Below are 57671 nucleotides of genomic sequence, written 5' to 3' on the forward strand. Positions count from 1 at the left end.
GCCGACCGGCTCGCGGGTGATGACGATCTTTTCGCCGGCCACACCCGTCAGCGGCATCTCGGCGTGCAGGCGCAGGCCTTCCTCGGCGTAGACGTCGAGCAGTTCGGCCGAGCGCTGAATTTCGCTGATGGCTCCCGCCAGCGGACGGCCAAGCTCCCTGGTCAGCAGGCGGCCGACCTCACCGGCACTCTCGCGCATCAGCCGCGCCGCGTTCTTCTGCAGGCGGGCGCGCTCTGCCACGGGCGTCGTTTTCCACGATTGGAATGCGATCTCGGCTGCGTGGATCGCGGCATCGACATCCGCGGGCCCGGCCTCCGGAACGCTGTCGATCGTCTCGCCCGTTGCCGGATCGACGACGTCGAAGGTCGCGCCGCCTTGGGCTGCAACCCAGCGGCCGCCGATGAACATGTCCATGTCCGCGTCCCTCGCTCAGATCAGGTCGAGCATCAGCGCGGCCCGGGTCTCGCCCAACGCCGCCTCGGCCATCAGCCGTCCGGCTTCGGTCTCGAGCACGCCGAGCTGGGTCGTCAGGCGCGACGCATATTGACGTGGCGTCATCTTGAACCAGTCGCAGGCCACCGCAACGCCGGTGGTCGTGTAGCGCCACAGCTTGTCGGCGTCGCGCACGATCCGGTCGTTCAGCGAGCGCGGGTAGGGACGGGTGTCGTGGCCGTCGATGATCTCGCCGACCGCGACGATGATGTCCTCCGGCCAATCGGCCTGTTCGAGGACTTCGCGCGACATGCGGACGCCTTCGCTTTCGTGGAGAAAGCGCACATCGGACTGCATCATGTTGGGGCCGAAGCCCTTCTCGATGATGTCCTTCATGTCGATCGCGTACCAGCCGATGTCGTGCAGGATGATTGCGAGCGAAACGATGTCCTCGTCCGCGTCCGGATAGTGCACGAGCAGCTTGCGCGCGTAGGCATAGGACAGGGGAATGTGGACGTCGTTCTTGCGCGCGCGCATGTACGGCTCGCTGATGCGCCAGACCTCGTCATAGCGGTTGCCGACATCGGACCTATCGAGCATTGCAATGTTCCATATGCGGAGAGAGGCCGGCGCTGCCGGCCTCTCTCGATTGGGTCAGGACAGGATGGTCACTTCGCCGGTCGAGCCGTTGACGCGCAGCATCTGTCCGTTCTTGATCGAGGAGCTGGCGCGTCCCGTGCCGGTGACGGCGGGCAGGCCGTATTCGCGGCACACGATCGCGGCGTGGGACATCATGCCGCCGATGTCGGTGACGATCGCGTTGATCTTGCCGAAGATCGGCGCCCAGCTCGGCGCGGTGACCGGCGCGACCAGGATCTCGCCCTGCTGGATCTGGCCGAGCTCGTCAGCGGAGCGCACCACGCGGGCGCGGCCCTCGACGAGGCCGGGGGAGGCGGCCATGCCGGACAGCTTGGTGGTGTTGGCAGCGCCATCGAGCCATCGGCCGATGCTCTCCGTGGTGATGCCCCACAGCATGATCGTGAACGGCTCGGTGATGACGTCGGGCGGATTGTTGAGCGCGGGCTGCGGCGGTGTCGTCGCGAGCGCAGCCAGGATCTTCTTCCGCCGCTCGATCTCCGGCGGCCAATAGTTCGGACCGATCGCCGGTGCGCCGACGGCCCAGCCATTGCCGTAGTCGAACAGCGCGTCGCGGACCTCCTGACGATTCAGATAGAACAGGTCGTCGGCGTCCTTCCAGAAGCCGGCATCGCGGAAGATGGCGCCGAGCTCGCGCATCTTGCGCCAGAATACGCTCATCGACCAATGCTCGATGTAGAAATTGTGGTTCTCGACATAGGGAAACACGGTCCGGGCCAGGCCCAGCTTGTCCTCGAAGGCGGCGCGTGCATCGGCGTCCAGCATCTCGGCATATTCGGACGTGATGCGGTCGCGCTCCTTGGCGATGGCCTCCGTCGGCCGGTCGATCTCCTCGCCCCGCTGCACGCGGACGACGTAGTCCCTGACATAGCCGAGCGGGATGTCGAGATGCTCGATCCAGTACTTGTCGGTTGAGTAGAAGCCGTTGCCGGAGGTGAAGTTGAACCAGGGATCCTGCGCCTCGCTCCAGGCCTTCAGCCATTCGCCGCCGTTCGGCGCACGGCCGACCGCGGCCAGCGCCTCGTCGACCGATCCGCTCTTCAGGGCATCGGCGACACCGACCGTCACGGCGTGCTTGGCGAGCTTCTTCAACTCGTCGTCCGGACGAAACAGGTCGACTTCCACGCCCTGCACCATCTTGGCGATCGCCTGGTCGGGAATGGTGGGGAATTGCCCCTTCATGAAGCTGAAGAAGTCGAGATAGGCCGCGTAGCCGAGATTCAGGAACTCGAAATGATACTGCCAGGTCTTGTAGAGCAGCTGGATCGCCCGGTCATAGGTCTCCATCAGCGCGTAGGTGTTGTCGAGGCCGACTCCCGCCGTGATCCACTCCAGCGGCACGGCTTCGGGCAGCGGCTCGAAGTTGAGCGCCTCGAGATCGGCGATGTTGGCTCGGACCTTCTTGTCCCAGTTCGCCAGCAGGCGATCCCAGTTCTGGAAGTAGTAGCCGGCGCGCTCCATGAAATGCGGCACGCGGCCTGCGATCAGCTCGGGCGCCACCGCCACCGGGCTCATGTAGCAATAGCCATTGTGGATGCGGTATTCGACGCCGTTCGCCGGCGGGATCAGATAGTGCCGCGTGTTGTACTGGCCGAGGCACTTGACCGCGAATTCGACCGTGACGGCGTCGAACGGCTTGAACGGGCTCGGCCAGTGCTGCGAGTCGCAGAACCAGAACTTGCCGTCCTCCTTGTCGCGCAGGCTGTTCTGGAACTGGAGATAATAGGGGTAGAGCTTCTCCCAGCCCTCGGCGCCGACCGGCGTCTTCAGGTCATAGGGACTTGGGAATTTCGCATGCGCCGTCATTGTCGTTTCCCCTCGGTTATCTGTTGTTTGTTGTCGTGATGCTCACCGCTTGGCCTGGACCGGGGCCAGCAGCGTTCCAAGTACACCCGCAATCCCGGTCTCGTAGATCGCGGTCGACTGCTTCTTCCTCTGGCTCCAGACGGTCTCCGGCCGGCTCTGCAGCGCGACGAGGTTCTCGTCCTCAGGGAGATCGGCATCGATCGCCCATTCGACGTCCTGCGGACAGCCCATGCTGCGCTCGAGCGACTTGGCGAGCCTGGCGACGGCGAGCACCTGGGTATTGGACAGGGAGGGCAGGGTGCGACGTTCCGGCGCGATCACGCGCTCGACGGTCCGGCGCTCGGCGCGATCGGCGACGAGCTCGAAATCCTTTTCGGCGATGCGCTGCTTGATGACCTGCAGAAGCACCTTCTCGACGACGAAATTGTCGGGCGTGATTTCGCCGGAGACCACGGGCTCGCCGAGCCCGAAGGCGGAATCGATCACGATCTTGGTACGGTCGCCGTTGATCGGATCCAGCGTCATCGCCACGCCCGCGGCGGCGGCGTTGACCATCTTCTGGACGCCGACCGACATCAGCACGTCGATCTGGCCGAGCCCGTTCTCGGCACGGTAGGAGATCGCGCGCGCGTTGAAGAGACTGGCCCAGCACGCCTTGACCTTCTCGACCACGGCGTCCTCGCCGACCACCCAGAGATAGGTATCCTGCTGGCCGGCGAAGCTGGCGTCGGGCAGGTCCTCGGCGGTCGCCGACGAGCGAACCGCCACCGGCAACTGACCGTCGGGCGACATCCGGCGATACGCCTCGCGGATCGCCTGCTCGACCGCGCCCGGCATCGGCTGCGCCATGATTGCGTCGCGGATCTCGTGCGACAACTTCTCTTCGTCATCGACATCGTCGAGCACGATCCGCGACAGGCGCTCGCTGATCGTCGCCTCGAGTCCGTTGCTTCGAAGATGAAGGGCGTAGGCGTCGGTCGCGACCGCAAATCCCGCGGGAACGCGCACGCCCTGGGCGATCATGCGCGCCAGGCTCGCGCATTTGCCACCGATGCGCGGGAAGTCGTCCTCGCGTGCGGCTTCGAACGGCACGATGAAGGATGCGGCTGCGTTGGCGCCCATGCGTCTGTTCCCCACCTTATGGCCCCGATCGGCCCCGGACTTGTTGTTGCTTGTGAAACGCGGCCAAGTGACGATCGTCGCGTCAGGCCACGTCCCATTCGATCCGAAGCGCCGTCGGCACGCGGAACGAGATGTTGTGAACGAAGTCGATGGTCTGGTCGGCGGCGAGCCGGAGACCAGGAAGCCTGCGGGTGAGCTCGCCGAGCGCGATCGCGAACTCGATGCGGGCCAGCTGCTGGCCGACGCAGGTGTGAATGCCGTAGCCGAAGGCCAGATGGCTTCTCGCGTCGGTGCGCCGGACGTCGAAACGGGTCGGCGCGGAGAACACCGCCTCGTCGCGATTGGCGGAGCCGATGAGCAGGAGGATATTGGAATCCTTCGGCACCGGCACGCCGCCGATCTGGGTGTCATTCAGGGCGCGCCGGCGCCAGGCCACGATGGACGGGCTGAAGCGCAAGCATTCCTCGACCGCCTTCGGAATGAGCTGCGGCTCGGCGATGATGGCTTCCCAGTTGTCGCGCCGCTGCAGCAGCTCGCGCATGCCGTTGGCCATCAGGGTCGTCGTGGTCTCGTGGCCGGCGAACAGTACGCTGTAGAGAACGCCGGCGATCTCCTCGTCGCTGATCTCGGCGCCGTCCTTCTGCAGTCGGACCAGATCGCCCGGCAGATCGTCGGTCGGATCGTCGTGGCGCTGACGCACCAGCGCGCGGCAGTAGGTCCAGTATTCGACCATGTTGCGCGCATGCACGATCTGCTCGTCGTCGCTGAGGTCGCCCCAGGTCAGCAGCGCGCGGCTCACCGCCCAGGACTTCACGCGCGGCACGTCCATATTGGGAATGCCGACCAGCTTGAACAGCACCAGCGCCGGCACATCATAGGCGAACTCGCGGAAGAAATCGGCATGTCCGCGGTCGGCGAAGGCATCGATCGCCTGGTTGACGATCGCCTTGATCTCCGGCTCGATCGCCCTGAACCGGCGCGGCCCGAAGCAGCCCTGGACCAGCTTGCGGATGCGGGTGTGATCGGGCGGTACCCGCGCCGACAGGCCGGAATAGGCGGTGAAGCCGCCCTCGCGCATGATGCGCTTGCCTTCCTCGCACATCGGGCGAAGCGGGGCCTGGGCGTTTTCCGAGGAGAATGTGCGCCAGTCGTCGAACACGGCCTTGATGTCGGCGTGGCGCGCGACGACGTAGTATTTCAGCTCGTCGGAGAAGAAGACCGGCGCCTCGGCGCGGGCCCATTCATAGAACGGGAACGGATCGCGCATCTCGAAGGGATCGAAGTCTTTGGCGGCGTCGCTATAGGGGCACCGCGCCAGCTGAGCTGCCGAACCTGGCATGTCGTCCTCCCATTCGCCGCCTTTGCCGGCGACGTTGTCATGGGCTCACTCTAAGCGGCGGCCTTTGGGTTTTCTTTAGCCCTTAACTCTATGACAATTTGAGACAAATCGTCAATTATGCGGGCGGCGGCAGCCCCATGGCGCATGGCCTGGCCGGCAAAGGTCGTGTTGCCGAGCCGGTCGCGAACGAGCGGCCTTACGCCGTGAGCTTGCGGTGCAGCTCCTGAAGCGAGGCGCTCTTCGGCCGGTTGTCGAAATGCTTGAGCGAGTCGAGGTACAGCTTGAACTGGCGGTCGATCGCTTCGCGTCGTCCTTGCGCCTTGAACACCTGCATTGCCTCGGCATGCGCCATCTCGCACAAGGGATCGATCGCCAGCGCCTTCTGGCAATGCGCGAGCGCGGCCGAGTGGTCGTTGCGTTCGAGATAGATCCGTGCCGCGTCGCGTTGCACCTTGAAGAACATGTCGCGCAGCCAATAGCGCTTGCTCCAGCACCAGTCGCGCTCGCCATCGTCGGCGTACTCGACCGGAATGTCCTCGAACAGGTCTCCGGTGTACAGACGGTCCGCCGCCTGCAGACAGATCAGCGCCTCGTCGCTGGCGCCCGCCTTGATGTGACCCTGGGACTGACGGCAGAGCTGTTCGAAGGTTGAGATGTCGAGCCAGCTGCGCTCCGGGGGCACCAGCACGTAGCGCGATCCCTCGCGTCGGACATAGTTGCGCGTCTCGTCGCGTCCGTTGGGCTGGCCGAGCGCCAGCCGCAGATAGCGCACGGTGTGATAGAGGCGGTTACGCGCGGCCTCGATGTCCTCGGCGTTGGGCCAGAGCAGATCCGCAAGCTCGTCGGTGGCTGCGCCATGGCCGCCCTTCTGCAGCAGATAGGCGAACAGGGTCTTGGTCTTGCGGGTCGCTCCGCCGGGCGGGTCCCAGTTCACCTGGCTGCCGTCGTTGCGATAGATCCGCAACCGTCCGAAGCAGCGGATCTTCCAGCGGTCGCGGCTGTCGAGATGAACTGTACTGGGCTCTTCTGCCGATCGCCGCAACAGCCACATGGGGTCGGCGCCTTCGGCTGCGTGCAGCGCGGCCGCCGATGTCCCGATCCGCAACTCCGGCGCGATCGCGCCGAGCCAGAAATCGACCTGCTCACGCAACGCGCCGCGCGTCTGCAGCCTCGACGGCAGCCAATGCGGATTGTCCACCAGTCCGGCGCTGGTGAGGATCTGCGGATGGCCGCGCAGCGCGACGAGCAACTGCTCGTCGATCAGCACCCGGCGGTTATAGAGAGAGGCGATCGAGACCTCGGACTGCTGGGTGAGCGTTTCAGCAAGTGCGGGCCAACCCTCGAAATTGGCCGTCGCCGAGTTGGTCTCGAGGCCCCAGCTCATGTCGACGACGAGCAGGGCGGGGCCGTGTCTGCGGGTCGGCGCCACCCACCTCTCGATTCGGCCTGCGACATCTCGAAACGAGATCGGCACCCGCAGCAACGCCATCTCGACAAAGCTCTTGCCCTCGACGAATCCGCTCTTGTTGATGCGCTTTGCGAGCTTCTCGACCCGCGCGACCGCGTTGACGTCCGCCGCGATCACGAAGATCCGGCACGGCTGTGCGACTGTCTGGTAAAGCTTGAAGAAGTCCGCAAAAAGAAGCTTTTGCTGCGTCGCGAATAGGGCGAGGTTGACAGAACTGTTCTTGGTCATGGGTCCTCACCCGCGACAACCCCATTGCCGTCAGCAGACTGGAGGTAGTCTAAGAGCGGCCGCCGGAAGGTTGCAAGGCCCTGTTTCGCGAGCATTCCAGCAAGCTGGCGAGATCCAAAGGCCGTGAAATGCGGCAGCGAAATGAATGGCCTTCAGCGACGATGCATGTTCGGGTTCGAGGGAGGGGGATGCCGATCGAGCAAGCCAGCGGAGCTGATTGTCTCAACGCGAGGCTCCTCTCGACCGGCAGGCGCTCGTGGATTGCCGCTCCATGACCTCTCGGATGAAGGGGGACGCCGCTAGAACTGTCGGGCTGGCAGCGAGTTGATGATTGATGTTCGATGGAGGCCAGCCGCGGGATAGGCTTTATCCCTCAGCTTGTCATATGAGAAGTCTGGCTCCGTTGTCTGCAGCTTGCGAACCATCTCGAAAGAAAGCTCACGGTGTCCATTATGGGCATAGAGAGCTGACAAATATCGCAAGGGTGGAGCAAAGGTCGGAGCAAGAGCATGGCTGGCTTCTGCAAGATGGACGGCCTTGTCCAGTTCTCCCGCCATGGTCCCCGCAATGCAGCTCAGGGCATCGAGCTGAAAACGGAAAGGCGCCGCACCAGCGATCGTACGGGCAAGCAATGTGTGCTGAAAGCCGTCCTCTGGTTTGCCGAGATAGCTCTTTGCGATTCCCAGACAGGCCCAGGCGATCGGGTTGGCGTGGTTCAGTTCGCGCAGCCACCCACGTTCCATCTGCCACCTTCATTCGATGGGACCGAGGGGGCGAACGAAGACCGTGAGTGGTGCGCTCAGTGTTATCGCAGCCGAGTCTGCAGAGCGCAGCATTGAGCGTATTGTCGCCAATCGGGCGACGATAGGCGAAGCGCCAAAGTCGCGGTGGCGAGCATGAAAAACCCGCCTTCATCTCAGCGTTTGTAATCCTTGTCTGCCGGCTTCAGGTGCCGGAGATACGGGGCGGACTCGGCCAGTTCGATTCCACCCACGACTCGCGATACCATGACCTCCGCGAACTTCCATCAAGAATACCGGCAGAGGGGGCGGACGCCAGCGATGGGCAAATGCGGCTTGTCTTTGATGTTGAGGGGTAAACGGCCGACGGCGGATGCGGGCGAACGGTCCAAATGGTGCCCTGGCCGGAATCGAAGCACCGCGAAGAATGCTGTAACCAAGGCTTCCTGGAAGCACCCGAAGTCGGTACTCACAGCCTTACTCACATGATTTATGATTCCATAGGCCATTCGGCTCTCTTGATGGAGCCGTCCACGGCGGTTCATCTTCATCAACGTTGTGCAATGAGGATCAATGAGCTGCGTGGTCAGCATACCGGCGGACTTCAACGTCATCAAAGTTGTCTCGCCGGCAACGAATCGATGATCGATGACCGATGCAGGCCGGCCGCAGGATAGGCCTTGTCGCGCAGCTTGTCGTATGAGAAGTCCGGTTCGCTGGCCTGCAATCTCCTCACCATCTCGGAAGAGAGATCGTGCTTGCCTTCGTGCGCATAGAGCGCTGAAAGGTAACGCAAGGGTGGTGCGAAGGTCGGCGCCAGCGCATGACTGGCCTCCGCCAGATGGACGGCCTTATCGAGTTCGCCCGCCATCGTCCCCGCGATACAGCTCAACGCATCCATCTGGTATCTGAATGGTGCAGTTCCGGCGATGGTGCGCGCAAGCAGCGTATGTTGGAAGCCCTCCTCGGGCTTGCCGAGATAGCTCTTGGCGATTCCCAGACACGCCCAGCCGATCGGATTGGCGTGGTTCAATTGGATGCTGCGTTCGGCCAGTTCGTACGCGGCGACGTAGGACCGCCGCATCATGGTCTGAACGTGCGCGCTCAGGCCAGCGACATAAGAATTGTGAGGTTCGAGTTCGAGGGCGCGGTACATGAAGTCGAGGGCCTCGGCTTGCAGTGTCTGGCGGCAACTGAATTGTCGTTCCGCAAGTAGAAAGGTTCGCAGATAGGCCCGCCAAGCAAGATAGATCCCGCGTGATTCAATATCGAATGCGGCCGCGAAGAGCTTATCGGCCGTCGCAAAGTTGATCTTGCCGAGCCTGAAAAGATGCAGAATCCCCGAATAGCAGAGATCGGAGGCTACCTCGGCATCCGGCCCTCCCGAACGGACCGTGATGAACTGATCGATGGCGACGTTGACGACGAGATTGACGCACCGCATGACATCCGCATCGTTCAAGTCCAGCGCCTGAATGCCGGGTAGCTGCAGCGTGGACGACCACTTCAGGGCATGTTCCGGTCGCTGCGACAATGCGAGGCGGACGATTTGCCTCGTGTGGCCTCCGAACACGTCCGAATGTAGCGAAAGCGTCTTGCGCGGCGCTGCGTCCTTGTCGTCGCAAGCCGGGTCCATCGTATCCCGACAATCGATGACCTCGGCGACGCCGAGTTCCTGTATGGTTTTTGCTACCGAGTCGATCAGGCTGTCCGCGAGCAACGATGCGTCGGACTCTCCAGACTTGGAGTTGCGAACCAGCACGATCCGATTCCGTGGAATCGAACGTCCGCGCACCGGTTCTTCGAGGGCAATGTCCGCACGGCGATCGGTCCTTGCTTGGCGCGTAGTGCGGCGATCGCTGAAGTTCTGACGTTGCGATCGAAGCCAGTCCTCGAAACCATCTTCGCCAATATCGATGCCTTCCAGGAGTTCGCCGGAGTCGTCCGCTTTTGTGGCAAGATCGAAATCCGTATCAAATAAGGTCGGATCGAGCGCCAGCACATAGCTGTCCGCAAAAAGCACTCCGTGATCGTTTCCAAATGCCTTTCGAATTTCTGACAGGCTTTGGCGAAGGCTTGCCGCGCCCTGCTCCTTGCCTCGACTGCCCCACAGCTTATCCTGGATCCAGACGCGCGATCTTTTGTTTTCAGGCGATAGCGCCAGCATTGCCAGCAGTGCGCATGCCTTCCGTCCCCGCGGCGTGCAATCTTCACCGTTCGAATTGATGATCTTGGGCGGACCAAATAACCGAAGATGCACCTTGGCTGTCGAACTTCGCATGGATCGCTCTTGAGGGGCCTGCCCTGTCTTTCGTAGCCCGCTACCCTCAAAGGTAGCGGAAGACGTTTCTCAACCATGGAGTGAAATCCTGCGGCAAACACCTGTCAACGTGAAATATGCGTGAAATTGCGTTAATTCCGACTGCGGACGACTTGACCGTTCAGGGCTTCGAACTGAGCATCGCGACGTACCTGAGGTTGTTCGTCGGGTTTTTCCGGGGAGGCGCAAATGGCGCGGATAAGCGGCGAGAGCGGTGAAAGTGGCGAGAGCGGCGAGAGTGGCGAGAGCGGTGAAAGTGGCGAAAGCGCGCGCTCCCGGTCGTTCACGGCAGCACGGGCGCTCATCTCGGGTCGCGAGGGCGTGGTGGGGATGTGGCGGGATGTTGGTACCCCCCCGGCAAACTACGAAGCCAAACCGTACGCGCTGGACCGCTGGTCGACGCCGGTGCGATTGCGAACCCTGACCGCCGAACTGCTGTCCGGAATCTACTACGATGTCGGAGATTGCAACGAAACAAGCGAGTCCGTTTGCGTCGAATATCGGGGGCGCGGCGAAGACGGTACATGTGCGTTGATTCACATGATCAGGCCAAGTCCATCCGATTTCGCCAAACAACTGATCTTTGTGCATAACTATGCGGCACTTCGGATGGAGCGCAGCGGCGAGATCATGACGGAGATGACGGACATCCTGTCGTTCCTCGGCTCGGTGGGCTTCCTGCACCCGGATCGAACTCGGCGGACGTTCGAGCTGCTGACGCTGGTCCTGAACGTGACCGGCCTAATCGAGATGCGGGTCAAGCATGCGCTGACCTGCCGGCGACCGGTCGAGTACTCGCCCCAGATCCAGCCGATGATTCCAACGCCCGGTCACGGCTCACTGCCAAGCGGGCACGCGACGGAATCCTTTGCCGCCGCTTTCGTGTTCTATGCGTTGCTGTCGCAAGCCAGAAGCGCACGCATCAAATTCGATAGCGACGATCCGACTTTCGAGCAACTGATGCGGATTGCCGAACGCATCGCCATAAACCGGACGGTTGCCGGTGTTCACTTCCCAGTCGACAGTGTAGCCGGCATGAAGCTCGGTCTCGCCTTGGCGGAGTTCTATATTGCGCGTTTCTGCGGCGGCCGTTTTCTGAAGACTCATGCTTTCGATGGGCGAGGATTCGACGGCGACTTCTGCTACGAAGATTGGATCTCTGAATTCGTCGACGACCCCCAGGAGCGAAAGGCCAAGTCCGACAGCGGACGCAAAATATCTGGAAATACGCGCGCCGAAGTGCCGAAATCCTGTGATCTGAACCATCTCTGGGACCAGGCGGTCGCGGAGTGTCAGTTGATGATCGGAGTGGTAGGCAAATCGCGATGAAGCTTCATTGGAAAAAGACCGCTTGCGACCGTCCCGATCCCTATCTGGACTGGGAATTCCGGACCCGGCGCAAGCCCAACCCGGATCCCTGGTGCTCTGTGCAAATCCAGATCAGGCCGTTGCGCAGCGCTCTTGCGAGCCTTTACGAGCTACAACGCGCCGTCGATGAGGGCTACGTGCCTGACCACGACGTCCCGGCCAAGAAATTCACCATTCGAATGAGCGATGACGAGCGGACTCTCCTGAGTTGGTGGATCAAGGCCCTGGAAGGGCCTAAGCCGCCAGAGATCGATGAAGTCGACATGCAGTTCTTCATCTATCGACAGGAATCGTTCATCTATCGCGACGGCCAATACCGCGATCCCGGATTTTATCGCTCTCTTTTCGTGGGGCCGCCAATCATCGGTTTGCAGTTCAACGACTTCAACCCCCAGCCCGATCCGACCAGCTTCGAACCTTCCTTCCTGGCGGCTACCAAGGTTGCTATCGGCATCATCGACGACGGGATTGCCTTTGCGCACGAAAGATTTCGAGATCGCCGTATGGTCTCGAAGATCGCGGCCATGTGGCTACAGGAGACGGAGAAGCGGAGTCCGGCAGACAACGCCGTCGTATTCGGCCGCCGCCTTATGCATGACGAGATCAAGCAGTTGTTGCAGGAATCCAAAAGCGAAGACCGCATTTACCGGAAGGTTGGTGCGACCGATTTCGGCAAGACCCGCGCCTACAATCCACTGGCCGCACGCGTCAGCCATGGGACGCATTTGCTCGATCTGGCTGCAGGCGGAGGTCGGGGCAGCGAAGGAGTGTCGATCCTCGCTGTCCAATTGCCGTCGGTGGCGACGATCGACACGTCGGGGCTGACGATGGGAAGCTATGTGCTGCAGGCGGTCAGGATGATCATGACGTGGGCCGATGCATTGAGCGAAGCCGGGAAGCCAATTCCGCTGGTCATGAACTTCAGCTATGGCCTTTTGGCGGGTCCTAAGGATGGCACTCAGTATCTCGAAAAAGCGCTCGCCGGCATGGTCCGCCACCGCAACAAGCGCCATCAAAACCCCAATCTGACCCGCTTGGTCATGCCGGCGGGCAACAGCTATCGCACTCGCGCCGCCGCAAAACTGGAGCTCAAAAAGGAGGTCGAAACCCTGGATTGGGTCATCCACCCCGATAGTGCAGCAACGAACTACGTCGAGATTTGGCTCGATACCGGCGCCGAAGGCAAGCCGGGACAGGCACCGGTGGAGATCTGGCTGACCGCACAGGACGCGAGGACGAGCCCACCCATTCGGCCTAGCGAGGGTTACATTCACCAGGCGACGATCGGTGGCGGTCCGATCGCTGGGATTTATTTCGACCGCATTCAGCGCGGAAAATCCGTACGCGAGCGGATCCTGCTCGCTGTCAATCCGACCGTGCGCAACGACGACTGCCGCGAGATCGCACCTTCCGGTCGCTGGAAGCTGTCTCTTCGGAATTTGACCGGGACGGCGATCACGGCACATGTCTACGTTCAGCGCGACGATACGCCGTTCGGCTACCCGCGGCGCGGCCGCCAATCTTACCTCGATCACGCCGGTGCTTATGACCGAGATCCGCGGACCGGCGACTATCGGCTGCAGAGGGACGGTTGGCCAATTAGGTATGCCGACACCCTATCGTCGATTGCAACCGGCTCGATGAATGAGAGCGACCATGTCATCGTCGTCGGCGCCGCCGAGGCGTCTGAGGGGCATCCCCCTTCCGACTATACGTCGAGCGGCCCCACTTTGGTTCGGTTCGGGCCGGACTGCTCGGCGTTCGCTGACGAAGGCAATGCGCTCTGGGGCGTCCTCGCCGCGGGCACGTTCAGCGGCTCGGCTGTGAAGCTCAACGGCACCAGCGTCGCCGCGCCTCAGATCGTGCGGAAGGTGGCAGACGAACTGCGGGCGATGGCTCATCCGGCTGCCGACAGTCCGGATGTGCCGGTTGGCATCAATTCGGCGGTGACTAATCCGGTCACGATTCCCATCGATCCACCCGATCCGCGGCTCGGCAAATACATCTTCCGGCCTGGCTCCGATCGACACATTCCGAGGCGTCGATATCCGGCGGTGACGGGGCTCTAGACTGTTCGCCCGCTCTTGCCGAATTGCAGGCAAGGCAATCAGCGCAGTCGTATCCACGCATCAGGCGGGACAGATCAATGGTCTGCATCTAACAGTTAGTTGGAATCGCGAAAATTCGCAGAGTGCTGATGTTTTTCACGAGCGATTTGCGCTGAAATTGCGCTCAATTCACGTCGTCAATGCATCCTTCGCGCGCGCTTGCAAACATTGCAGCGATGAAACGCAGTAGGAGAATTGGCATGGCCGAGAAAGACGATTATCCGATTAATTTGGCTGAGGCTGTTCAACAGCAGAGCATGCTTGCCGTCTACGGCGTTCCTATCAAGGATACGTCGCTCGGCGACTTTTCCCGGCTCGTTTCGCCCGGGCTGACGCGGTTGGCTCAAATTAGGGCCTACGCTATCGGCGAGTTCTGTGTGCGGCTTCCAAAGCCGGTCGTGATGCTGTTGCCGGGGGAGGGGATTCCGACCTCCGATTCCTGCGCTCGGCCCAAGGAACTGAAGTGGTCGGTATTACCAGTTGACAAGACCGTCGCCGTTTCAATGTCGACAGGAAGCTTCATCGAAGTTCTGGACGATGTAGCGACCAAGGGAATTGATGGCGGGTTGACGTTGGAGAACCCGCGGATTCAGGACGGCAAGGCCTGTGTAGACATTCACGCTTGGGCGAGAATCGAAATTTTTGGAGCGCATGTAGATTTTGATCAGCGGATTCCTGTCTGCGTTCCGCTCGAAGGATGCCACACGGTTTACGACGTAGGTTGGGCAAACGTTCAGGTGTGTTTCCGTGCGCCTAACCAGCTATGCGCCAAGCTCTGTATTGGAAAGTGGGGGTTGTCAAAGTGCTGGGATTATTGTGTCCCGGTGCATCTCGTCACCGCCGCAGTAGCGAAGCCCTGCAAGTGTCAAAGCGAATAGCCTGACAATCAGTTTGGCGGCCAGCGGAAGGCGGCCGCCAAACTCTGGAGAGTCCTCAAATCCTGTCGCCCTGAAGTGTGACACTCAAAGCCTGGGAGAAGCAGCATGACCGACCGAGTCCGCGTTCGATTCGCGACCAATCGAAATCCTGTTCCAGGTCCCGATCTGTTCGGGCCAAAGTACAGAGACAACAATCCGAAGCACTATGTCACGGGATCCATCGACGTCTACCGGCTGTCCAACCTTCCGGATACCGGTTGGGTGCCGGACTCCAATTCGGTGCAAATTGATCCGCCGATCGACGCGTCGGTGTTCCAGCCGACCACGCAAAATCACAATGACATCGTGGCGTTCGCGCGCGATCGCGTCGCCGCGGAGCTCGCATCGGCCCGCGCGTCGCAATATGGCCTGATATTGCTGCCGGGTTTCGATTCGACCTTCTTAGGTTCGATGAGCCGTGCCGCGCAGGTCATGTCAAACTACAAAGCGGCAGACATCTTCTGTTTCTCATGGCCATCCCAAGGAAAATTGGACTTGGCGAGCTACAAGGCGGATCGTGATGCGGCCGCCAAGTCCGCCAATGCCGTCGCCGACTCGCTTCGCAGGTTATTCGCCGTTCTCAGGGCGCTTAAAGCCAACCTCCCGGTCTTGCACCTCGTCCCTCATTCGATGGGAAATTATGCACTTCAAAACGCCGTTCAGCTGATACCCGCGAAAGAACGCAACACTCTGCTATTCGAAAGCGCGTTTCTGATGGCGGCCGACGTAAACTACGATGCCTTGTCGAAGGCCAGCGAACTGAAGCCATTGATCACCCTTGCCAAGAAAGTTCTCGTATACAAGAACGGCGGTGACCTGGCGCTGTCGCTGTCCGGCAGCATTCTTCTCAACAACTATCCTCGCTTGGGACAGTGGGGACCGCGTGATCTGAGCAAGCTTTCCAAGACGGTCAACTCGATCGACTGCTCTGATGTTGGATCAACCCAGGGAGACGACGGCGGGTCCCACTACGGACATCAGTACTACCGTCTGTCTCCCTGGGTCCTGAACGATGTTGTTCAGGTTCTGGCTGGAATACCGGCCAACAAGATCGCGGGCCGCCTTCCCGCGATCCCCGATGAAGGAGGCCGCGCTTGGTGGATTCCGTACGATTCGGGGGCTGCATCTTCAGGACGCGGCAAGCCGCGCAAAAACGAGGGAAAGCCGACCAGACGCAAGAAGTGAGCTGAGGTTGGGTCCGGTGGCCCATGATGGTATGGGGAGTTTCGGTGACGCAATCTTCTCCTAACGGCCACGCATCTCACCCCTGCACAAACTGCCCGTCGTGCTGATTCCCCTTGCACCGTCGGGCAAATCACCTGCACATTTTCGGCCATCCCGCCCGCACTGAGAGGGGCGTATCGCGATCGTCATGGGACGTTGCGGCGGGGAGCGGTGGCCGCGGGGCGACGCAGCATCTCATGGAGGTGCGGACGAACGTCGTTTTGCGGACGGTCAAGCCGTGTGGTCCCGACACCCCGACGCTGGTGTCTTGGTCGGCGACGATGTCGATGACGGGGGCAAGCAAGCCGGTCCCCAGGGAGAGCACGGAGCAGCCGTTCAAACCATTGCGCAGGGAAGGCCGGGTTGTTTCCGGCTGAGCCTGTGGTTCCTGCCCCGTGCATTTTTTCCGCACGGGGGCCATGGGTGCCAGTCGGCACTCGGCCTTCCCTGCGCCCTCTCAATTCAAGAGGACGCCAGACTGCAGCAGAGCTCGGGCCTGACAGGTCGCGAGATCGCGGTGGCATGGGCGTCAGTAGCTGCGACGAGCGCAGGCTGTTTGACAGGGTTGATGGGAAATCAGAGAGCGCGGCTCAAGCGAGACTTGGGGGGCTCAAACGTCCGGCTTCGCCAAGAGGCTTCGCCGGACACGCTTCGCCCTGCGGGCTACTCGCGCGGCTGCGCCACGCGTAGCCCGCAGGGCGAAGCGTGGTGCCCCTGGCCGATAGTCCACTATACATGTAAGTATTTGAATATAACGTATTTTTCGGTGCCAATTATTGTCGATACCAACAGAAATACCAACAAGATGACACCCGGTAGAGCGGGCATGAAAAACTGCGGGCCCCGACGCGCACTCGCGCGCCAGCGGCGGCCTTAGGGCGTTTGGGACGGAGTTGGTCAGCGACCCTGCGCCGCTGCGCCCTGGCGGCCCGGGTATGGGCAAAGGCGGAGGTGATGAAGACGGAGACGACGCGGCGCCCGCTCTTGCTGGCATGCGCCAGCACGTTGCCCATGAGTGCACACGGCAGCGCTGCCAAGTGACGTTGAGACCCTGCTGACTGCGGCCTTGATGACCTCGTGAGCGTCCGAGATCACCAGCTTGACGCTGCGAAGCTCCCGGCGGGCGAGCTTGCGCAGGAACGCAGTCCAGAACGTCTCGGTCTCGGACGGGCCGATGTCTATGCCGAGCACGTGCGCCGTCCTCGGAGGGGAGATCTACGACAAGAGCCTGCCCCCGCGAAGGCGGGGGTGAAAGCCTTCCTCAGCCGCCCGGTCGACGGCGATTGACCCTATTTGTGGGATGGACGGCTCCGGGAAGCTCGGGAAATAGCTTCCCTTGCACAGCTTGGGGATGCGCAGCTCGACCTTGCCGGCCCGGGTTTCCGAGCGCCGCTCGCGTAGCTGTTGCGCTGCGCCAGCCACTCGGCGCTCTTGTCGCCATTGGCCGCGCCCGTCAGATCGCCAACCTCGATCTTTATCAGCCGCTGGGCGACAAATCCGATCATCTTGCGCAGGACATCGGCATCGGGGCCTTCTCCACGAGCGCACGACGGTGCATCATCTTTTCGATCATCGGTGGTCCCCCGAAACAGGTTGGCGTCAGCACCCCGACCCTACCGGGCAATCGCCGGTGACCAATGCAAACCCGTCCGCCCGCTACGGCGCTATTTGAGGGCTAGCGTGCGAAAGGGTTTGCTATACCGAGCTACACCACCTCCGGGGACACGACCATTGCCCGCGATTCAACGCGCGGCAGCACGGCGTGATATTCATCAATGCTGTCGAGGTCGATGAGTGTCTTGCCTCCCATCTTGTACGCCCTGATCCGCCCCTGCGCGATCAGTTCATAGGCCTTTGTTTTGCCGAATTTGCCATAACGGCAACCTTCCTTGAACTCGACGAGACGGCGCTGCTTAATGTTGTCGTTATCGGTTTTGCCAATTGAGGTGCCTTGATCGAGTGGATTCGACGCTTGAACAGGAAAATTGATTCTGACCACGTTGCAGATGCTCCACTCCTGGAGGACTTTGCGCGATATCGACGTGAGTAATCGTGTACGCGCGTCGCAGGCAGGGACGCTCGTGACTGCTTGAAGTTCGCAGCGCCTTCTGCCTTGCGGAATGCAGTCAATTTGCCTCCGTACGAATTTGGAAGAGCGACAATGCTTCGATGTGTGCTTCGGATACGGTGGCGTAGAATTAATCTATTTTGGCACTTTGCAACGACCTAGAACACAAGTGGGGCCGGCGAGTTGACTCCGCAGAATTCGTCCGGACATGGCCGACTACATATGGTGTCGCTGGCCGGAGGCTCTCGCGTTAGGGGCTGCCGCTTCGCGGCATCGCTATCACTGCCCCGAACGCGGGTGCCTTGTTAACCGGTCTCGCGACTGCACTCGGCCCCGGGTCCCACCGCTGGCGCGGTGACCGCTATGCTGACCCTCCTACGGGTGCCTTCTCTGTCTTCGCTCCGCTCCGGTTGATACTTAGAGCGTGCCGCAGCTACCGTCCTGGCGGGAAAGCAGGTCGCTATCGTGGTCCCGACGACGGTGTTGGCTCGGCAGCATGTGGAGACGTTCCGCAAGCGCTTTGCGCCGATCGGCATTGAGGTCGGAAGTCTGCCGCGGGTCGCCTCGACGGCCGAGGAGCGCAAGGTGCGAGAGGGACAGAGAAGCGGTGAGCTCAAGGTCGTGGTTGGGACGCTTTCGCTCGCATCGAAGGAGATCAAGTGTGCCGATCTGGGGCTCGTCATCGGCTCTCAAGGGCGACCGAGACGGAATGTTCGCTCTCTGGATTCCGGAGCTGAACCTGCCGATCGCGGAGCTTCTTCCCTCGATTATGTGCAGTCTCAAGCAGTCAGGCGCGACATCTACGCGCGCGCCGCTCGATGCCGGACCGATGATGAGCTGGAGGAGCTGCAGGACGAAACGGCGCCGCTTCGGACCGCTGCCGCCGGCGGCCAGCAACCTTTTCGCAATCGCCAAGCTCAGATGAGTTGCAGAGAGTGCGGGATCATGCGTCTCTCGACGTGGGCCGGAAGCGATTGCGGCAATGCTGCTGTCGGGGAACTGATCCGGAGGTCGTGCTCACGGTTCCTGCAGCGCGATGACACTTGGGTCATCATGCCGGGCGGAGCAACGCGCCGGTCTTGCAAAGAATCGAACAGTTTTTGGATCTGCTGGATGAAGAGCGGTTGCCACTACGGCATCTCTGATGCTCGGTATTGAGACAAACCGCACTCGACGCGCCCGTAACGAAGCCGAAGGAAATCTTCCCTTGCAAGGTATCGATCCGTCTCTTTGAAGGACGATCTCCCCGGCACCGGCGGGCAAATCGGCTAGATGGCCAAATTGAAATGGACAGGGAGGAGATCCAGGCCTCCGGCGAACTCGCACCAATTGCCTGAGCTCACAGCGTAACAGCGATGATGGGCCTTCCAGCAGAGCTCCCTATCATGACGCAATTGTTCTTGTCAGCCCACCAAAGGAGGCGTCTGATCCTGCTGACGAAGCTGCTGGGGGCATGATGATGGTCAACGCGCTCATCGTTCGCGAGACCCACCTTCCGCAATCACCAAACGGGCGTGCAGCGCAATACGTTCGCATGTCGACGGACTATCAGCGCTACTCCATCCAGAATCAGGCTGCGGTGATTGCGGCCTATGCTCACGCCCACGGGCTTTCGATCGTCAAAACCTATGCGGATCATGGCGAGAGCGGTCTCAAGATCAAGAACAGGCCGGGGCTCGCCAAGCTGATCGAAGACGTCAGCAACAGGCGGGCCGACTTTGACCATATCCTGGTCTATGACATCAGCCGGTGGGGGCGCTTTCAGGATGTCGACGAAGCCGCACATTATGAGTTCATCTGCAAGCAGGCAGGGATCAGGGTCAGCTATTGCGCTGAGCAGTTCGACAATGACGGCAGCATGCTGTCCAACATCGTGAAGAACCTGAAGAGGGTTATGGCCGCGGAATATAGTCGCGAGCTCTCGCAAAAGGTTCACGCCGGTTCATGCAGGTTTGCGCGGATGGGATTCGCGCTGGGTGGCCAAACGATGTTCGGCCTTCAGCGTGTACTCGTTGACGAGAAGCTACAGCAAAAAAAGGTGTTGGTCAGGGGAGACCGAAAGTACCTGATGACCGACCACGTCAGGCTGCGGCCGGGCGAAATGAATGATCGTGCTGCGATCGCGTGGATCTTCAGGCGCTTTACCGAATTGCGATCCGAAACAGCGATTGCCCGCGAACTCAACGACCGGGGGGCGCCCACCGCCAACGGCCGAGTCTGGAATCGGGCGATGGTGGGCAGGATTCTGCGCAACGAGAACTATCTGGGAAACATCGTCTACAATCGTCGTTCTCGCAGGCTCGGCGGTGTCTCGGTTTCCAACCCGCCAGAGGATTGGGTTCGCGGCGAAGCCGCCCTTGAGCCGACTATCGATCAAGATCTCTTCCGGCAGGTGCAAAAGATCATAGCGGAACGGCGGGTCGACCTTTCCGAGGAGGAAATGCTGCTGCGGCTGCGACAGACATTAAAGAGGAAAGGATGTCTCAGCCCCTCGATCATCAATTCGACGATTGGTCTGCCGTGCTGCAAAACATACATGGATCACTTCGGGACTCTCAGAAGGGCATATGAACTGGTCGGGTATACGCCAAGGCGGCGCTGCGACTATTTCGATGTGCGGCGCGCCTGGTCAAGTGACCTCGTGAAGCTATCGTCGCGTATCTGCGCGGAGATAAAAAGGCAGTCGGGGATCGGTGTCCGCTTCGGCAATGTCAGAGGATACGTCTATTCTGCTCCGGAACATCATCTGGTCGTCGGGTCCAAGCGCCACCTCTTTTTCCGAATAGCCTATTGGACCGCAGCATGTCGGCGAAGTGTTTCTCCATTTTGGACCGTGTCTTGCCGGCACCTGCCTGAGGGATTGATCATTGCCATCCGACTTGGCGAGCGCAACGGATCGATTCTGGATTATGTTGTTCTCCCGACCGTCGCTAACGCCAGTCTGACGATCAGATTTCAGGAGCAGGGACGCGTGGATCATGGCGTCTTGTACTTCAAGACAGAGGGCGCCCTGGCTCGTGCAGTTGCTCGTCTCGTCACCGCACGGAACCATACCGGGCGAACACGGCCGCAAGCGCTGATCCGAGCACTGAAAGAAACCCCAACCAACGAACAGGGCGCCGGCCGGCGGCGTCGATAGAACGAAGATAAAGATACGCTCCGAGCAGCGGCCCGTAGTTTCGTCGGAAGTCGCCGTTCAGTTTCGAAATATGAACAAGGTCGGACTTCGGACCTTTGTGTTCAGCCATTGCTGTCTCCCTGAATTGAGTCAGCACCCTATGAACCACTGATTTGCCCGACGGCGCAAGACAAAATTTCTGTTTTTTAGAATTTGATTCAGCGCTCGCACGGTGGGGGCTGGTTGGCGTTTCAGGCAAGAGAGGCTGGTTTTGGTATGGATGTCGTCAGCTGGCCGGGCCGGCAGAGCAGACCGGATTGTTTGAAACTTCCGGTAACATGATGACATGAATGGAAACCTCAGATAATTTGGTATCTGGGGGTGGTTCATGCGTCAGGTGTTGTTTCGCGTGTCGATCGCGGTCGCGTTGGGTTGCAGTGCGGGGTTTCCGGCTTTGGCGACCGATCTTTGGCAGTTCGATTTTACGTCCTCGCGCGGCGGCGGGCAGTTTCTGGTCAATCCGGCCAATTTCGTCATTCCGGCATCAGCTGGCTCGCCGTCCACGTTCAATGTGGTCGGGGCGAATATCACGATCGATGCTGGAGGTGTGCTGGGGACCGCTCACTACACGTTGGGGAGCTTGTCTGGGACGAACTGTACGCCGGCGGAGTGCCGGGTGATTTTCTCCGTTCCAGACGTTGTTCCCGGGTTTGGCACCTACGATGTCTTGCTGCAGCTCAACTTCGAACGGATCTGGGTGAATTGGTCTACGCCCAGTCAGCAACAGATTCAGATGTGGTTGAGCACCAATCCCACGGCAACTTTCAACTGGAACGATGTGGCTACGGCGACGCGGACGGTAGTGTCTGTTGCGCCCGGATGGCTTGCCACGCCGATCAACTCCGATTGGAACACGGCAGCGAATTGGACTGTGGGATCGGTCCCCCTTGCGACAGACACCGCCCGGTTCGGCGCCTCGACGGTGACCGCAATCGACATCAGGCAGGCAACGCAGGTGGCTGGTTTGAGCTTTCTGAGCGGCGCTCCTGCCTACACATTCAATGTGACCGGTAACTCCGGTGGTGCCGCGTCGCTGGTGATCAGTGGGGCGGGGATTGACGATCAGTCCGCCAATCGCCCGAGTTTCGTGGTCTCCGGCGTCACGGGCAATCTCGGGGCGCTCCAGTTTGCCAATTCGGCGACGGCCGGTGACGCTGTCATCACCACGGGCGCCTTTGGAGTTACGCGCTTTATCGACACCAGCAGTGGCGGCACCGCCCAGCTCATAACCAATCTCGGCGGCTCGGTCGACATCTCTGGGCTGACCTCTGGCGGGATAAGTGTTGGATCGATTGCTGGCGCCGGTAACTTTGTCCTCGGTTCAAAAGCCCTCACGACCGGATTGTTGAATACGGACACCGAGGTTTCGGGTGTCATATCTGGGGCCGGTGGCAGTCTGACGAAGGCTGGAAGCGGGGCGCTGATCCTGTCCGGCAACAACACCTATTCAGGAGGTACCCAGCTGAACGCCGGCTCTTTGGCCATTGCCAACAATAACGCCTTGGGCAGCGGAACGCTCAATATGGCGAACGGAACGAGCCTCTCTTTCGCGAACACGGCCGACTTTGCAATCGGCAACGGGATTCAGGTCACAGGGAGCGGACATTTTGCGGCGCCGGCAGGCACGACGCAGACCGTCCAGGGGACGATCTCGGATGGAGGGTCTGCTGGAACGCTGGTGTTCGACGGCGTTGGAACAATGGTCCTGGCCGCTGCCAACGCCTACACCGGCGGTACCGTGATCAACGCGGGCACCTTACGTCTTTCGGGCAGCGGCACGCTCGGTGCGGCCAGCGGATCAACGACGGTCGCAGGCGGAATTCTCGACCTTGGCGGAACCATTCAGACGCAAAATGGAGGTGTCTTCCTGACGGGTGGGACGGTCAGAAATGGTGCGATCGCGTCCAATACAGACTTTGTCGTTCAATCCGGCACTGCAGACCTTGATCTCAGCGGTGCCGGCGGTCTCACGAAAACGGGCGCGGGTACGTTCGTCCTCGCTGGGACGGCGAGCTACACCGGAGCAACGAATATCAACGGCGGCGTGTTCCAAGTAGACGGAGCGCTCACTGGGACGTCGGCAGTCAACCTGAATTCCGGGATGATAACCGGCACCGGGACAATTGATCCCCTGACGGTCAGCATCAATAGTGGCACCGTCCTCGCGCCCGGAAACGGCACAGCCGGGAGTTCGATGGCGATCGTGGGGAATCTCGCATTTCAATCTGGCGCGATCTATCTCATTCAGCTCAATCCGACAGCCTCGAGTTTCGCCAGTGTCAGCGGCACGATGACGGCGGGCGGGGCAACGGTCGATGCAATCTTTGCTGCGGGAAGCTACGTCGCCAAGCGCTATACAATTCTGTCCGCCGGTGGCGGCGTCAGCGGGACGTTTGCTTCCCTCGTGAATACCAATCTCCCGGCTGGTTTCAAATCCGCCCTCAGCTATGACGCAAATGCTGCTTATCTCGACCTATCGCTTGATTTCGTTCCGGCAAGCGCGCCGAACTACGGTGGCGGCCTGTCCGCGAACCAGCGGAATGTTGCCAACGCACTGACGCGGTTCTTCGATACGACCGGCAGTATTCCGCTCGTGTTTGGCACACTTTCGCCTTCAGGACTGACCCAAGTATCGGGAGAGCTCGCGTCAGCTCCGCAGCAGGCTACGTTCAATGCGATGGGGCAGTTTGTCAGCCTGCTCGGGGATCACGGTCAGGCCGGAGGCGACGGCGGTGGCGAAGTTGCCCCGCTGGCCTATGCCGAGGCTGGCAGGACACCGAGTCGGCCGGCGGGGAACGCGTTTGCGTTGATGAGCAGGCAACCAGAATCGCTTGAGCCGCGCTGGAGCGTTTGGGTTGACGGATTTGGCGGGTCGCAGTCGACGGATGGAAGCGCCGGAGCCGGATCAGCTCACTCCACCAGCCGGATCTACGGGACTGCGGTCGGGGCAGAGTACGCATTGACGCCGGCCACGATCGCGGGATTTGCTCTCGCGGGGGGCGGCACAGGGTTCAGTGTCAACGCTCTCGGAACAGGGAGATCTGATCTGTTTCAGGCTGGCGCCTATGTTCGGCACGTCCAAGGGCCGGCCTATCTGAGCGCAGCCTTGGCTTACGGTTGGCAGGATGTAACGACAGATCGCACCATAGCCGGTGTCGATCGGTTGAAGGGGTCGTTCAAAGCGAACGCCTATTCTGGACGCGTTGAAGCAGGCTATCGCCTGTCGGTGCCCTTGATCCGCAATTTCAGTCTGACGCCCTATGCAGCAGGCCAGGCCACCCATCTGGATCTGCCCCAATACGCCGAGCAGTCGGTCGCTGGCGCCTCCGTATTCGCCCTGAGCTATTCCGCCAAGCGAGTGACAGATTACCGGACTGAAATAGGACTTCGGACCGGCCTGTCCTTGGGGAACGAGGATGGCGAGTTCAGCTGGCGAGGCCGCGTCGCCTGGGCTCATGACTTCAACTCGGACCGCAGCATCGCTGCAACTTTCCAATCACTGCCGGGGGCAAGCTTTACCGTCAGCGGCGCGCGGCCGGCGCCAAATGCTGCTTTGACCACTCTGGGTGTAGAGCGACATTGGCGCAATGGCTGGTCCGCGGCTGCGACCCTCGACGGAGAGTTCTCGACCAGCACACGTTCCTATTCCGGTAGAGCTTCCATGCGCTATGTCTGGTGACCGAGGCGTCGCGGGAATGGATGAGGCGGATCATCGGGGACTAGGCGCGTGACCCCAAACTCAATGTCGTGATGGAAACGCGATGTCCACTTTAGCCGTTAGAGCGGCCGAAGTTGTGCTGCAGCGTGAATGGTCGTGAGGGGCCAGAAACAGACCTCAGCGATCGATTGACGGGTCGTAAAGCTGGGCTCTCACTCCGGCAGGCCTGCCAGCCGCAGCCCCTTCTTGAACGTAGCCCGATGCTCAGGCCGCTGGATCGGTATCCAACTCTCCAGATTGGAAATACGAAACGCGGGATGCAGCTTGAGCAAATGAGCGGCTGCATCTTTCGCTTGCGCCATTCGGCCGGCAATCGCGTGCGACGCGATGATAATCAGCACGACGAACCCCGAGCTCGGCAACTGCTGGAACGACCGCTCGGCCCAGGCCAGAGCCTGATCGAACCGCTCCGCGAAAAGATGCGCCATTGCCATGCCGGCCTGCATCCGGAACATCTCCGGATCGAGCGGGCTGAACCGCATCGCGCGTGAGAAGAATTCGATGGCGCTCTCGGGATTGCCGCGTAGGACCCGCAGGAAGCCGCCCAGGAACCAGGCCGCCGCCAGATTGGGGTTGAGCAGCAGAGCCCTGTCGAGCAATGCAACCGCGCCTTCCAGATCGCCGGCGAGATGGGCCAGCGTATGCCCAGCCCGGGTGAGCGCGACGGCATCATCCCTGCCCAATTCGATCGCCAAGCGGGCCAGCCGGATGCCTTCGGCGTATTCCCGGGACTGATCGGTCATCCAGCCGTTGATCTTGCGCAGGCAATAGCACCACGCCGCCATCGCATGCGCCGAGGCAAAGCCGGAATCGAGCGAAAGCGCCTTCTCAAACAGCAACAAGGCCTCGTCGATCGCGTCTCGCGTCCCGCGATGCAGATGCGGCATGGCGCGCAGATAGTGATCATATGCGCTCAGATTGCCGGTCGGCTTTCGCCGGGCGCGTTCGATTTCCGCGCGTTCGAGTTGCGAGGCAATCACCCCGACGATGCTGGTTGCGATCTGGTCCTGAAGCTCGAACAGGTCGTCGATGGTCTCTTCAAATTTGTCCGCCCACACATGAGTGCCGGTCGTCGCATCCACGAGCTGCCCGGTGATGCGCACCCGGTTGGCGGATTGCCGCACGCTGCCTTCGACGACGTAGCGCACGCCGAGCTCACGGCCGACCTGCTGCTCGTTCACGGTGCGGCCCTTGTAGGTGAAGCTCGAATTGCGGGCGATCACGAACAGCCAGCCGATCCGTGACAACGCGGTGATGATGTCTTCGACGACGCCATCCGCAAAATAGTCCTGCCCGGGATCGCCGCTGAGGTTTCGAAACGGCAGCACCGCGACGGAGGGAGCATCCGGGAGTGATAGCGTCGGCAGCTGATCGACCGAAGAATGCGATCGGGCATCTGGGACGGTCGCGGACACCTCGTCCTGCCGGACCCGGCCGATGAAGCGCAGTCCCTTGCGCGAAATCGTCCGGATCAGGCGCTGCTCCTTGCCGCTATCGCCGACCGCCCGGCGCACCGCGTTGACGTGACTCGTCATCGTCGATTCGGAGACGATGCGACCGTCCCAAACGGCGCCCAGCAGATCGTCACGCGTCACGACCTGATCCCGGTTGCGAACCAGGTAGAGCAGAAGGTCGAAAACTTTGGGCCCGACCGCGACGAGCTGCGAGCCCCGCGTCAGCTCGCGCCTCTCCGCATCCAGGCAACAATCTTCGAACAGGAAACGCAAGGCCGCTCCGCTTGGACGACAATCCAACGAGAATTGAAGGCCAATTCAAGCCTTCCGCAAGGCTTTCCTGCCTGCATCCGCCCATCCTCGCTGTTGTAACCAGGTCGTCTCCGGCCGGGAAAGTCGAGGAAAATCAGCATGAAGATCGTTGTCGTCGGGGGAGCCGGCCTGATCGGGACAAAACTGGCGGGCCTGTTGCGTCGCAAGGGTCACGAGGTCGTTTCGGCCTCCCCCCGCACGGGCGTCGACGCCTTCACCGGTGAGGGGCTCGACCTTGCGCTGTCGGGCGCGGACGTCGTCGTCGATGTCGCCAATTCACCGTCGTTCGAGGACAATGCGGTTCTGGAATTCTTCAGGAGGTCGACCCGTAACGTGCTTGCGGCCGAGGCCGCCGCGGGCGTCCAGCACCACGTCGCACTGTCCATCGTCGGGACCGATCGCCTTCCGGATTGCGGCTATTTCCGCGGCAAGCTCGCTCAGGAGCATCTGATCCGCAGCTCAGGTCGTTCCTACAGCATTCTCCGGGCCACCCAGTTCTTCGAGTTTGCCGGCCATATCGTCGCGACTTCCACACATGGGCAAGTCGCCCGGCTGTCGCCGGCGCTTTTTCAACCGGTGGCCGCGGACGATGTCGCTGCCGCACTCGCCGATGTGGCGCCGGCCGCGCCGATCAACGGCATCGTCGAACTGGCTGGCCCGGAGCAGCTCAGCCTCGACGAATTCGGCCGCCGATACCTCGCCGCGATCAATGACCCGCGCAAGGTCGTCGCCGATATCCACGCCCGCTATTTCGGCACGGAGCTGGACGACCGATCGCTCACGCCGGGCGACCATCCGCGGCTCGGCGCCATCCGCTTCGGAGATTGGCTTTCGTTCCTTCGCCAGTAACGCAAGCGCGGCCGGCGGTGCTCTCCGGCAACCGCCACGCCGCTCCTCGTGCGAGATGAACATGACCAAGGCTGTTCCACACGATCTTGAGGGAGAGGAGACGGCGGCCGCGCCCGAACCGCGCGAAGCCGTTCGCCCGTCGGCCAACCGCCCTCTCGCGGACGCCGAGATGGCCCGCGTGCTCGGCACCGAGCCATTTCGCATGGCACTGGACGCGACCGGCGGCGGGGTGACGCACTGGAAGCACGACCCGCTCCACGACGTCGTCGAGCCGATGACCCACCACGTCATCATGGCCTACAACGGCGTGGTTCAGCGCATGGAGCGGCGGTCGGGACGTTTCGTCTCGGCAGGCACGTTTCGTCCCGGTGTCGTCATCATCATTCCCGAAGGCGCAAGCTCGCGATGGGACATCCCGAAGCCGGTCGATGTCGTGCAACTCTATCTTCCGCACAGCACGCTGGTGCGCGTGGCCGACGAAGCCGGAACCACGAGGCCGGCCGATCTCCTCGAACGGACCGCGCATCCCGACGCGATCACGTCCCGCCTGCTGCTGAGCGCCGCGGACGTCCTCGAAGGCAACGAGGCTCTTGACTCGCTGTTTAGGCAGCAACTCACCGACCTCCTCGCCACGCGTCTGCTGGCCGCGCACGCCGGCGCGCCGACCGCGGTCCATCCCGTCGTCGGCGGTCTGGCGCCGAGAGTGCTGATGCGCGCCATCGAGCGGCTTCGCTCGGAGAGCGAAGCGGACGTCTCGCTTGCGGCGCTCGCGGCGGACGCCGGCCTGTCGCGCTTCCATTTCTGCCGCGCCTTCAAGGAAAGCACCGGGCTCTCGCCGCATGCCTGGCTCCGCCAGCGCCGGCTCGAGCAGGCGATGCAGATGCTGCGTGACACGGACGTGTCCGTGGTCACGGTCGCGGCAGCGCTCGGCTACGCCTCGCAGACCGCGTTTGCTGCTGCATTCAAGCGGCTGACCGGGGACACCCCTACCGATTGGCGCCGGCGGGCGCGTTAGCAGCAATTGCTCTTTAGTCGCCGCAACCGCGCTGGGGCACCAGCACACAGGGCTCGTTAGATCATCATCGTGTCCATGCCCGCCAACCGGAGATGACCAATGCCCTTTAACAAGCCGCTCAACCGGATTGCGAACACTACGCGCCGGAAGATCCTCGCGACCTCGGTGATGTCCGCCGTCTCGCTCAGCGTCCGCTCCACGACCGCGATCGGCGACGAGTCGAGAAGCCCGGCCATCGCCGCGCAGCCGGCGGATCCAACGGCGTTCGTGACGACCAAAGACTGCGTGAAGATTTTCTACAAGGACTGGGGGCCGAAATCGGGCCAGCCCATCGTCTTCCATCACGGCTGGCCGCTCTCCTCCGACGACTGGGATACGCAGATGCTGCATTTCGTCGGCAAGGGGTTTCGCGTGATCGCCCATGATCGCCGCGGTCACGGCCGCTCTAGCCAGGTCGGCGACGGCCACGACATGGATCACTACGCGGCCGATACTGCCGCGGTGGTCGATCATCTTGACCTGCGGAATGCGATCCATGTCGGACATTCCACCGGCGGCGGCGAAGCCGTCCGCTACGTCGCGCGTCACGGCCGCGGCCGCGTTGCCAAGCTCGTGCTGATCAGCGCCGTGCCGCCGCTGATGGTCAAGACAGAAAACAATCCCGGCGGCTTGCCGGTCACCGTTCTCGACGAGGTGCGCCGGCAACTCGCCGCCGGCCGGGCGCAGTTCTATCTGGAATTCGCGAGCGGTCCGTTCTTTGGCTACAACCGCCCCGGTGCCACGGCGTCGCAGGCGGTGATCTGGAATTGGTGGCGTCAGGCCATGAGCGGCGGCGCCAAGGCGCATCTCGACGGCATCAGGGCTTTCTCCGAAACCGACTTTACCGAAGACCTCAAGGCCATCGCGGTGCCGACCCTCGTCCTGCACGGCAGCGACGATCAGATCGTTCCGGTCGCGGACTCGGCGCCGCTGTCGGCGAAATTGCTGAAGAACAGCTCGCTGAAAATCTACGACGGCCTGCCGCACGGCATCTGTACCACCCATGCAGCGATCGTGAATGCCGATCTGTCGGCCTTCATCGCCGGCTGATCCTCTGCATCGATCCAATCCAATCACAGGAGATACAAATGCGACTGGTCATCATCGGTGCCGGCTTCGCCGGCATGTATGCTGCATTGTCCGCTGCCCGGCTGCGCGACATTCACGGCGTTTCGCCCGAGGCGCTGGAGATCGCGCTGATCGCCCCGGAGCCGACCTTGGTCGTCCGTCCGCGGCTCTACGAACCAAACCCCGAAGCGCTGACGGCGCCGCTGCTGGATGTGCTCAAGGCGATCGACGTGGTCTATGTGCAAGGCACCGCCGAGGCGATCGATGCTGCGGCACGCGAAGCGAGCATAGCGGCACCCGGGGGCAAACGAACGCGGCTCACCTACGATCGCTTGGTCGTGGCCACCGGCAGCCGGCTATTTCGTCCGAGCATTCCCGGCCTTGCCGAGCACGGTTTCAGCGTCGACTCGCTGGACGACGCGGTGGCCCTCGATAGGCACCTGCACGGACTGGCCGGCCGGCCGGCCGGGAATGGCCGCGACACGGTCGTCGTCGCCGGCGGCGGGTTCACGGGTATCGAAGTAGCCACCGAGATACCCGCGCGGCTCCGCGCCATTCTCGGCCCCGATGCGCGGCCGCGCGTCGTCATCGTCGAGCGCAATCCGGTCATCGCTCCCGATATGGCCGAATCCGCGCGTCTCGTCATCGAGGATGCGCTGAAGCGGATCGGCGTGGAAACGCGGCTCGAAGTCGGCGTTGCGTCGCTCGACCAGTTCGGCGTGACCTTGTCGGGCGGCGAGCGCATCGCAGCCGAAACCGTAATCTGGGCCGCCGGCATGCGTGCCGCGCCCCTGACCGAGCAGATTCCTGCCGAGCGCGACAGTTTCGGGCGGCTGCTGGTCGACCGCGACCTGCGCGTGCCGAGCGCGGCGGGCATCTTCGCGACGGGCGACGCTGCGCGCGCCGCCTGTGATGATGACGGCAACTATGCGCTGATGTCGTGCCAGCATGCCACGCGGATGGGCGCTTTCGCCGGCAACAATGCCGCCGCCGAACTGCTCGGCGTTCCGACCACGCCTTATCACCAGGAGGCCTACGTCACCTGCCTCGATCTCGGCGAGGCCGGCGCTCTGTTCACACGCGGCTGGGATCGGACGGTCGAGATGGTCGGCGACCAGGCGAAGAAGACCAAACGGGAGATCAACACCGTCTGGATCTACCCGCCGCTTGCTGAACGTGCCGCTGCACTCGCCTCCGCCGATCCGGAACGCGTCACCAATCTCTGACCGCCTCAACCGAACGAGCCGGACGTGCTCAGGGATGAACCATCCTTCAATGACCTGCAACAGGAGACCAACATGAATCTGCAAAACACCTCTCACCTCGCCACATCGAAGCCGGATGAACTGGTGCCGTCGCGCTACGCCCTGAAAGTCGGCGAGATCGACGTGCTGGTTATCAGCGACGGGGTGCTCCCGCTGCCGACAACGATGCTCGGGCACAACGCCGCGCCGTCGGCGCGAGCCGCCTGGTTCAAGGACATGTTCCTGCCGACCGACGCCTTCGATTGGGCCCTGAATGCCGTCGTCGTCCGCAGCGGCGGGAAGACCATCCTGATCGACGCGGGGCTCGGGTCTGATCCCGACCTGAACCTGCCCCGAGCCGGACAGCTGATCAAACGCCTAGAAGCCGCCGGTATCGATCTCGCGTCCGTCACCGACGTCGTGCTGACCCATATGCACATGGATCACGTCGGCGGCCTGCTCGTCGAGGGCGTGAAGGACCGGTTGCATCCGGACCTGCAAATCCACGTTGCGGCCGCCGAAGTCGAATTCTGGCGCGCGCCGGATTTCTCGCGAACGGCGATGCCGGAAGGCTTCCCGGACGCGCTGCGCACAGCCGCGAAGCGGTTCGCGAAGGAGTACCATAACCAGATCCGGCAGTTCGACGAGGAGCACGAAGTCGCGCCGGGCGTTGTCGTCCGCCGCACCGGCGGTCACACCCCGGGACACAGCATCGTCCGCCTGACGTCCGGCGGCGAAGCGATGACCTTCGCGGGCGACGCCGTGTTCACGGTCGGCTTCGAACATCCCGACTGGCACAACGGCTTCGAGCACGACCCGGACGAGGCAACGCGCGTTCGCGAGGGATTGCTGCGGGACTTGGCGAAGACGGGCGAGTTGCTGGTCGCCACCCATATGCCGTTCCCGTCCATCGGGCGCGTCGGGCGCGAAGGTAACGTGTTTCGGTTCGTGCCGATCTACTGGGACTACTAATCGTTCGCCGGATTGAAGCCGGGCTGCGGTGCAGGACATCACCAGGAAGTGCGCCTGCGCCGCAGTTTGCTCAGTTATTCGATGACGGCGGTGTCAAATGAATTTACGTTGCCAGTAGAGTGAACAAATTAAGAAAGTCGGCTTTGGGGCCAGAAGCGGACTTGCCTCTCCGGCGCGCTTGGGATCATTCGATGGATGGATTCGTGGACGGTTCAAGCGCGACTTACCGCTCAATTGCCATCCAGCGTCCGAGGCTTTTCATTTCCAGCGGTGCCCAGCGCGATTTCGTCTCGCTGGCGCGAGCGATCTCGAACCAGATGCGCGGCGTCTTCCGGGCGATAGAGATCGCGTTGGGAAGCGTCTGATGAGGCATGACGGGTCTCGGACGCGGAATGGCGATGTCGCCGGCCATGAAGCCGCACGCCAAGAGCACGCGATCCGCTTCTGGTTTCTCGATTACAGCGGCTTGCAACCGTTCTCTGAGGTGATCGAATGTGATTGCGGTGAGGCGGATGTCGGCGAAGACGGGGGTATGACTCGAATAGTGCTGCAGTCCAAGCTCTCTGGCCTCATTGAGCTCGCAGAGATGGAAGGCGCTGCCTTCCAACTCGGCATTCCCTGCACGTCGCTGGATTACAATTTTGTCCAGGTCCCTCAATCTGTACGCGTCTTCGCCGGCAGAGAAGTCAGCGGCCTGCGTGACGAAATCGAGCCGATTCTGCCAATGGGGCAACCAGAACTCTTCGACGAGCGGTCCGCACCACGCGTCCTCCATGATCGACGGTTCAAACAATAGCGTCAACCGGCGTTCCTGCCGCCACTCGGCGTGCCATTCGTCTTCCGAAAGGATCTCGACGCCTTTCATACGGCAACCCCGGTGTTCTGTTGACCGCATCCACACGGCACAAGATGTTGCGGATGGTATAAGACGACTCTCTGCCTACGAAAGAGCTTACAACAAGTCGCCTCGTCGATTTGCTGGTAAAACCGGGCGAGTCCGCTTTAGGTCTTGGCCGCGTGAAAACGTTTCATCGCGGGTGACGCCGCTTTGAACAGCCCTTGGGGCTCCGGATTGGCGCCGAAAGGCACAATTACAGGCAAATAACCGCATTCTTCGCAATAAATTGGACGTCATGTCAGCATCCGAACTTGGAGCCAGGCAATGAAGTCATGCGCGTCTCGAACACTTCTCATCGCACTCACCAGCGTCCTATGGATTCCAGGATGCATGGCCGAACAAATTGTAGTTCCGCTCGTCGGAGCGGTTGCTGATCATGACCAACGGACAGGAAGGCCGATCTTAAGACTCTCCTTTGCAGAGGCGTCCAATGAGAAGATGCGCAACTTTGGGAACAACCACGCTGGCGAGAAGGTCGAGTTCTGCCTTCATGGACGGGTGCTTTTTATGCCGGTTCTGAGAGAGCCCATGTCAGCCGGGACGGCGCAGATCAGCGATCCCAGTTGGACGGACCAAGTGGTGCTTGAGCTGGCGAAACAACTCTCCGACATGCCAGCAGGGGAAATTGAAATCCGATCGTTGGCGGAGCCGAAGTAGTATCTGTCGGGTCATTTTCGACGGATTCGGTCGTGATTGTCGCGGGCACTCACTTGACGAATCGAGGCTAAAAGAACGAAAGTGGAACAGAATAGCCGCAACGTCAAGTAGGCCCCAATGCTTCGCCCTCACCTCGGGAAGAAGGGTTCGGACTGAACAGCGCTACGCTATGCAAGAGAAGGCATCAAGAGAGCGCTCCGGATGAAGCCGCAAGTTCTTCCTGTCTATTACTACCTTGATCATTTTACGGAGGTGCTTGGCTTCGTGAAGAAGACTTACGGTGCTGTCCTGACCCCGGAGCACCATCTCTTCATCGAGCAATTTGACGGTCTTCCCAGGGATGCACAATGCCTTCTTGTCCGCATGGTCAATCGGCGGGGAGCGATCTTCAATCGCGCGCTCTTCAAATATCCAGAGATTGCAGATGTTGAAGCCGCGGCTCGGCATCTGCTTGCCAGCGCCCATGCTCGTGTTCTGCAGGTCGACGACTACGCCGCTTTCGTAACATGCTTGCCCAAAGACATCCTTGTGACGGCGGCGCATGCATCTGGAAGATCCGATATTCGCAAATCCTGGTCGAAGTCCAAGCTCATCGAATACTTTCTCGCCAATGTTCCTTTCGAGGTCGCTGCTCGGCATTGTGGTGGGAAGAACTTCATCGCGCTTCACAACACGCGGCCGATCGAATTTATGCTCTATCTCTATTTTGGCAAGACGGAGCGGGATCTCAAGACCTTTGCGCTACGCGATCTCGGCATCATGCGCACCAACAATGCGACCTCGTTCAGTGCACGCTTTGCGGATGGCGATGAAGCCCACGCCTGCTTTCATTATAGTAGCCTGCTCGACCAACTCGAGACCGAAGCCGAGGCTGTCTATCGCCAGGGAGTGGTCGACCTGCTCGGCGGGCCGCCAGGTCCGACAGATTACGCTCAGGACCTGAGAAGCCGTGCCGCCTTCAAGCTTGGCCAGTTCTTCGAGAAGGGCGCCGATACGGCGCTCGCACTTCAACTCTATCGTGCCGGCTCGTCCCCCGAATGCCGCGAGCGCCTCGTGCGCCTTCACTACAGTCTGGGCGCGAAAAGCGAATCTGAAGCACTTCTGCGCCAGATCATTGATGATCCGGCGAGCGACGAAGAGCACGTTTTTGCGGTTGACTTCTATGCGCGCAAGTTCGGCGGTCGGCGAACGGGGCTTTGCACCGAACTCCTGCGCTCGGGGCGCGTCGTCGCGGTCGACGACACACACCGGGGCACCCCGGAGGCCGGTGTCGCTGGGGTCATGCGGCGTCAGGGCAGCCAAGTATATTTTGCCGAGAACGCCTTGTGGCACACCCTGTTCGGCCTTCTGTTCTGGGACGAGCTGTTCGAATCCGGTCAATTGCACAGCGGCTTCGACTGGGTCCCTCAATGTCTCAAGGATCGCACGTTCATTCGGATGTTCAAGGCCCAGGTGAATGTGAAGCTTACCGCCGTCCGATCGGGTAATGCCCTTCCGCTGATCTTGCGTGCGCTTGCTGCGCGCTGGGGGCGGCCCAATGGCATCTTCAACTGGGATCGCTTTCAGATCGAGGCTGTCCGTACGCTTCTCGATCACGCCAGCCCTCATGGCATTGCCGCGATCTTGCACGCGATGTGCGAGGATTTTCGGGCGATGTGTGACGGATTCCCTGATCTGATGCTGCTTCGCGATGGCGCGGTCTCATTCTTGGAGATCAAGGCAGAGGGTGACGTCATCCGCCGCAACCAGCTCACGCGCCTGCGGCAACTGCAATCAGCCGGGCTCCAGGCTGAGATTTGCAGGGTCGAGTTTTGCTTCGACCCAGGGCAGGATTACATTGTTGTCGATATCGAGACGACCGGGAGCTGGGCGTCTGGCGACCGCATAACCGAGATTGGCGCGGTCAAGATCCGTAATCATCAGGTTGTCGATGAGTGGCACTCCCTGCTCAATCCTCAGCGTGCCATTCCGGCAAATATCATGCGGCTCACAGGAATCACGAACGAGATGGTTCGCGATGCTCCGGTTTTCGCATCTGTTGCAGACAGCTTTCTCGAATTCATGGGTGACGGCGTCTTCGTCGCGCACAACGTCAATTTCGACTATGGCTTTATCGCTTACGAGTTCAGCCGTCTCGATCGAAAGTTCCGCTTTCCCAAGCTTTGCACCTGCGCCGGAATGCGACGGCGCTATCCCGGCCATAACTCCTACGGGCTCGGAAATCTATGCCAGATCTATGACATCGAACTCGAGAGCCATCATCGCGCACTCTGCGATGCGAAGGCTGCCGGCCAGCTGCTCAATCTGATCAACAGGAAGCGCGAAAGTGAGGGCCCGCTGGCGGAGGAACAGGCCGCTTAAAGATGCGGTGTTGTCCCCAGAGAGGCAATACACGCATACAGCTCATCATCCCGGTGGACGCCAAACGGCGATGTCCTCCCGGAAGCTCCGGAGGGATTTCATGAGCCGTCGGCTCTGGATGGGCGTGAAGCTCGTTGAGAGCAAGAGTGCAGGCCGGGTTGGCCGTGACGGGTTGGAAGTGGCGAGAGAGTTCCGCCGCGCCCGTCGCGGAGATCCGCGATGCAGGGACGGAGACTTGGTGCGCGCGCTGGCGAGAGTCGGGCGAGCCTCTATGAGGAGATCACGAGCAAGATCATCGGTGAGCTGGAAGCTGGCCGGGTGCCCTGGGTTCGGCCATGGGGGACGCAAGCGGCAAAGGCTCAGCTGGCCTTGCCACGGAATGGGGCTACGGGTCGGGCGTACTCGGGGATCAACGTTCTCATCCTCTGGGGGGCAGTCATCGAGCACGGGTTGACGGGCCAGAGCTGGTTGACCTTCCGGCAAGCTCTCTCGCTTGGCGGTCATGTCCGCAAGGGCGAGCGCGGCGTCTCTGTCGTCTACGCCGACCGCTTTGTGCCATCGGATGAGCGGCAACGTGCCCGGGAGGTCGGCGAGGAGGCGCAAGCAATTCCGTTCCTGAAGCGGTTTACTGTATTCAACACCGACCAATGCGATGGTCTGCCAGATGATATCGCAACCGTGCCACCGCTTCCGCCGCCGGGTGTCATGGAGCCTGTGGTCGAGACCCTGATTGTCAACAGCGGCGTCGACTTCCGGATCGGGGGGGATCGTGCGTTCTATGCGCCAGTCGAAGATTTCGTGCAGGTGCCACTGCCAGCGGCGTTCTTTGAGCCGATCAACTGGTACCGCACCGCTTTGCATGAGCTCGCCCATGCGAGCGGTCATGCCTCTCGGCTGAATCGGGATCTCTCGGGTCGGTTCGGCAGCCGCAAATACGCCTTCGAGGAGCTGATCGCCGAGATCGCGGCCGCCTTCAGCTGCGCCGCGCTCGGCATCGTGCCGACCGTGCGCCACGCCGACTATCTCGGCTTCTGGCTCGACGTCCTGCGCGAGGATAGTCGCGCCATTGTCCGGGCGGCAAGCCAGGCGAGCCGCGTGGCCGACTATCTCCTCGGCTTTGCGCCGAGTGCTGGTGGCCTCGCTCAGCCGAGCGCTCCGGATCGCGTACTCGCGTGAACCTTGCACGCCTGGGTGAACAGTGGAGAGGGAGAGGGCGAGAGGTGTTCAGCGACGGGTTGAAGGCCTGAGAGAGAGGCTCCGGGCCGCCCGTCGTGGAGAACGAAGACATGACCAAGGCCGCTCACAAGGTCACGCTGTCGCCGTCGCGCGACATTCCTTTCAACAAACTCGTGCTCAGCCAGTCCAATGTGCGCCGGATCAAGGGCGGCGTTTCGATCGAGCAATTGGCCGAGAGCATCGCCGAGCGGACGCTGCTGCAAAGCCTGAATGTTCGGGCTGTCCTCGATGCCGAGGGCAGGGAGACCGGGATGTTCGAGGTGCCCGCGGGCGGCAGGCGCTACCGGGCGCTGGAGCTCCTGGTGAAGCAGAAGCGAATGGCGAAAACGCAAGCCGTGCCTTGCGTGGTGCGCGATTCCGGTTCGGCGCTGGACGACTCGCTCGCCGAGAACGACCAGCGTGTCGGTCTGCATCCGCTAGATCAATTTCAGGCATTCCAGGCCCTGCGTGACGGCGGCATGGGAGAGGAGGAGATCGCGGCGCGGCACTTCGTGACCGTTGCGGTCGTCAAGCAGCGGCTGCGGCTGGCCGCGGTCTCGCCGGCGCTTCTGGACGTGTATGCCGCCGACGGCATGACCCTGGAGCAGCTGATGGCGTTTTCGGTGACTTCGGATCATGCACGCCAACAGGAGGTCTGGGACAAGGTCAGCCGTTCCGGCGGCGATACGCCCTACCAGATCCGGCGGCAGCTCACCGAGCAGACGGTTCGGGCGTTCGATCGCAGGGTCCAGTTCATAGGACTGACTGCCTATGAGATGGCCGGCGGCGCTGTGCTGCGGGATCTGTTCGAGGCCGACGATGGCGGCTGGCTCCACAATGTCGCGCTGTTGGATCGGCTCGTGGCGGAGAAGCTGAAGGCTGAAGCGGAACGGATAGGCCTTGAGGGCTGGAAGTGGATCGCGGCCGCCGTGGACTTCCCTTTCGGGCATACCCATGGCTTGCGCGAGCTTCACGGGCAGCCGGCAGAGCTCACCGCCGACGAGCGGGCGACCATGGAAGCGCTGCGGGCCGAACAGGCCGGGCTCGAGGCCGAACACGGTCAGGCGGATGAACTGCCTGAGGATATCGATCAGCGTCTCGGTGAGATCGAGGCGGCGCTGCAGTCCTTTGACGAGCGGCCGACGACCTTCGATGCGGCCGAGATGGCGCGTGCTGGCGCGTTCGTCAGCATCGGCTCGGAAGGCCGACTGCGCGTCGCCCGCGGTTTCGTCCGACCCGAGGATGAGGCCGTGGTGTCAAAAGATGAGCCGGAGACCGAAGCTGGTCACGACAGGGCCACTGCGGCCGCCATTCCGGATAGGGAGGGCGGGGTGCCGGCGGCGACAATCGTCATCGGTCACGGCGAGCAGGACGCGCCCGCCGACGCGGAGGATGTCGAGCGGCCGCTGCCCGACCGGCTGATCAGCGAGCTCTCGGCGTATCGCACGCTCGCCCTTCGTGAGGCACTCGGCCGAGAGCCATCCATCGCCTTCCAGGCGGTGCTGCACACCTTCGTGCTCGCGGCCTTCTATCCCTACGGATCAGTCCTCAACTGCCTGGAGATCTCGCTGCGCACCCCGAGCTTCCCGGCGCAGCCGCCGGGCCTGCAGGACAGCGCTCCGGCAAAGGCGATCGCCGCGCGTCACGCGGCCTGGAAGGCGAAGCTGCCGGCCAACGACAAGGACCTCTGGGCAGCGTTGACGACGATGGACGGAGCGGCCCAGGCCGAGCTGTTCGCCCATTGTGCCGCGCAAGCGGTGAACGCGATCGTTGAGCCGGCCAGCCACGTGCATCAAGGCCGCCTGTCCGCCCACGGCGTCCGCGGGCGCCTCGAACAGGCCGACCATCTGTCGCGCGCCGTCGGGCTCGACATGACCAGCGCCGGCTGGAAGCCCACCGTCGACACCTATCTCGGTCGCGTCACCAAGCACCGCATCCTGCAGGCCGTGCGAGAAGCGAAGGGCGAAGCGTCGGCGCAGCTCATCGAGCATCTGAAGAAGCCGGACATGGCGCGCGAAGCCGAGCGGTTGCTCGAAGGCAGTCGCTGGTTGCCAGAGCCGCTGCGTGGCGCGGATGCCGAGGTAACGCAGGCGGCCGATGGCGTCGATGCCGCCAGCCTGCCGGCGTTCCTCAGTGAGGATGAGGAGGCGACGGAAGGCGGTGACGACGTAGAGGAGACCGTTGCCGCGGAATGATCAGCTTGCCTTCGCGGCCGATCCCAACCCCAACCTGAAGAAACCGAAGTGCAAGCCCGGTCAGATCGGCCGGGCTTTTTTCATGGAGATCACTGTCGCGTCGAGCAGCTCGAGAGTGAGAGAGGCGGAGCAGCGCGATTGAGTCCGCCGGACCGGAGAGAGCGTTCGGCGGTGCTCTTCCGTGTTCCGCTCTCCTTGAAGGTTCCTCGACATGATCACCGAGACGAGCTCACCTGCGGCGCCCTTCGCGCTGCTTGCGCGCGCCAAGGCCGTCCTTCGTGCGGCCGAGCTGCTGCTGCCAAACCTTACCCGTGGCGAGCGGATCGATGCCCGGTGCCTGCGCCTGGTCATGCAGACCGCGTTCGGCGCCAGTGACGCCGATGGAAGCTGGGATTGGAAGACCGCCTACGAAGCCTGTGAGATCGCCTCTGTCCAATTCCTCGTCAAGCACGGTCCAGCGATGATCAAGGCCAGCAAAGGCACTCCCCCGGCCATGCTGGCGATGGTCGCAAAGGTCGCGGGCCTACTGCCGAGCCACACCAGGCGCTCGCTCGAGAGCCAGAGTCTTCAGCAGTTCTCGACCCCGCTGCCATTGGCGTTCGCTGCGGCCGCGGCGGCGCAAGTGACCTCGGCCGATCGGGTGCTCGAGCCATCGGCGGGGACAGGAATCCTGGCCGTCTTTGCGGAGCTTGCTGGCGGCTCGCTTCTGCTCAATGAGCTCGCTGCAAGTCGCGCAGCCTTGCTCGATCTGGTGTTCGCGGGTCTGATCGTGACCCGCTTGGACGCCGCGCAGATCGATGATCATCTCGATGCGGCCTTCGTTCCAAGCGTGGTTCTGATGAATCCCCCGTTCTCGGCGACCGCGAGTGTGGACCGTCCGCTGGCCGATACGGCGTTGCGCCATGTGTCTTCGGCCCTCGCACGGCTTGGAGACGGGGGGCGACTGGTCGCAATCACGGCCGCCGGCCTTGCGCCCGACAATCCGAGCTGGACGGATGCCTTCGTGCACCTGCAGGAGCGCGGTCGTCTGGTGTTCTCCGCGGCGATCGATGGCGCAGTCTATGCGCGGCAGGGCACGACGACCGCCACACGGATGCTCGTGATCGACAAGCGCCCAGCGCCGGACGCTCGTGTGTTTCCGCGATCTGCCGGCGTGGCACCTGATGTCAGGACCTTGCTCGGCTGGATCTCGGCGCTCGTGCCACCGCGGTCGCCGATGGCCAGCCGGTTTGTCGCTCAGGTAGGCCGGCGTGCAAAAGTTTGTTCGAGAGATCGACGGGATCTGGATCCCGCACGCTCCTCGCCATTGCCGACGTCCGGTGAGCCTGAGGGCTGCGAACTCGCCTACGACACCGTCGATGAAGTCTCCGACGAAGGAACTCGCCTGACTGACGCGCTCTATGAGACGTATCAGTTGCAGTCGATCCGGATTCCGGGCGCGCAGCCTCATCCCACGAAGCTCGTGCAGTCGGCGGCGATGGCCTCCGTCGCACCGCCAAAGCCGTCCTATCGGCCGCATCTCCCGGCCAGGATCGTCACCGAAGGCGTGCTGTCCGGCGCGCAGCTCGAGAGTCTCATCTTTGCCGGCGAAGCGCATGGTGGACTCCTCACCGGCTTTTGGACGGTCGACGAGACCTTCGACCAGGTCCGTGCGGTCGGCGAGGACACGGAGAGGGCGGTCCGCTTCCGGCGCGGGTGGTTCCTCGGTGATGGCACGGGCGCCGGAAAAGGCCGCCAGGTCGCGGGCATCCTGCTCGATAATTGGCTGAAGGGCCGGCGCCGGGCGGTCTGGATCAGCAGGTCCGACAAGCTGATCGAGGACGCGCAGCGCGACTGGGCAGCGCTCGGTATGGAGCGGCTTCAGGTCACGCCGCTGTCGCGCTTCCGCCAGGGGGCGCCGATCCGGCTCGATGAGGCCATCCTTTTCACGACCTATGCCACGCTGCGGACCGACGAGAAGGCCAAGAAGCTTTCCCGCGTGCGCCAGATCGTCGACTGGGTGGGACGGGATTTCGATGGCGTGATCATCTTCGACGAGAGCCATGCGATGCAGAACGCCGCAGGCCACAAGGGCGATCGGGGCGATCAGGTGGCTTCACAGCAGGGCCGCGCCGGATTGCGGTTGCAGCACGCGCTGCCTAATGCCCGCATCGTCTACGTCTCGGCGACAGGCGCGACCACCGTTCACAATCTGGCCTATGCCCAGAGGCTGGGACTGTGGGGCGGCGCGGATTTCCCGTTTGCGACGCGGGCGGACTTCGTGGCGGCGATCGAGCAGGGCGGTGTCGCGGCCATGGAGGTGATGGCGCGCGATCTCAAGGCCCTCGGGCTTTATGCGGCGCGCTCGCTGTCCTTCGAGGGCGTCGAATACGAGCCGCTCGAGCACCGGCTCACGGACGAGCAGGTCAGGATCTATGACGCCTATGCCGAGGCGTTCGCGGTCATTCACAACAACCTCGAGGCCGCGATGCAGGCGGCCAACATCACCGGCGCAACCGGCACGCTGAACCCCCAGGCCAAATCGGCCGCGCACTCGGCCTTTGAGTCGGCCAAGCAGCGCTTCTTCGGGCACCTCCTGACTTCGATGAAGACGCCGACGCTGATTCAGGCGATCAAGCGCGATCTCGATGCTGGCCACGCCGCGGTCGTCCAGATCGTCTCCACAGGTGAAGCCCTGATGGAGCGCCGGCTGGCCGAGATCCCGACCGCGGAGTGGGGCGACGTCCAGGTCGACATCACGCCGCGCGAATATGTCCTCGATTATCTCGTCCATTCCTTCCCGGTCCAGCTCTACGAGCCGTTCACCGATCGCGAGGGCAATCTGTTGTCGCGTCCGGTCACTCGCGATGGCCGGCCGGTCGAGAGCCGCGAAGCGGTCGCTCGCCGCGATCGGATGATCGAACATCTCGCTTCGCTCGCGCCGGTGCCGGGTGCGCTCGACCAGATCGTTCAGCGCTTCAGCACGGACATGGTCGCTGAGGTCACGGGCAGGTCGAGACGGATCGTCCGCGTCCGCGATCGGATGGTGGTCGAGACGAGGGCGACCTCTGCCAACCTCGCTGAGGCCGCAGCGTTCATGGATGACAGGAAGCGCATCCTGGTGTTCTCGGATGCCGGCGGCACAGGCCGCAGCTACCACGCCGAGCTCTCGGCGACGAACAAGCGGCTGCGGGTGCATTATCTGCTGGAGCCAGGCTGGAAGGCGGATGCCGCGATCCAGGGGCTTGGCCGGACCAATCGTACCAACCAGGCGCAGCCACCGCTCTTTCGCCCTATCGCCACCGACGTGAAAGCCGAGAAGCGCTTCCTGTCGACGATCGCGCGCCGGCTCGACACGTTGGGCGCGATCACCCGTGGCCAGCGCCAGACCGGCGGACAGGGACTGTTCCGGCCGGAGGACAACCTCGAAAGCCCGCACGCCCGCGATGCCCTGCGTCAGTTCTATGGGCTGCTCGCCCGTGGGCAATTGGGGAGCTGCTCGCTGCAGCGGTTCGAGCAGGCCACGGGATTGAAGCTCACGGACGAGAACGGTCTTCGCGACCAGCTGCCGCCGATCACGACGTTCCTGAACCGGCTGCTGGCGCTGACCATCGAGCTGCAGAACATCCTGTTCACGGTGTTCGAGCAGTTGCTCGCGGCGCGGATCGAGGGCGCGATCGCATCCGGGACTTTCGATGCCGGTCTGGAGACGCTGCGTGCAGAAAGCTTCGTCGTCATGGAGCGGCGCACCATCAACACCCATCCGGCGACAGGTGCCGAGACGCATCTCGTCACCATCGCCCAGCGTGACCGCAACCGGCCGATATCGCTGAACGAGGCCTTGGAGCGGCTGCTGCAACGCCGCGCTGTTCCAGTGATCCACGTCCGCTCGGGCCGAGCGGCGATCCAGGTGCCGGCGCCGAGCTGGTTGCTCGACGATGGCGAGATCGAGCAGCGCGTCCATCTGATCGGACCGATGCGACGCCAGACTCTGCCGCTCGCCAGGCTGGCCGAGCATGATTGGGCCGAGGCAGACCGCGAGCAGTTCAAGGCTGGCTGGAGTGCGGAGCTCGCATCCATTCCGGAGTTCACGACCACCACGATCTACCTCGTCACAGGGCTTCTGCTGCCGATCTGGAAGCGCCTCCCTCAGGAGTCCGCGCGGGTCTACCGGCTCCAGACCGATGCGGGCGAGCGCATCATCGGCCGCAAGGTGCCACTCAGTTGGGTCACCGCAGCGTCGACCGAGCGACCTTCGCTCGCTCCCGATGACGCGTTCACATCCGTGCTGCGTGACGGCTACGTACTCGATCTTCATGAGGGCTTGCAGCTGCGGAGGGTGCGCGTCATGGGCGCCAACCGAATCGAGCTCTTGGGCTTCCCTGCGGGCTTACGGGATTGTCTCAGGGCCTGCGGGCTGTTCAGCGAGATCATCTCGTGGAGGCTGCGGATGTTCGTGCCGACCGATGCAAGCGGCCCGGCGATCCTAGCCAGCGTTCTGGAGCGGTTTCCCATTGCTGAGGTCCGCGGGCGGGAGCTGTCGTGATGTCAGACGACGCGTCTGAACTGGCGCGCCGCCTTGCGCGTGAGGCCGAGGCGGTGTGCCGTCACTATCTGTCCAGCGGCAGACGTCAGGGACGCTACTGGTTGGTCGGTGATGTCAACAACACGCCGGGCCGATCATTGTTCGTGCGATTGCACGCCTCATCGAAGGGGCCGGCCGGCAAATGGACGGATGCTGCGACCGGAGAGCATGGCGATCTGCTCGACGTCATCGGCTCGGTTTGTGGCCTGAGCAGCTTTCACGCGGTTGCCGAGGAGGCGCGCCGTTTTCTGAAGCTGCCGGACTGGGAACGCACGCCTCCAGTCGGTGCTGTGAACGCCGTGCGCCCCCGCGACTCCGCCAGAGCCGCTCGCCGGCTGTTTGCGATGGGGCAGCCGCTGTCTGGAACGCGCGGCGAGGCCTATCTCGCTCATCGCGGTATCGACCCGCGCGCAGGCACTGACGGTCTACGTTTTCATCCACGTTGCTATTATCGGCCGGACGATGCCACCGATGTCGAGACATGGCCCGCGCTGATTGCCGCTGTGACCGACCTCGAGGGGCGTATCACCGGGGTTCATCGCACCTGGCTGGATCCCGACGGCTTCGACGATCGCAGGCTTGGCAAGGCGCCAATCGACACGCCGCGGCGGGCGATGGGCGATCTGCTTGGGCATGCCGTGCGCTTCGGGACCGCCAAGGACGTGCTTGCGGCCGGCGAGGGCATCGAGACCATGCTGTCGTTGCGGACGGTGCTGCCGACCTTGCCGGTTGCTGCTGCGCTCTCGGCCAACCATCTGGCGAATCTGCTCTGGCCGGCCACGTTGCGCCGGATCTATGTCGCTGTCGATGCTGATGCTGCTGGTATCGCCGCCGCAGAGACGTTGACGACCCGCGCGCTGGACGCCGGTATCGAGGCGATCGCATTATGCCCTCGCCTGGACGACTTCAACGAAGACCTTCGCGGTCTAGGGACAGCCAAGCTCCTGGACGTCTTGGCTCAACAGCTGCTGCCCGAAGATGCCGAGCGCTTCGTGAGCGCGGCTGCGACCTCAACGTCGGCTCGACGCTAGAGAGTCGTTCGGCGCTCGCCGCGCATCGTCGGGACAAGGGGATCTCGTCAGGGCGTCGGAGAGCCGCGCCGGGGCCTTCTGAGAGGCGATCGGACGGCGGGCGGTCCGGTCCGGCAATGGCGGTGCGTGGCTATTTTCCGCCAGCCCGCAAGCGGGCCTTTGCATCGCGAGGCAAAATAGCCGCGCACACCGCCATCCTCCGCTGTCGCTCCGGCCCGCTGCTCGAAGAGATCAGCGGGTTCTGGTCCGGTCCTCCCGCCGTCTTGGAGATCGCCATGGAAGGCCGCGATCGACGCGGTCACCGAACATAGACGAGGTCCCCATGTCCGACCAGCAAGACGAGATGCATGAGCCGCACGATACGCAGTCGAGCACCGACAACGCCCTGACCGAACTCCAGCTGTACGGCTACCGCCCCTTCGACGATGAGCCTGATCCTCGGCCGCTCCCTGAAGGCAGGGTCATCGCCGGCGCGGTCGCCGATATCTTCGACGCCCTGGTCGCGACGCTCTCGGAGACGCGCCTCGAGCCTGAGCTGAAGGAGCTCTTGTGGTCAACGGTCAACCTGTTCCACCGTGCCACGATGCGCATCGAGCGCGAGCTTGACGACAACGAGCAGGCGCAGCGTTCGAGTCAGCGCGAGCAGAACGGCTCGGAGGTGCGCTCGGTCGAGCTCGAGCGCCTGACGTCGGAAGGACTGTCACTGGTCGAGCGTCGCAACGCAATGGAGCTGTTCCGCGATCTGGCCGCCGAGGCCTTCGAGCTCCATACGCGATCGCCGTGGCGGCCGCGGTCGGGATCGCAGGTCAGCCATCGCACGCTGACGGCGGCCATGATCGACTCCCGCGATTTCCTTGCTGCCAAGCATCGGGCTGAGACGGAGGTCATGCTGCCGCCAGGCCCCAAGATCGCACTGACCGGCGGACCGGACTTCAATGACGTCGTACTCATCTGGGATCGTCTCGACAAGGTCCACGCCAAGCATCCGGACATGGTCCTCCTGCATGGCGGCTCGCCGAAGGGGGCCGAGCTGATCGCCAGCAAATGGGCATCGAACCGCAAGGTGCCGCAGATCGCGTTCAAGCCCGATTGGACAAGACACAATAAGGCCGCCCCCTTCAAGCGCAATGACGCCATGCTGGCGACGCTGCCGATCGGCGCCATGGTCTTCCCGGGCTCCGGGATCCAAGGCAATCTCGCTGACAAGGCTCGCCGCCTCGGCATTCCGGTCTGGACCTTCGGGCAAGGCGGCGCGTGAGCGCCGTCAACCGTGCAGATCCACTGCGTTCGTCCAAGCGGCTGTGGCGACATCCCAAGCGACTCCTGCGCTCGGCGTCGACATGTCTGTCTGCTTGAATGCGTCAGACCTGGTGGCGCAGGGGGGCATGGTGGTCGCTGACCGCCGCGACGATGCCTGCAACGGCAGCGCTACCTCTCGACCGGAATATCCCCGAACAGCTCTCGTGTTTGACGACGGTCCGCTACCTGCAAATGGATCAGCCTCTCGTCGCTGTGCCGACCTTGATGTGCCTTGCGATTGGCGGCACAATTGCTGGAAGGTCAAGCTGTCGAGTGAATCGAGGTTTGATGGTCGCGTGGACGGCGCGGACGTGTTGGAGCTCGGCGGAGTGCCTCATGCGCCGCTCGGCCACTGAGCATCGGCCTATCGTCGGCGTAGCTCGGACGGGCTATGCCCGAATTTCCGCCGGAACACGGTGCTGAAGTGTGACGAGCTGCTGAATCCCAGCTGGTAGGCGACCTCAGTCACCGACAACACGCGCTGCTCAAGTCGTGTCAGCATATCGTAGGACCGTTGCAGGCGCCGGTCGAGAATCCACTCCGACACCGACATGTCCGTGAGTCGAAAAAGATAGTGCAGGTGCCTGAGCGAGACCCCGTTGTTCCGTGCGATCTTCTCGAGCGAAAGGTCGTGGTCGGTGAGATGCTCCTCGATCCAGGCTTTGACAGAGCGCAGGCGGGCCTTCTGAGCCGTGGCGTCCTCGGAAAATTGGTCCTTGTCGCCCATGTCCAGGGCGAGAGCCAAAACATCCATCAGCTCGTCGCCGAGCCGCGACCTTGCCGCTTCATCGACCGACGATGCTTCCGATGCCAACGTCGAACAGAATTCGGCGGCGATCCGGCCAAGACCGCGTCCGGTCGCAATAGTCATCGCAACCGGAATCCGGTTCTCGGTGAATCGCGACGAAAACTCCTTGCGCGGAATCTCCAGATAGAGGGATCTAACCTTCCCTACGCACTCCAGATCGTAGGCTTCGGCCGCGGAGAAGATTGCACCTACGTGGGGATTCGTATTCAGCGTCTGGCCGGCCTGCAGGACGTTGATCTTGCCCTGTTGAACGAATTCGACGTAGTAGCAATCCTTGTCGAGCCTGGCGATGTGCCGCTCCCGTCGCGATATCCGCTGCTCCGACAGCAATACGTCGGTCATCGTCAGAACACCAAATCGTGCTTCCCGGATGAAGCCCTGATAGTCGGACCGTTGCTCGGCCTCGACGTCGACATGGACATAGACGTCGCAAATGGCGCCTTGCCAGGCAGCGTAGCGCTTGGAAGGCTCGAGGCTTTCCGTTGTGAACACGAGCTCCATCGGTCATCCATCGCGAGCAGCCCAAGCTGCATTTTGCATCGCACAAGGACCGTTCCGCAATTCTAGTTGCCCAGCGGCTCTACGCAAGCCAACTTTGCGCGGCCATGCAAAAGCTTTGCGCTCCGAGGCAAGCGTCACTCGGGGCGGCAAGCTAAGAGAACAAAAACGGGGGGAAGCAGTCGCGGATGCCGATGCGGGCGTGCGTGATTTGCCGTGCCAGGGACTGCAGCAATGGGGGGAGGCCTGCCTTCACCGATGACGACGAGGTTCACGCGCCCTGTCGGCTCCATTGCTGATATCGTGGCGCTGGAGCGGCTGCCATATGACACCCTCGTACCTGCGCGAAATCTGTATCACCTGTTCGAGGCGACCGCCCGATTGCATCCGGACCGGCAGGCACTGACCGTCCTGACACCTCGTGAATCCCGCGAAATCAGCCTCACTCACCGTCAATTGCTTGCCGACATATCCCGCGCGGCGAACTTGTTCAGGGCGTCCGGTATCAGACCGGATGGACCAACCGTTGCATTCCTCTGCCCGAGCCTGCCGCAGGTCTTTCCGGCCTTGCTCGGCGCCCAGGTCGCCGGCGTCGCGAGCTCGATCAACTATCTGCTGAACGAGGACGCGATCGTCGATCTCCTCGAAGCGCAGAATGCAGCGTTGCTTGTGATCCCGTCGGAAGCCGACGATCCGGCGCTCTGGCACAAGGCGAACAAGGTCGCCGCACGGGTCGGATCCTTGCAGAAGATCCTCGTTCTAGGTGAGGGTCGCGGCGCGAACGGCCGAATGGCCGCCTTTGACGAAGCCGCTTCGAGGCACCGAGATGCGCTCGATTTCGAACCGTCAAATGATCGGCGGTCGGTGTGCGCGCTCTTCCATACGGGAGGGACGACCGGACGTCCAAAGCTCGTCCGCCTGACACATGGCAACCAGATCCACGCCGCATGGGGCTTCGCCCAGGTTCACGGGTTCGACGAGTTGGACACCGCGCTGAACGGGTTTCCGCTGTTTCATGTCGGCGGCACCATGACTGCAGGTCTGTCGATTCTCGCCGCTGGCGGCCACGTGATCATTCCGTCACCCTACGGTCTGCGAGTCCCGGAGGTCATCCGCGACTATTGGTACACTGTCGAACGACATCGCGTGACGATCGTGAGCGGCGTGCCGACCTCCATTGCGGCTTTGGCGGAGGTGCCGATCGGGTCCTGCGATATCAGCTCGGTCCGGATGGCGCTGACAGGAGGTGCGGTGCTCCCGAAGGCGGTCGGTAACCGTTTCCAGGCCAGGACGGGAGTGAGGTTATTCGAGACTTACGGGATGACGGAGACCGCGGCGGCGATCGCGTTCAACCCGGGTCGCGGCGAGCCGCTTCAGGGCAGCGTCGGATTCAGGGCGCCGTTCTCGCGAACGAAGATCGTGGCACTGGGCGACCCGGAGCTGAGGAAGGAGTGTCCTCCGCTCACGAGCGGGCTGGTGCTGGCCAAGGGCCCGCAGGTATTCCCCGGATACGTCGATCCCACGCACAATGTTGGCGTCCTGACCGACGATGATTGGATCGTGACCGGCGATATCGGCTACCTCACCGCAGACGAGCGGCTGGTTCTCACAGGTCGGGAGAAGGACCTCATTGTTCGCAGCGGCCACAACATCGATCCCGCCGCCATCGAAGATGTCGCCAATGCATATCCTGGCGTGCAAATGAGCTCCGCCGTTGGCATGCCGGACGCCTACGCTGGCGAGGTACCGATTCTCTTCGTTGTGCCGTCGCCTCAGCAGACGATCGAGCTCGCGCGGCTCTGCGACTACCTCGAGCAGAATGTCCACGAGCCCCCCGCTCGCCCGAAGCGCGTGGTGGTGCTTGACGCGCTTCCAGTCACCGCCGTGGGCAAGATCTTCAAGCCGACGCTTCGCGATCTCGCTGTTCGGGAGAAGGTCAGGACGGAAGTCGATCGGATATTCGGTCCTGCAACCGCGGCGGACATCCAGGTCAACAAGGACGACAAGCTCAACACGGTCGTCTGCATTGCGGTCGAAACGATCGACGAGGTGGCGCTGGGCCGGCTTGCAGAGAGCCTGTCGGCGTTGCCGCAGACCTATCGTATTGAAGCGACACCGCCACGCGGGCGGGCGTAGTTGGGAATTGGTGAGAGCAAACGATGAAGCACTTTCGGCTTGGTCAACAGGAGATCGTGTTCGCCGTCTTCGCGGCGCTATTCCTGGCCTTCTCGATCTTCCTCAAGGGCTTCCTGACCGCCGACAACATGCTGACCCTGCTGCAGAACGTCGCCGTCCTCGGCATTCTCGGCCTGGCGATGGCCGTTGTCGTCATCGGGCGCGGCATCGATCTGTCGCTGATCGCTGCCCTCGCGGTCCCCGGCGGGCTCGTTCTGCAGATGGTGCAGAACGGTCACTCGTTGCCGGCCTCCTTGCTCGCCGCCGGCCTCCTGGCCGTCGCCATTGGTCTCGTCAATGGCTGGCTGATCGCCTATGCGGAGGTGCCGCCGCTGTTTGCAACGCTCGCGACCGGGCTGTTTGTTGCAGGACTTGGGCAAGCGGCGCTGTTCCAGCTCGACGTCGTCCAATGGAGCGACGGCATGGCGGGATTCGAGCGGCTCGGGCAGGGCAGCATCCTCGGCATTCCGACGTCGATCGTGATGTTTGCGATCGCCGCAATCGCTGTGTTCGTTCTGCTGCGTCAGACCCGTTGGGGGGCCTTTATCTACGCGGTTGGTGACAATCCGTTCGCCGCACGGGTGACCGGCATTCCCTCGCGCCCGATTACCGTGCTGCAATATGTGCTTGCCGCGGTGATCGGCTGCTTTGCCGGTCTCGTGATGGCGGCATCCGTCAACTCGATGCCCACCCGGATCTTCAACTCGACCATGATCTATGACGTGATCCTCGTCGTCGTGCTCGGGGGCATCGGATTGTCCGGCGGCCGCGGCGGCGTCGTGAACGTCATCATCGGCACGCTGCTGATCGGGACCATGCTGAACGGCATGACGATTCTGGATATTCCGTACGCCGGACAGAACCTGATCAAGGGTGTCGTCCTGCTGATCGCGGTGATTACGGATACGATCTTGAATCCGCGAAATGAAGAAACGGCCCAGCAAGGCGACATCTAGCTCAGTACCAAAAATGAAAACATCAAACGGGAGAAAACGACGATGCGCACGCATAGCTTAGCACTTGGAAGTCTGGTGGCGGTGACGCTCGCGGCGGCTGCGGCGCCGGCGCTTGCGCAGCAGGGGCTTGACGAGCCCTTTCAGAAGACCTTTCGCGAGGCGCTTGCGGGCAAGACGGTTGCCTACGTGCCGGTCGCCATGAATTTCGATCTGACGGAGGGCTGGTACGCGGGCCTGAAGAAGGAGCTCGAACCCTACGGCGTCAAGTTTGAGATTCGTGATCCCAACTGGAACACCAACGCGGGGGCGCAGGCCGTCACCTCGCTGATCTCTGAGAAGCCGGCGGTCATGGTGATCCACAATCCCGACGTCCAGACCTATGCCAAGCTGTTGCAGCGCGCCGAAAACGAAGGGATCTACGTTATCCAGATCAACATGGGATCGGCCTATCGCAGCTCGGCGTTCGTCGGCGCGAACTGGATCGAGATCGGTGAACGCCAGACCGAAGGCGTGGTGAAGGCCTGCCAGGGCAAGTCGAACAAGATCGCGATCATTCAGGGTGCGCTGTCCGCGGCCGCCAGTGCCTACACGCTCAAGGGCGTGGAGAACGTTCTCGCCAAGCATCCCGAAATCAAGGTGGTGTCGAGCCAGGCGGCCGATTGGGATGCGGCGAAAGCCAAGGCCATTACGCAGACCGTCCTGAAGCAGAATCCCGACCTGTGCGGCATCGTGGGCTTCTGGGATGGCATGGATATCGGCACTGCCGCTGCGATCAAGGAGGCCGGGCTCACCGGCAAGGTCTTCCTGGCAACATCGGGCGGTGGAGAGCGCAAGGGCGCCTGCGAGCTCGTGAAGAACGGCTCGTTCGATCTGAACATGAGCTACGACGTGCCGACGCAGGCGGCGCAGATGGCCGGAACGATCAAGTGGCTGCTGTCCTCGGGGGTGAAGGCGGGGTCGGTCAAGGGCTTCGAATACAGCACGCTCATTCCGATCACCAAGGAGAACGCTGACTCCCAGACGTCGTGCTGGAACCTCTCCGATCTCAAGAAGTGACGACGCTCCGCGGCGCGCGTTCCGGCTCGGCCGGGACGCGCATCAAGACGATTGCATAGGCAGTACCCATGGAAGGCAGATGCGCGAGACATTGACTCGGCTGCGATATCGCTACTGGCCCGACCATCTCCTCGGCGAGATCTTGTCCAAGAGGTGGACCGAAACCGCCGTTCCTGTGCTTCTGCTCCTGATCGTCGGCTTCGCATTGAGCCGGGTCCTGGAGCACTTTCTGTCCCCCGCGAGTCTCGCCGACACTGCGCGCCAGGCCGGAGAGATCGGTTTCATCGGTCTCGGAATGGGGCTTGTGGTCATCGTCGGCGGCATCGACCTGTCGGTCGGGTCGATGTTTGCCCTGACGGATTTCTGCGCGCTCTATCTCCTGGACGTTCTCAATTGGCCCGTTCCGGCAGTGGTCTTGGCGACCATGGTCGTCGGCGGGCTGCTCGGTGCCGTGAACGGGGTCTTGATCGGATATCTGAGACTTCGCGCCTTCATCGCCACGCTGATCACGCTGATCATCTATCGCTCGGCGTTCGATCTGCTGATTCAACGCTATTCGAATGCGATCGCGTCATCGCTTCCAGATATCCCCTCGTGGGATTTCATCGGCGGCGGGGATGTTCTGGGAATCCCGAGCGTCGCGCTGCTCTATATCATCGTCGCCATCGTCGGCCATGTCTTTCTGACGCGGCTGCGGCCCGGCTGGCACATCACGGCGATCGGCGGATCGCGCCGCTCGGCCTACAATTCTGGCATTCCGGTGCGGCGGACCATCGCGCTCTGCTACGTCGCGAGCGGCGTTCTGACCAGCATCGGTGCGTTGTTCTTTGCCGCCCGCCTCGGGACCGTGGGTGGCGACATCGGCGTCGGCCTCGAGGTGATCGTCCTGACTGCAACCGTCCTCGGCGGGATCACGCTCGGCGGTGGCAAGGGTTCGGTCGTCAAGTCGCTGGTCGGTGTGCTCATCGTCCTCCTGATGACCAACGGCTTGACGGCAATGAACGCGCGTGGCGGCGTCAACCGCATGGCGCTCGCGACGATCCTCCTGGCGGCCGCCATGGTCGATATACGCTGGCAGAAGAACCGCAACCGGATAATCAGCAAGGTCTACGTCGCCCCGACCTATCATGCGCTGCCGCCGCCACCCCCGACCGAGATCGGCGAGGGCGGCCCGTTCGAGCAGAACGACAAGCTTCGCGATGTGTCTCTCATCGGGCTCGGACGGATCGAGGCGCCGGAGGATGTCATTCTCGACCGCAACGACGTGCTCTATGCCGGCTCCCGTCACGGTGACATCATCCGGTTCTTTCCGCCGGACTACGAGCGGATGGAGGTGTTCGCCCATATCGGCGGCCAGCCGCTCGGAATGGCGTTCGACCGCCAGGACAATCTGTATGTCTGCATCGGCGGTATGGGTCTCTACCGCATCACGCCCGACGGAACCGTGGAGAAGGCCACCGACGAGACCAACCGCAGCCTGTATTCGGTGAATGACGACAGCCGTCTGCGGCTCGCCGACGATCTCGACATCACCGATGACGGACTGATCTTCTTCTCCGAGGCGACCGTTCGCTACGAGATGGATGAGTGGCCGGTCGACGGGCTGGAGGCCCGCGGCAACGGTCGCATCATCTGCTACGACACGAAGAGTGGAATGACCCACACCGTGCTGCGCGGACTTAAGTTTCCGAACGGCGTCGCTGTTGCCAGCGACGGTCAGTCGATCTTGTTCGCGGAGACCTTCGGCTGCTCGATCAAGCGATACTGGTTCGCTGGTCCGAAGAAAGGCGCGGTCGAGACCGTCATGGATAACTTGCCGGGCTATCCCGACAACATCAATCTGGCGTCGGATGGCAACTATTGGCTGGCGCTGGTCGGCATGCGCAGCCCTTCGCTCGACTTGGCGTGGCAGATGCCGGGCTTCCGGCGGCGCATGGCCAAGCGGGTGCCGATCGACGAATGGCTATTTCCGAACATCAACACCGGGTGCGTCGTCAAGTTCAACGAGCAGGGCCAGATCCTGGAATCCCTCTGGGACCTCAAGGGCGTCAATCACCCGATGATTACCTCGATGCGGGAACACCGCGGTTATCTCTATCTCGGCGGCATCGCCAACAACAGGATCGGGCGCTTCAAGCTGGAGAACGCCGATCCGGACTTCGTACACTACGATACGCGCTGGAGGAGGCATTCGTGATCGCCGCCATCCGTGAATTCGCAAACCGCTTGCTCGGCCGTGGCGATGCGACCATCACCGTTCCGTCGTTCGACGGGGCGCTGAAGGCCAATCAGGTGCTCGAGGCAGCCGAAACGCTCCTCGAATGTGAAGCACCGGAGGATATTGCGTCCGACGGCCGTTCCCTTCTCATCGCCGACGGCGCGCGACTCCTGCGTTGGACCGGGTCGTCGCCTGCGGAGATCCGCAGGTTTGCGCGGCCGATCTCTGCGTTGGCGATGCTTCCGTCCGGCGGTCTAGCCGTTGCCATTGGCGGCACTGAGGTTCATATCTATGATGCCATCACCGCCAAGACGCCGGTCTCGATATTTACCGGTGAGTTGCGCGCCGTCAACGCGCTTGCGCCTGCAGGCGACGGCGCCCTGATCGCAACCGATGGTTCGTCCTCGTATGAGGTTGGCGATTGGGCGCGCGACCTGATGGAGCTCGGTGATACCGGCCGTGTCTTCAGGCTCGATCCGCGGACGCAGGCGATGCAGCAGCTTGCGGGCGGGCTTCGCTACGCCTTCGGTGCCGTCGCAAACGGCAACGACGTGCTGGTCAGTGAAAGCTGGCGGCACCGTCTGGTCTCGATCGCACCCGGCGGCACGCGCACGGTCGTGCTCGGTCACCTGCCGGTCTATCCCTCCCGGCTTGCACCGGCGCATGGCGGCGGCTTCTGGCTGACGGCGTTTATCGCCCGCACGCAATTGGTCGAGTTCGTGCTGCGCGAACCGGCCTACCGGCGCCGCATGATTGCTGAGATCGAGCCTGACTATTGGGTGGCACCACGGCTCAGGTCCGGCCAGTCCTTCAAGGAACCGCTGCAGGGAGCGCACATCAAGACCATGGGTGTCATGAAGCCGTGGGCTCCCCCACGGTCGTACGGACTCGTCATCCGGCTCGGTGCCGACGGACTGCCGGTTTATTCGCTTCATAGCCGCGCTGATGGCGTCAATCACGGCATCGTCGCTGCCGTCGAATTCGGCGCCGACCTCGTCATGATCGCAAAGGGGCCGGGCAGGGTGCTCAGGCTGCCTCTTGCAACCCTTGGCCGGGAGGTCCTTCCATGAGCGAGGTCATCCTGTCCCTGTCGAAGGCAACCAAGCTGTATGCCGGCGTGCCAGCGATCGAGGGCGTCGATTTCGAGCTGCGGCGGGGCGAGATCCACGCGCTGGTCGGCGAGAACGGCGCAGGCAAGTCGACCTTGACCAAGGTCATGGCCGGCGTCGTGGCCTTGACGTCAGGTGCAATGACGGTCGATGGCGTCGCGGTGTCTCCCAGAACGCCGCTGGAGGCGCGGCATCTTGGCATCGCAATGGTGTTTCAGGAAAACAGTCTGGTGCCGACGATGACCGTGGCGCAAAACCTGTTTCTCGGTCAGGAGAGATTTTATAATCGGCTGCGTGGCATCTACATCGCGGCTCAGCAGTTCCTCCAATCTCTCAATTTCGACGTCGCGCCGACGGCGACCGTCGGCGGCCTGGGCGCGGCCAAGAAGCAGATGGTCGAAATCGCCCGCGCCGTGCTGCACAAGGCGAAAGTCATCATCTTTGACGAACCCACGGCGACGCTTACGCCAGAGGAGAAGAAGTATTTCTTCGATTTGGTGCGGGATTTGAAGAGGCGCGGTGTTTCGATCGTCTTCATCTCGCACGCGCTCGAAGAAGCCTTGCTGCTGGCCGATCGCATTACTGTCCTGCGGGACGGCAAGCACGTCGTCACCGACGACGCCTCGGGATTCGATCGAGCGCGCATCGTTCAGGCCATGGTCGGCCGAAATCTCTCGAATACGCTCTACGGTGTGCGGAAGGACAAAGTGCGCCCGGCCGGCAGGCGCGTGTTGACAATACAGAATCTCAAAATGGCGCCGATGGTCAGGAACAACTCATTGTCGGTGTTCGCGGGCCAGATCACGGGCGTGTTCGGACTGGTCGGCTCGGGCCGAACCGAGACCTTTAAGATCGTCTCGGGTATTCTGAAGCGTGATTTCTTTCACGGTGGAGAAATTCTGCTCAACGACAAGTCGGTGCGATACCGCGTGCCCGCGCCGGCCGTGAAGGCCGGAATCGCCTATGTCACCGAAGACCGCAAGGTGGAGGGCTTTTTCGAGACGGCCTCGATCGCGCGCAACATCTATCTGGGTCTGCTTGCCAAGTTTCCGGTAGGGCGAGCCTGGTTGTCACGTCGTGAAAGACATGAGGTCGGTAAGACCTGGATCGAACGTCTCAAGGTTCGCGCCATCGGCGACGAAGTCAAGGTTGTCGAGCTTTCCGGCGGCAATCAGCAGAAGGTTGTCATCGCGAAATCATTGATTCAGGAACCGGAGCTGATCATCTTTGACGAACCGACGCGCGGGGTCGACGTCGGGGCCATCGTCGAAATTCACGAGTTGATCAACAGGCTCGCCGATGAAGGCAGAGCCGTGGTCGTGATATCCTCCTATTTGCCGGAGATCATCGCGCTATCCGATCGGATCCTGGTATCAAGGCAAGGCAAGGTCGTCGAAGAATTCTCGGCGATCGAAGCGACCGAAGAGAAGATCATGTATGCCGCCATCCACTGATGCGCGCGGCCTCCAATCGATCAGATCCCTTTTCTCTCGGCTCGGGGATCCAGGGCAACCTCGCCGACAAGGCGAGCAGGCTTGGCATTCCGGTGTGGACTCCTGGCCAAGGCGGCGCGTGAGCGCGTTAACTCTGAATCTCTTCTTGCTGAAGCGGCCCGCGCCGATATCCCAAGCGATTCTCTGCACTCGTCGTCGAGATGCATGTCTGCTCGAATCGTGTTGCACGTGGTGGCGTGGGAGCGCCTTGGTCGTCTGACGCGCTGATTGGGCGACGATCCCTGCAATCCCGCAACAATTGCTTTTCGTCACGGCCTCTTGCCTCGTTCTCAAGCAGCTTAATCGGATCGCTAGCGCTGAACGACGGGGCGTCGAGCTCCATCGGAGAGCTAGTCGCGACCCTGCTTGAAACGGCTGGACCCCCTTTCGGATCTCGACTGTCCCCGGCCTTTCGCCGGGCGTGACGGACGTCTGGCAGCCAGGAGCACACATCAGCACTCGCTTTTCTTCTCCGTGGCTTCTGATCTTACGCCTGATCATCCCGATCTCTTGTGCAGCCTCAATGTACCATGTCTCTCCCGTGAGCTGATCAGACTGCGACGTACCTTGCCTCGTGATGGCTTGATCTGGCCGAAGGCCGGCTGCGCCTCGATCGCCTTAGCGCAACGCCGCCGGCCAACTTTCTTCCCCTGGGCTGAAGCCCATTCCTCGCGGGACAAGAAAGTTGGCCGGCGCCGTCCTCCGCTGCCGCTTCAGCCCTTCGGGTGCGCCGTCGCTCGCCTTTCGTCCGAGATGCGCCATCGAGGCCGCGGTGGTCGTGGCCCGAAACAGCCAAGGAGAGACAAAATGGCTTCCATCGGTTCCTTCAAGAAGGTCGGCGACGATTTCCAGGGAGAGATCATCACCCTGAGCCTCAAGGCCAAGGGCGTGCGCATCGTCCCCGAGGCCAACCGCTCCAGCGAGAATGCGCCCAGCCACCGCGTCTACGCCGGGCGTGTCGAGATCGGCGCCGCCTGGGCACGTCGCTCCGAGGAGGGACGCGACTATCTCTCGCTCAAGCTCGACGACCCCTCCTTCAACGCCCCGATCTACGCCAACCTGTTCGACGACGAGGGCGGCGAGGGTTACACGCTCCTGTGGTCGCGGCCGCGCAAGACCGCCGAGTGAACCGATCGCGCCCCGTCCGGATCTGCTGGGCGGGGCGCATCGCAGTCGGCTGGCCGTTCCGGCTGCGCGGATTGCTCCTCGCTGGTCTGACGTCGGGAAGCAACCGAGACGTTATTGCGCCAACGGGCAGTTGCCGTCGGCCAGAGGGCGAAATGCGCGATCGGCCGGGATCGTGGCAATCACCTTGTAGTAGTCGAACGGCTTTTTCGATTCCTCTGGCTTCTTCACCTCGACCAGATACATGTCGTGAACGACCCGGCCGTCGGCGCGCACGGCGGTCCTGCCAAACAGTGGATCGTCAAAGGTGCCGGCGTCGCGCATCGCCGCAACGACGGCTGCGCCGTCCTTGGAATGGCCGACCGTC

39 protein-coding genes and 1 pseudogene (2 of these 40 cut by a window edge) are annotated in these 57671 nt (G+C 62.3%); 26 read left to right on the top strand and 14 right to left on the bottom strand.

From position 1 onward, the window contains the following. The 8 genes from ACQR1H_RS22015 to ACQR1H_RS22050 all read right to left on the bottom strand — a co-directional run. Positions 1 to 414, bottom strand: the 5' end (the start) of a protein-coding gene (locus tag ACQR1H_RS22015; protein ID WP_315804570.1) for an aldehyde dehydrogenase family protein. Its footprint begins 1032 nt before the window's first position; the window shows 414 of its 1446 coding nt (coding positions 1-414); it begins with the start codon at positions 412 to 414; its stop codon lies off the left edge, out of view. A gap of 15 nt (positions 415 to 429) precedes the next feature. After that, positions 430 to 1032 carry an HD domain-containing protein gene (locus ACQR1H_RS22020; protein WP_316181170.1) on the bottom strand — a complete coding sequence of 201 codons (603 nt, stop codon included), beginning with the start codon at positions 1030 to 1032 and terminating at the stop codon, positions 430 to 432. Positions 1033 to 1086: 54 nt separating this feature from the next. Continuing rightward, a complete protein-coding gene (locus ACQR1H_RS22025) occupies positions 1087 to 2895 on the bottom strand; it encodes a PEP-utilizing enzyme (RefSeq protein ID WP_434908184.1) in 1809 nt (602 codons plus the stop codon). A 42-nt stretch (positions 2896 to 2937) separates the two neighbouring features. Then, positions 2938 to 4017: a PEP/pyruvate-binding domain-containing protein gene (locus tag ACQR1H_RS22030; RefSeq protein ID WP_316218014.1), complete on the bottom strand. Its 1080-nt coding sequence runs from the start codon at positions 4015 to 4017 to the stop codon at positions 2938 to 2940. A gap of 82 nt (positions 4018 to 4099) precedes the next feature. Next, the gene (locus ACQR1H_RS22035) at positions 4100 to 5356 is read right to left on the bottom strand and encodes a cytochrome P450 (RefSeq protein ID WP_434908185.1); all 1257 of its coding nucleotides are present in this window, start codon (positions 5354 to 5356) and stop codon (positions 4100 to 4102) included. A 196-nt stretch (positions 5357 to 5552) separates the two neighbouring features. After that, the gene (locus ACQR1H_RS22040; protein ID WP_315804565.1) at positions 5553 to 7052 is read right to left on the bottom strand and encodes an AfsR/SARP family transcriptional regulator; all 1500 of its coding nucleotides are present in this window, start codon (positions 7050 to 7052) and stop codon (positions 5553 to 5555) included. A 299-nt stretch (positions 7053 to 7351) separates the two neighbouring features. Continuing rightward, the gene (locus ACQR1H_RS22045; RefSeq protein ID WP_315804564.1) at positions 7352 to 7795 is read right to left on the bottom strand and encodes a hypothetical protein; all 444 of its coding nucleotides are present in this window, start codon (positions 7793 to 7795) and stop codon (positions 7352 to 7354) included. A 610-nt stretch (positions 7796 to 8405) separates the two neighbouring features. Continuing rightward, positions 8406 to 10073, bottom strand: coding sequence for a hypothetical protein (locus ACQR1H_RS22050; protein WP_434874342.1), 1668 nt, complete (start codon positions 10071 to 10073; stop codon positions 8406 to 8408). Between the two features lie 228 nt (positions 10074 to 10301). On the opposite strand from ACQR1H_RS22050, the gene ACQR1H_RS22055 reads away from it, so the two are divergent. From ACQR1H_RS22055 to ACQR1H_RS22070, 4 genes are all read left to right on the top strand, one after another. Next, on the top strand, positions 10302 to 11441 hold the full coding sequence (locus ACQR1H_RS22055; protein WP_315804562.1) for a phosphatase PAP2 family protein: 1140 nt from the start codon (positions 10302 to 10304) through the stop codon (positions 11439 to 11441). Further along, positions 11438 to 13549, top strand: a complete 2112-nt coding sequence (locus tag ACQR1H_RS22060) for a hypothetical protein (RefSeq protein WP_434874343.1) — start codon at positions 11438 to 11440, stop codon at positions 13547 to 13549. Before ACQR1H_RS22055 ends, ACQR1H_RS22060 begins: the two co-directional genes overlap by 4 nt. Positions 13550 to 13788: 239 nt before the next feature. After that, a complete protein-coding gene (locus tag ACQR1H_RS22065; RefSeq protein WP_316237148.1) occupies positions 13789 to 14466 on the top strand; it encodes a hypothetical protein in 678 nt (225 codons plus the stop codon). A 105-nt stretch (positions 14467 to 14571) separates the two neighbouring features. After that, complete coding sequence (locus tag ACQR1H_RS22070) at positions 14572 to 15690, top strand: alpha/beta hydrolase (RefSeq protein WP_316237147.1); 1119 nt, start codon at positions 14572 to 14574, stop codon at positions 15688 to 15690. A gap of 902 nt (positions 15691 to 16592) precedes the next feature. Here the strand turns inward: ACQR1H_RS22070 and ACQR1H_RS22075 are convergent. Together ACQR1H_RS22075 and ACQR1H_RS22080 are read right to left on the bottom strand one after the other, a co-directional pair. Next, positions 16593 to 17302: pseudogene (locus tag ACQR1H_RS22075) on the bottom strand (transposase); the annotation flags it as partial. Positions 17303 to 17434: 132 nt separating this feature from the next. After that, on the bottom strand, positions 17435 to 17728 hold the full coding sequence (locus ACQR1H_RS22080; protein WP_434899874.1) for an excisionase family DNA-binding protein: 294 nt from the start codon (positions 17726 to 17728) through the stop codon (positions 17435 to 17437). Positions 17729 to 18262: 534 nt separating this feature from the next. Between ACQR1H_RS22080 and ACQR1H_RS22085 the strand changes: the two genes are divergently transcribed. The 3 genes from ACQR1H_RS22085 (at position 18263) to ACQR1H_RS22095 (ending at position 24654) form a co-directional block, all read left to right on the top strand. Next, entirely contained in the window at positions 18263 to 18955 is a 693-nt protein-coding gene (locus tag ACQR1H_RS22085; protein ID WP_434899873.1) for a hypothetical protein, read from the top strand. 295 nt (positions 18956 to 19250) lie between these two features. Then, the gene (locus ACQR1H_RS22090; protein ID WP_434899872.1) at positions 19251 to 20936 is read left to right on the top strand and encodes a recombinase family protein; all 1686 of its coding nucleotides are present in this window, start codon (positions 19251 to 19253) and stop codon (positions 20934 to 20936) included. Between the two features lie 367 nt (positions 20937 to 21303). Further along, complete coding sequence (locus tag ACQR1H_RS22095; RefSeq protein WP_434899871.1) at positions 21304 to 24654, top strand: autotransporter outer membrane beta-barrel domain-containing protein; 3351 nt, start codon at positions 21304 to 21306, stop codon at positions 24652 to 24654. Between the two features lie 191 nt (positions 24655 to 24845). Here the strand turns inward: ACQR1H_RS22095 and ACQR1H_RS22100 are convergent, their stop codons facing one another. Continuing rightward, complete coding sequence (locus ACQR1H_RS22100) at positions 24846 to 26420, bottom strand: winged helix-turn-helix domain-containing tetratricopeptide repeat protein (protein ID WP_316237293.1); 1575 nt, start codon at positions 26418 to 26420, stop codon at positions 24846 to 24848. A gap of 138 nt (positions 26421 to 26558) precedes the next feature. On the opposite strand from ACQR1H_RS22100, the gene ACQR1H_RS22105 reads away from it, so the two are divergent. From ACQR1H_RS22105 to ACQR1H_RS22125, 5 genes are all read left to right on the top strand, one after another. Then, positions 26559 to 27308, top strand: a complete 750-nt coding sequence (locus tag ACQR1H_RS22105) for an SDR family oxidoreductase (RefSeq protein WP_434899761.1) — start codon at positions 26559 to 26561, stop codon at positions 27306 to 27308. A gap of 61 nt (positions 27309 to 27369) precedes the next feature. Then, entirely contained in the window at positions 27370 to 28323 is a 954-nt protein-coding gene (locus ACQR1H_RS22110; RefSeq protein WP_434899762.1) for a helix-turn-helix transcriptional regulator, read from the top strand. Positions 28324 to 28422: 99 nt separating this feature from the next. Beyond that, entirely contained in the window at positions 28423 to 29412 is a 990-nt protein-coding gene (locus ACQR1H_RS22115; RefSeq protein WP_434899763.1) for an alpha/beta fold hydrolase, read from the top strand. A gap of 38 nt (positions 29413 to 29450) precedes the next feature. Then, positions 29451 to 30656, top strand: a complete 1206-nt coding sequence (locus ACQR1H_RS22120; protein ID WP_316237289.1) for an NAD(P)/FAD-dependent oxidoreductase — start codon at positions 29451 to 29453, stop codon at positions 30654 to 30656. A 72-nt stretch (positions 30657 to 30728) separates the two neighbouring features. Next, positions 30729 to 31646: an MBL fold metallo-hydrolase gene (locus tag ACQR1H_RS22125; RefSeq protein WP_434899764.1), complete on the top strand. Its 918-nt coding sequence runs from the start codon at positions 30729 to 30731 to the stop codon at positions 31644 to 31646. A 223-nt stretch (positions 31647 to 31869) separates the two neighbouring features. Here ACQR1H_RS22125 and ACQR1H_RS22130 read toward each other — a convergent pair whose 3' ends face one another. Continuing rightward, complete coding sequence (locus ACQR1H_RS22130) at positions 31870 to 32511, bottom strand: hypothetical protein (protein ID WP_434899765.1); 642 nt, start codon at positions 32509 to 32511, stop codon at positions 31870 to 31872. A gap of 363 nt (positions 32512 to 32874) precedes the next feature. On the opposite strand from ACQR1H_RS22130, the gene ACQR1H_RS22135 reads away from it, so the two are divergent. The 7 genes from ACQR1H_RS22135 to ACQR1H_RS22165 all read left to right on the top strand — a co-directional run bounded on the left by ACQR1H_RS22135 (position 32875) and on the right by ACQR1H_RS22165 (position 45825). Then, positions 32875 to 33201 carry a SecDF P1 head subdomain-containing protein gene (locus ACQR1H_RS22135; protein ID WP_434899766.1) on the top strand — a complete coding sequence of 109 codons (327 nt, stop codon included), beginning with the start codon at positions 32875 to 32877 and terminating at the stop codon, positions 33199 to 33201. A 201-nt stretch (positions 33202 to 33402) separates the two neighbouring features. After that, entirely contained in the window at positions 33403 to 35562 is a 2160-nt protein-coding gene (locus ACQR1H_RS22140) for an exonuclease domain-containing protein (RefSeq protein ID WP_434899767.1), read from the top strand. A gap of 219 nt (positions 35563 to 35781) precedes the next feature. Beyond that, positions 35782 to 36738, top strand: a complete 957-nt coding sequence (locus ACQR1H_RS22145; RefSeq protein ID WP_434899768.1) for an ArdC family protein — start codon at positions 35782 to 35784, stop codon at positions 36736 to 36738. Between the two features lie 110 nt (positions 36739 to 36848). Continuing rightward, complete coding sequence (locus ACQR1H_RS22150; protein ID WP_434899769.1) at positions 36849 to 38972, top strand: ParB N-terminal domain-containing protein; 2124 nt, start codon at positions 36849 to 36851, stop codon at positions 38970 to 38972. A gap of 211 nt (positions 38973 to 39183) precedes the next feature. Continuing rightward, positions 39184 to 43497 carry a strawberry notch-like NTP hydrolase domain-containing protein gene (locus ACQR1H_RS22155; protein ID WP_434899770.1) on the top strand — a complete coding sequence of 1438 codons (4314 nt, stop codon included), beginning with the start codon at positions 39184 to 39186 and terminating at the stop codon, positions 43495 to 43497. Further along, a complete protein-coding gene (locus ACQR1H_RS22160; protein WP_434899771.1) occupies positions 43497 to 44567 on the top strand; it encodes a DUF7146 domain-containing protein in 1071 nt (356 codons plus the stop codon). The genes ACQR1H_RS22155 and ACQR1H_RS22160 overlap by 1 nt, the downstream gene beginning before the upstream one ends. A 322-nt stretch (positions 44568 to 44889) precedes the next feature. Beyond that, positions 44890 to 45825, top strand: a complete 936-nt coding sequence (locus ACQR1H_RS22165) for a DUF2493 domain-containing protein (RefSeq protein ID WP_434899772.1) — start codon at positions 44890 to 44892, stop codon at positions 45823 to 45825. Positions 45826 to 46230: 405 nt separating this feature from the next. Here the strand turns inward: ACQR1H_RS22165 and ACQR1H_RS22170 are convergent, their stop codons facing one another. Further along, positions 46231 to 47175: an AraC family transcriptional regulator gene (locus ACQR1H_RS22170; RefSeq protein WP_315718536.1), complete on the bottom strand. Its 945-nt coding sequence runs from the start codon at positions 47173 to 47175 to the stop codon at positions 46231 to 46233. A 255-nt stretch (positions 47176 to 47430) separates the two neighbouring features. Here ACQR1H_RS22170 and ACQR1H_RS22175 point away from each other — a divergent pair, with 255 nt between their 5' ends. The 7 genes from ACQR1H_RS22175 (at position 47431) to ACQR1H_RS22205 (ending at position 57307) form a co-directional block, all read left to right on the top strand. Further along, positions 47431 to 49308, top strand: a complete 1878-nt coding sequence (locus tag ACQR1H_RS22175) for an AMP-binding protein (RefSeq protein ID WP_434899773.1) — start codon at positions 47431 to 47433, stop codon at positions 49306 to 49308. A gap of 23 nt (positions 49309 to 49331) precedes the next feature. Continuing rightward, positions 49332 to 50303: an ABC transporter permease gene (locus ACQR1H_RS22180; RefSeq protein WP_434899774.1), complete on the top strand. Its 972-nt coding sequence runs from the start codon at positions 49332 to 49334 to the stop codon at positions 50301 to 50303. A gap of 42 nt (positions 50304 to 50345) precedes the next feature. Next, the gene (locus ACQR1H_RS22185) at positions 50346 to 51359 is read left to right on the top strand and encodes a sugar ABC transporter substrate-binding protein (protein ID WP_015663990.1); all 1014 of its coding nucleotides are present in this window, start codon (positions 50346 to 50348) and stop codon (positions 51357 to 51359) included. 79 nt (positions 51360 to 51438) lie between these two features. Further along, positions 51439 to 53556: an ABC transporter permease gene (locus tag ACQR1H_RS22190; protein WP_315801471.1), complete on the top strand. Its 2118-nt coding sequence runs from the start codon at positions 51439 to 51441 to the stop codon at positions 53554 to 53556. Further along, positions 53553 to 54647, top strand: a complete 1095-nt coding sequence (locus ACQR1H_RS22195; RefSeq protein WP_434899775.1) for a hypothetical protein — start codon at positions 53553 to 53555, stop codon at positions 54645 to 54647. Before ACQR1H_RS22190 ends, ACQR1H_RS22195 begins: the two co-directional genes overlap by 4 nt. Continuing rightward, positions 54644 to 56140: a sugar ABC transporter ATP-binding protein gene (locus ACQR1H_RS22200; RefSeq protein WP_434899776.1), complete on the top strand. Its 1497-nt coding sequence runs from the start codon at positions 54644 to 54646 to the stop codon at positions 56138 to 56140. The genes ACQR1H_RS22195 and ACQR1H_RS22200 overlap by 4 nt, the downstream gene beginning before the upstream one ends. Before the next feature lie 846 nt (positions 56141 to 56986). Further along, on the top strand, positions 56987 to 57307 hold the full coding sequence (locus ACQR1H_RS22205; protein WP_006611602.1) for a DUF736 domain-containing protein: 321 nt from the start codon (positions 56987 to 56989) through the stop codon (positions 57305 to 57307). A 111-nt stretch (positions 57308 to 57418) separates the two neighbouring features. Here ACQR1H_RS22205 and ACQR1H_RS22210 read toward each other — a convergent pair whose 3' ends face one another. Beyond that, positions 57419 to 57671 carry the end of an ABC transporter substrate-binding protein gene (locus ACQR1H_RS22210; protein WP_434899777.1) on the bottom strand. It continues 956 nt past the right edge of the window, so only the last 253 of its 1209 coding nucleotides appear in the window; its start codon lies beyond the right edge, outside the window; the stop codon is at positions 57419 to 57421.

The organism is Bradyrhizobium sp. HKCCYLRH2015 (genome assembly GCF_051168215.1).
Classification (GTDB): domain Bacteria; phylum Pseudomonadota; class Alphaproteobacteria; order Rhizobiales; family Xanthobacteraceae; genus Bradyrhizobium.

Bases quoted from the DNA above. Each gene is read 5' to 3' on its own strand.
- ACQR1H_RS22020 (WP_316181170.1), bottom strand. From the start codon at position 1,032: ATGCTCGATAGGTCCGATGTCGGCAACCGCTATGACGAGGTCTGGCGC.
- ACQR1H_RS22025 (WP_434908184.1), bottom strand. From the start codon at position 2,895: ATGACGGCGCATGCGAAATTCCCAAGTCCCTATGACCTGAAGACGCCG.
- ACQR1H_RS22030 (WP_316218014.1), bottom strand. From the start codon at position 4,017: ATGGGCGCCAACGCAGCCGCATCCTTCATCGTGCCGTTCGAAGCCGCA.
- ACQR1H_RS22035 (WP_434908185.1), bottom strand. From the start codon at position 5,356: ATGCCAGGTTCGGCAGCTCAGCTGGCGCGGTGCCCCTATAGCGACGCC.
- ACQR1H_RS22040 (WP_315804565.1), bottom strand. From the start codon at position 7,052: ATGACCAAGAACAGTTCTGTCAACCTCGCCCTATTCGCGACGCAGCAA.
- ACQR1H_RS22045 (WP_315804564.1), bottom strand. From the start codon at position 7,795: ATGGAACGTGGGTGGCTGCGCGAACTGAACCACGCCAACCCGATCGCC.
- ACQR1H_RS22050 (WP_434874342.1), bottom strand. From the start codon at position 10,073: ATGCGAAGTTCGACAGCCAAGGTGCATCTTCGGTTATTTGGTCCGCCC.
- ACQR1H_RS22055 (WP_315804562.1), top strand. From the start codon at position 10,302: ATGGCGCGGATAAGCGGCGAGAGCGGTGAAAGTGGCGAGAGCGGCGAG.
- ACQR1H_RS22060 (WP_434874343.1), top strand. From the start codon at position 11,438: ATGAAGCTTCATTGGAAAAAGACCGCTTGCGACCGTCCCGATCCCTAT.
- ACQR1H_RS22065 (WP_316237148.1), top strand. From the start codon at position 13,789: ATGGCCGAGAAAGACGATTATCCGATTAATTTGGCTGAGGCTGTTCAA.
- ACQR1H_RS22070 (WP_316237147.1), top strand. From the start codon at position 14,572: ATGACCGACCGAGTCCGCGTTCGATTCGCGACCAATCGAAATCCTGTT.
- ACQR1H_RS22090 (WP_434899872.1), top strand. From the start codon at position 19,251: ATGATGATGGTCAACGCGCTCATCGTTCGCGAGACCCACCTTCCGCAA.
- ACQR1H_RS22095 (WP_434899871.1), top strand. From the start codon at position 21,304: ATGCGTCAGGTGTTGTTTCGCGTGTCGATCGCGGTCGCGTTGGGTTGC.
- ACQR1H_RS22105 (WP_434899761.1), top strand. From the start codon at position 26,559: ATGAAGATCGTTGTCGTCGGGGGAGCCGGCCTGATCGGGACAAAACTG.
- ACQR1H_RS22110 (WP_434899762.1), top strand. From the start codon at position 27,370: ATGACCAAGGCTGTTCCACACGATCTTGAGGGAGAGGAGACGGCGGCC.
- ACQR1H_RS22115 (WP_434899763.1), top strand. From the start codon at position 28,423: ATGCCCTTTAACAAGCCGCTCAACCGGATTGCGAACACTACGCGCCGG.
- ACQR1H_RS22120 (WP_316237289.1), top strand. From the start codon at position 29,451: ATGCGACTGGTCATCATCGGTGCCGGCTTCGCCGGCATGTATGCTGCA.
- ACQR1H_RS22125 (WP_434899764.1), top strand. From the start codon at position 30,729: ATGAATCTGCAAAACACCTCTCACCTCGCCACATCGAAGCCGGATGAA.
- ACQR1H_RS22130 (WP_434899765.1), bottom strand. From the start codon at position 32,511: ATGAAAGGCGTCGAGATCCTTTCGGAAGACGAATGGCACGCCGAGTGG.
- ACQR1H_RS22135 (WP_434899766.1), top strand. From the start codon at position 32,875: ATGGCCGAACAAATTGTAGTTCCGCTCGTCGGAGCGGTTGCTGATCAT.
- ACQR1H_RS22140 (WP_434899767.1), top strand. From the start codon at position 33,403: ATGAAGCCGCAAGTTCTTCCTGTCTATTACTACCTTGATCATTTTACG.
- ACQR1H_RS22145 (WP_434899768.1), top strand. From the start codon at position 35,782: ATGCAGGGACGGAGACTTGGTGCGCGCGCTGGCGAGAGTCGGGCGAGC.
- ACQR1H_RS22150 (WP_434899769.1), top strand. From the start codon at position 36,849: ATGACCAAGGCCGCTCACAAGGTCACGCTGTCGCCGTCGCGCGACATT.
- ACQR1H_RS22155 (WP_434899770.1), top strand. From the start codon at position 39,184: ATGATCACCGAGACGAGCTCACCTGCGGCGCCCTTCGCGCTGCTTGCG.
- ACQR1H_RS22160 (WP_434899771.1), top strand. From the start codon at position 43,497: ATGTCAGACGACGCGTCTGAACTGGCGCGCCGCCTTGCGCGTGAGGCC.
- ACQR1H_RS22165 (WP_434899772.1), top strand. From the start codon at position 44,890: ATGTCCGACCAGCAAGACGAGATGCATGAGCCGCACGATACGCAGTCG.
- ACQR1H_RS22170 (WP_315718536.1), bottom strand. From the start codon at position 47,175: ATGGAGCTCGTGTTCACAACGGAAAGCCTCGAGCCTTCCAAGCGCTAC.
- ACQR1H_RS22175 (WP_434899773.1), top strand. From the start codon at position 47,431: ATGACGACGAGGTTCACGCGCCCTGTCGGCTCCATTGCTGATATCGTG.
- ACQR1H_RS22180 (WP_434899774.1), top strand. From the start codon at position 49,332: ATGAAGCACTTTCGGCTTGGTCAACAGGAGATCGTGTTCGCCGTCTTC.
- ACQR1H_RS22185 (WP_015663990.1), top strand. From the start codon at position 50,346: ATGCGCACGCATAGCTTAGCACTTGGAAGTCTGGTGGCGGTGACGCTC.
- ACQR1H_RS22190 (WP_315801471.1), top strand. From the start codon at position 51,439: ATGCGCGAGACATTGACTCGGCTGCGATATCGCTACTGGCCCGACCAT.
- ACQR1H_RS22200 (WP_434899776.1), top strand. From the start codon at position 54,644: ATGAGCGAGGTCATCCTGTCCCTGTCGAAGGCAACCAAGCTGTATGCC.
- ACQR1H_RS22205 (WP_006611602.1), top strand. From the start codon at position 56,987: ATGGCTTCCATCGGTTCCTTCAAGAAGGTCGGCGACGATTTCCAGGGA.